Annotated in this window: 54 protein-coding genes, 4 tRNA genes and 1 pseudogene; 19 read left to right on the top strand and 40 right to left on the bottom strand. The window is 40.4% G+C overall.

Annotation, left to right across the window (positions count from 1 at the left end; translation table 11 throughout):
* Positions 1–229: 229 nt before the first annotated feature.
* From H5186_RS05375 to H5186_RS05330, 10 genes are all read right to left on the bottom strand, one after another.
* On the bottom strand, positions 230–415 hold the full coding sequence (locus H5186_RS05375; protein WP_182794219.1) for a hypothetical protein: 186 nt from the start codon (positions 413–415) through the stop codon (positions 230–232).
* A gap of 35 nt (positions 416–450) precedes the next feature.
* Positions 451–726: a DUF6881 domain-containing protein gene (locus H5186_RS05370; protein ID WP_182740399.1), complete on the bottom strand. Its 276-nt coding sequence runs from the start codon at positions 724–726 to the stop codon at positions 451–453.
* 65 nt (positions 727–791) lie between these two features.
* Entirely contained in the window at positions 792–1,427 is a 636-nt protein-coding gene (locus H5186_RS05365) for a DUF4272 domain-containing protein (RefSeq protein ID WP_182717662.1), read from the bottom strand.
* 111 nt (positions 1,428–1,538) lie between these two features.
* On the bottom strand, positions 1,539–1,850 hold the full coding sequence (locus tag H5186_RS05360) for a hypothetical protein (protein ID WP_182740400.1): 312 nt from the start codon (positions 1,848–1,850) through the stop codon (positions 1,539–1,541).
* Positions 1,851–1,868: 18 nt separating this feature from the next.
* Positions 1,869–2,189, bottom strand: a complete 321-nt coding sequence (locus tag H5186_RS05355; RefSeq protein ID WP_149982584.1) for a hypothetical protein — start codon at positions 2,187–2,189, stop codon at positions 1,869–1,871.
* A 97-nt stretch (positions 2,190–2,286) separates the two neighbouring features.
* Positions 2,287–2,613 (bottom strand): hypothetical protein, encoded by a 327-nt coding sequence (locus H5186_RS05350; protein WP_149982583.1) that lies wholly within the window; start codon positions 2,611–2,613, stop codon positions 2,287–2,289.
* A gap of 565 nt (positions 2,614–3,178) precedes the next feature.
* Positions 3,179–3,742, bottom strand: coding sequence for a hypothetical protein (locus H5186_RS05345; protein ID WP_182717660.1), 564 nt, complete (start codon positions 3,740–3,742; stop codon positions 3,179–3,181).
* A gap of 122 nt (positions 3,743–3,864) precedes the next feature.
* Positions 3,865–4,914 carry an ankyrin repeat domain-containing protein gene (locus tag H5186_RS05340; RefSeq protein WP_182784083.1) on the bottom strand — a complete coding sequence of 350 codons (1,050 nt, stop codon included), beginning with the start codon at positions 4,912–4,914 and terminating at the stop codon, positions 3,865–3,867.
* 443 nt (positions 4,915–5,357) lie between these two features.
* Positions 5,358–6,140 carry an RES family NAD+ phosphorylase gene (locus H5186_RS05335; RefSeq protein ID WP_220493226.1) on the bottom strand — a complete coding sequence of 261 codons (783 nt, stop codon included), beginning with the start codon at positions 6,138–6,140 and terminating at the stop codon, positions 5,358–5,360.
* 490 nt (positions 6,141–6,630) lie between these two features.
* Positions 6,631–8,073: an ATP-binding cassette domain-containing protein gene (locus H5186_RS05330; RefSeq protein WP_149982579.1), complete on the bottom strand. Its 1,443-nt coding sequence runs from the start codon at positions 8,071–8,073 to the stop codon at positions 6,631–6,633.
* Positions 8,074–8,218: 145 nt separating this feature from the next.
* On the opposite strand from H5186_RS05330, the gene H5186_RS05325 reads away from it, so the two are divergent.
* Positions 8,219–8,836, top strand: a complete 618-nt coding sequence (locus H5186_RS05325; protein ID WP_149982578.1) for a hypothetical protein — start codon at positions 8,219–8,221, stop codon at positions 8,834–8,836.
* A 5-nt stretch (positions 8,837–8,841) separates the two neighbouring features.
* Here H5186_RS05325 and H5186_RS05320 read toward each other — a convergent pair whose 3' ends face one another.
* The 16 genes from H5186_RS05320 to murB all read right to left on the bottom strand — a co-directional run bounded on the left by H5186_RS05320 (position 8,842) and on the right by murB (position 24,801).
* Positions 8,842–10,569: a response regulator gene (locus H5186_RS05320; protein ID WP_182784081.1), complete on the bottom strand. Its 1,728-nt coding sequence runs from the start codon at positions 10,567–10,569 to the stop codon at positions 8,842–8,844.
* Between the two features lie 123 nt (positions 10,570–10,692).
* The gene (locus H5186_RS05315; protein WP_182794218.1) at positions 10,693–13,026 is read right to left on the bottom strand and encodes a fatty acid cis/trans isomerase; all 2,334 of its coding nucleotides are present in this window, start codon (positions 13,024–13,026) and stop codon (positions 10,693–10,695) included.
* A gap of 4 nt (positions 13,027–13,030) precedes the next feature.
* A complete protein-coding gene (locus H5186_RS05310; RefSeq protein WP_145238340.1) occupies positions 13,031–13,393 on the bottom strand; it encodes a hypothetical protein in 363 nt (120 codons plus the stop codon).
* A 127-nt stretch (positions 13,394–13,520) separates the two neighbouring features.
* Positions 13,521–14,186 (bottom strand): SDR family oxidoreductase, encoded by a 666-nt coding sequence (locus tag H5186_RS05305; protein WP_182717654.1) that lies wholly within the window; start codon positions 14,184–14,186, stop codon positions 13,521–13,523.
* A gap of 103 nt (positions 14,187–14,289) precedes the next feature.
* Positions 14,290–15,096: a VOC family protein gene (locus tag H5186_RS05300; protein ID WP_182740406.1), complete on the bottom strand. Its 807-nt coding sequence runs from the start codon at positions 15,094–15,096 to the stop codon at positions 14,290–14,292.
* Between the two features lie 273 nt (positions 15,097–15,369).
* The gene (locus H5186_RS05295) at positions 15,370–16,080 is read right to left on the bottom strand and encodes a hypothetical protein (RefSeq protein WP_145238334.1); all 711 of its coding nucleotides are present in this window, start codon (positions 16,078–16,080) and stop codon (positions 15,370–15,372) included.
* 120 nt (positions 16,081–16,200) lie between these two features.
* Complete coding sequence (locus tag H5186_RS05290) at positions 16,201–17,991, bottom strand: alkaline phosphatase (RefSeq protein WP_182784077.1); 1,791 nt, start codon at positions 17,989–17,991, stop codon at positions 16,201–16,203.
* Positions 17,992–18,002: 11 nt separating this feature from the next.
* The gene (locus tag H5186_RS05285) at positions 18,003–19,592 is read right to left on the bottom strand and encodes an alkaline phosphatase (protein WP_145238328.1); all 1,590 of its coding nucleotides are present in this window, start codon (positions 19,590–19,592) and stop codon (positions 18,003–18,005) included.
* A gap of 670 nt (positions 19,593–20,262) precedes the next feature.
* Entirely contained in the window at positions 20,263–21,447 is a 1,185-nt protein-coding gene (gene tuf / locus H5186_RS05280) for an elongation factor Tu (RefSeq protein ID WP_182758002.1), read from the bottom strand.
* A 134-nt stretch (positions 21,448–21,581) separates the two neighbouring features.
* A tRNA-Thr gene (locus H5186_RS05275) sits at positions 21,582–21,657 on the bottom strand.
* 12 nt (positions 21,658–21,669) lie between these two features.
* Positions 21,670–21,744: transfer RNA gene (locus tag H5186_RS05270), tRNA-Gly, on the bottom strand.
* Positions 21,745–21,789: 45 nt separating this feature from the next.
* Positions 21,790–21,874 (bottom strand) — tRNA-Tyr (locus tag H5186_RS05265).
* 39 nt (positions 21,875–21,913) lie between these two features.
* Positions 21,914–21,989 (bottom strand) — tRNA-Thr (locus H5186_RS05260).
* 120 nt (positions 21,990–22,109) lie between these two features.
* Positions 22,110–22,805 carry a type III pantothenate kinase gene (locus H5186_RS05255; protein ID WP_182719320.1) on the bottom strand — a complete coding sequence of 232 codons (696 nt, stop codon included), beginning with the start codon at positions 22,803–22,805 and terminating at the stop codon, positions 22,110–22,112.
* Complete coding sequence (birA, locus tag H5186_RS05250) at positions 22,802–23,794, bottom strand: bifunctional biotin--[acetyl-CoA-carboxylase] ligase/biotin operon repressor BirA (RefSeq protein ID WP_182740887.1); 993 nt, start codon at positions 23,792–23,794, stop codon at positions 22,802–22,804. The genes H5186_RS05255 and birA overlap by 4 nt, the downstream gene beginning before the upstream one ends.
* Positions 23,791–24,801, bottom strand: a complete 1,011-nt coding sequence (gene murB / locus H5186_RS05245; RefSeq protein WP_182740886.1) for a UDP-N-acetylmuramate dehydrogenase — start codon at positions 24,799–24,801, stop codon at positions 23,791–23,793. Before murB ends, birA begins: the two co-directional genes overlap by 4 nt.
* A gap of 143 nt (positions 24,802–24,944) precedes the next feature.
* Between murB and H5186_RS05240 the strand changes: the two genes are divergently transcribed.
* Complete coding sequence (locus H5186_RS05240) at positions 24,945–26,789, top strand: M1 family metallopeptidase (RefSeq protein ID WP_182768337.1); 1,845 nt, start codon at positions 24,945–24,947, stop codon at positions 26,787–26,789.
* A gap of 68 nt (positions 26,790–26,857) precedes the next feature.
* On the opposite strand, the gene H5186_RS05235 is transcribed toward H5186_RS05240, so the two are convergent.
* A complete protein-coding gene (locus tag H5186_RS05235) occupies positions 26,858–27,496 on the bottom strand; it encodes a DUF2057 family protein (protein ID WP_182794217.1) in 639 nt (212 codons plus the stop codon).
* 89 nt (positions 27,497–27,585) lie between these two features.
* On the opposite strand from H5186_RS05235, the gene H5186_RS05230 reads away from it, so the two are divergent.
* The 4 genes from H5186_RS05230 to H5186_RS05215 all read left to right on the top strand — a co-directional run bounded on the left by H5186_RS05230 (position 27,586) and on the right by H5186_RS05215 (position 31,516).
* Positions 27,586–27,957 (top strand): histidine triad nucleotide-binding protein, encoded by a 372-nt coding sequence (locus H5186_RS05230; protein WP_149983339.1) that lies wholly within the window; start codon positions 27,586–27,588, stop codon positions 27,955–27,957.
* A gap of 226 nt (positions 27,958–28,183) precedes the next feature.
* Positions 28,184–28,840, top strand: a complete 657-nt coding sequence (locus H5186_RS05225; protein WP_149983340.1) for a response regulator transcription factor — start codon at positions 28,184–28,186, stop codon at positions 28,838–28,840.
* 134 nt (positions 28,841–28,974) lie between these two features.
* Positions 28,975–31,131 carry an ATP-binding protein gene (locus H5186_RS05220; RefSeq protein ID WP_182762176.1) on the top strand — a complete coding sequence of 719 codons (2,157 nt, stop codon included), beginning with the start codon at positions 28,975–28,977 and terminating at the stop codon, positions 31,129–31,131.
* A 31-nt stretch (positions 31,132–31,162) separates the two neighbouring features.
* Positions 31,163–31,516: a 2OG-Fe(II) oxygenase gene (locus H5186_RS05215; RefSeq protein ID WP_182732558.1), complete on the top strand. Its 354-nt coding sequence runs from the start codon at positions 31,163–31,165 to the stop codon at positions 31,514–31,516.
* A 6-nt stretch (positions 31,517–31,522) separates the two neighbouring features.
* On the opposite strand, the gene H5186_RS05210 is transcribed toward H5186_RS05215, so the two are convergent.
* The gene (locus H5186_RS05210) at positions 31,523–32,941 is read right to left on the bottom strand and encodes a mannose-1-phosphate guanylyltransferase/mannose-6-phosphate isomerase (protein ID WP_182794216.1); all 1,419 of its coding nucleotides are present in this window, start codon (positions 32,939–32,941) and stop codon (positions 31,523–31,525) included.
* A gap of 173 nt (positions 32,942–33,114) precedes the next feature.
* On the opposite strand from H5186_RS05210, the gene H5186_RS05205 reads away from it, so the two are divergent.
* Positions 33,115–36,387: a methyl-accepting chemotaxis protein gene (locus tag H5186_RS05205; RefSeq protein WP_182794215.1), complete on the top strand. Its 3,273-nt coding sequence runs from the start codon at positions 33,115–33,117 to the stop codon at positions 36,385–36,387.
* A gap of 108 nt (positions 36,388–36,495) precedes the next feature.
* Positions 36,496–36,981: a DUF4124 domain-containing protein gene (locus H5186_RS05200; protein WP_310736256.1), complete on the top strand. Its 486-nt coding sequence runs from the start codon at positions 36,496–36,498 to the stop codon at positions 36,979–36,981.
* Positions 36,982–36,983: 2 nt separating this feature from the next.
* On the opposite strand, the gene H5186_RS05195 is transcribed toward H5186_RS05200, so the two are convergent.
* Both H5186_RS05195 and H5186_RS05190 read right to left on the bottom strand, forming a co-directional pair.
* Positions 36,984–38,099, bottom strand: coding sequence for an aminotransferase class V-fold PLP-dependent enzyme (locus H5186_RS05195; protein WP_182719313.1), 1,116 nt, complete (start codon positions 38,097–38,099; stop codon positions 36,984–36,986).
* A gap of 1 nt (position 38,100) precedes the next feature.
* On the bottom strand, positions 38,101–39,273 hold the full coding sequence (locus H5186_RS05190) for a monodechloroaminopyrrolnitrin synthase PrnB family protein (RefSeq protein ID WP_149983347.1): 1,173 nt from the start codon (positions 39,271–39,273) through the stop codon (positions 38,101–38,103).
* Between the two features lie 143 nt (positions 39,274–39,416).
* On the opposite strand from H5186_RS05190, the gene H5186_RS05185 reads away from it, so the two are divergent.
* The 4 genes from H5186_RS05185 (at position 39,417) to H5186_RS05170 (ending at position 45,171) form a co-directional block, all read left to right on the top strand.
* Complete coding sequence (locus H5186_RS05185) at positions 39,417–39,875, top strand: Lrp/AsnC family transcriptional regulator (RefSeq protein WP_182785165.1); 459 nt, start codon at positions 39,417–39,419, stop codon at positions 39,873–39,875.
* A 73-nt stretch (positions 39,876–39,948) separates the two neighbouring features.
* On the top strand, positions 39,949–42,675 hold the full coding sequence (locus H5186_RS05180; RefSeq protein ID WP_182794214.1) for a CHASE domain-containing protein: 2,727 nt from the start codon (positions 39,949–39,951) through the stop codon (positions 42,673–42,675).
* Positions 42,665–44,029 carry a carboxylesterase gene (locus H5186_RS05175; RefSeq protein ID WP_182740652.1) on the top strand — a complete coding sequence of 455 codons (1,365 nt, stop codon included), beginning with the start codon at positions 42,665–42,667 and terminating at the stop codon, positions 44,027–44,029. Before H5186_RS05180 ends, H5186_RS05175 begins: the two co-directional genes overlap by 11 nt.
* Complete coding sequence (locus tag H5186_RS05170) at positions 44,029–45,171, top strand: GNAT family N-acetyltransferase (RefSeq protein ID WP_182740653.1); 1,143 nt, start codon at positions 44,029–44,031, stop codon at positions 45,169–45,171. Before H5186_RS05175 ends, H5186_RS05170 begins: the two co-directional genes overlap by 1 nt.
* Here H5186_RS05170 and H5186_RS05165 read toward each other — a convergent pair.
* The gene (locus H5186_RS05165) at positions 45,168–45,758 is read right to left on the bottom strand and encodes a DUF938 domain-containing protein (protein WP_145242714.1); all 591 of its coding nucleotides are present in this window, start codon (positions 45,756–45,758) and stop codon (positions 45,168–45,170) included. The genes H5186_RS05170 and H5186_RS05165 overlap by 4 nt on opposite strands.
* A gap of 198 nt (positions 45,759–45,956) precedes the next feature.
* On the opposite strand from H5186_RS05165, the gene H5186_RS05160 reads away from it, so the two are divergent.
* From H5186_RS05160 to H5186_RS05140, 5 genes are all read left to right on the top strand, one after another.
* Positions 45,957–46,136, top strand: coding sequence for a hypothetical protein (locus H5186_RS05160; protein WP_182719308.1), 180 nt, complete (start codon positions 45,957–45,959; stop codon positions 46,134–46,136).
* 98 nt (positions 46,137–46,234) lie between these two features.
* Positions 46,235–46,600: a hypothetical protein gene (locus H5186_RS05155; protein ID WP_257325145.1), complete on the top strand. Its 366-nt coding sequence runs from the start codon at positions 46,235–46,237 to the stop codon at positions 46,598–46,600.
* Positions 46,601–46,608: 8 nt separating this feature from the next.
* Positions 46,609–47,985, top strand: a complete 1,377-nt coding sequence (locus H5186_RS05150; protein WP_149983353.1) for a lyase family protein — start codon at positions 46,609–46,611, stop codon at positions 47,983–47,985.
* A 117-nt stretch (positions 47,986–48,102) separates the two neighbouring features.
* Entirely contained in the window at positions 48,103–48,579 is a 477-nt protein-coding gene (locus tag H5186_RS05145; RefSeq protein ID WP_145242708.1) for a hypothetical protein, read from the top strand.
* An 11-nt stretch (positions 48,580–48,590) separates the two neighbouring features.
* Complete coding sequence (locus H5186_RS05140; protein ID WP_145242706.1) at positions 48,591–48,989, top strand: hypothetical protein; 399 nt, start codon at positions 48,591–48,593, stop codon at positions 48,987–48,989.
* 19 nt (positions 48,990–49,008) lie between these two features.
* Here the strand turns inward: H5186_RS05140 and H5186_RS05135 are convergent, their stop codons facing one another.
* From H5186_RS05135 to H5186_RS05100, 8 genes are all read right to left on the bottom strand, one after another.
* Positions 49,009–49,194, bottom strand: coding sequence for a hypothetical protein (locus H5186_RS05135; protein WP_145242705.1), 186 nt, complete (start codon positions 49,192–49,194; stop codon positions 49,009–49,011).
* Between the two features lie 63 nt (positions 49,195–49,257).
* A complete protein-coding gene (locus tag H5186_RS05130) occupies positions 49,258–49,575 on the bottom strand; it encodes a hypothetical protein (RefSeq protein WP_145242704.1) in 318 nt (105 codons plus the stop codon).
* Positions 49,572–50,210 (bottom strand): hypothetical protein, encoded by a 639-nt coding sequence (locus H5186_RS05125; RefSeq protein WP_182719304.1) that lies wholly within the window; start codon positions 50,208–50,210, stop codon positions 49,572–49,574. The genes H5186_RS05130 and H5186_RS05125 overlap by 4 nt, the downstream gene beginning before the upstream one ends.
* Positions 50,211–50,275: 65 nt before the next feature.
* Complete coding sequence (locus H5186_RS05120) at positions 50,276–50,968, bottom strand: PspA/IM30 family protein (RefSeq protein ID WP_145242702.1); 693 nt, start codon at positions 50,966–50,968, stop codon at positions 50,276–50,278.
* 30 nt (positions 50,969–50,998) lie between these two features.
* The gene (locus tag H5186_RS05115; protein ID WP_145242701.1) at positions 50,999–51,412 is read right to left on the bottom strand and encodes a YjfI family protein; all 414 of its coding nucleotides are present in this window, start codon (positions 51,410–51,412) and stop codon (positions 50,999–51,001) included.
* A 79-nt stretch (positions 51,413–51,491) separates the two neighbouring features.
* A complete protein-coding gene (locus H5186_RS05110) occupies positions 51,492–53,213 on the bottom strand; it encodes a polyamine aminopropyltransferase (protein WP_182794213.1) in 1,722 nt (573 codons plus the stop codon).
* 3 nt (positions 53,214–53,216) lie between these two features.
* On the bottom strand, positions 53,217–54,116 hold the full coding sequence (locus H5186_RS05105) for a DUF350 domain-containing protein (RefSeq protein ID WP_182719302.1): 900 nt from the start codon (positions 54,114–54,116) through the stop codon (positions 53,217–53,219).
* Positions 54,117–54,154: 38 nt separating this feature from the next.
* The gene (locus H5186_RS05100) at positions 54,155–55,087 is read right to left on the bottom strand and encodes a CHAD domain-containing protein (protein WP_182794212.1); all 933 of its coding nucleotides are present in this window, start codon (positions 55,085–55,087) and stop codon (positions 54,155–54,157) included.
* 442 nt (positions 55,088–55,529) lie between these two features.
* On the opposite strand from H5186_RS05100, the gene H5186_RS05095 reads away from it, so the two are divergent.
* Together H5186_RS05095 and H5186_RS05090 are read left to right on the top strand one after the other, a co-directional pair.
* On the top strand, positions 55,530–55,898 hold the full coding sequence (locus tag H5186_RS05095; protein ID WP_182740657.1) for a hypothetical protein: 369 nt from the start codon (positions 55,530–55,532) through the stop codon (positions 55,896–55,898).
* Between the two features lie 61 nt (positions 55,899–55,959).
* The gene (locus tag H5186_RS05090) at positions 55,960–57,312 is read left to right on the top strand and encodes a hypothetical protein (protein ID WP_182794211.1); all 1,353 of its coding nucleotides are present in this window, start codon (positions 55,960–55,962) and stop codon (positions 57,310–57,312) included.
* A 179-nt stretch (positions 57,313–57,491) separates the two neighbouring features.
* Here H5186_RS05090 and H5186_RS05085 read toward each other — a convergent pair.
* Positions 57,492–57,671: pseudogene (locus tag H5186_RS05085) on the bottom strand (IS630 family transposase); the annotation flags it as partial.

Raw genomic sequence — 57,671 nt, 5'->3', positions numbered from 1 at the left:
TGCTTGGCTAGTAATAGCCAAGCGGTTATAGGTATCAATGCAAAAGCGGCTATAATTTTTGACAAGCTTTTGCAAAAAACTCTTACTTAAAACGCTGTTATGGCATTTATTTAGCAATAAACTCACCACTTTCTGCAAGTATTTTTTCAAATAATTCTATTGCACTATGGCTCTCTTCATCCGATCCCCATTGAGATGCCTCACCCCAAATAACTCCCCACTCATCAGACTAAATACTTATATCTGACAACCGTGACGATTTATCTGAATGTGTTACACATAAATAATTTCCATCAAATTCGATAGTGAAGCTATGCTTAGAAAAAGCAGATTCACATGCAGCTCTAAAATCAGCAGACTCTGGCGGTGAAAAAAACTCGATATGCTTCTTTGAGCTTCCCTGTTTATGAGACACTTTATATTCTTGCATATTATTGATGCCTCAAGCAGCTATGGTACATATTTCTGCCATAGCTGCTCAAATTCTTGTTTTGAGATACTTATTCCCTGAAATTCAACATCAGAGTTTATCTCCTCTAGTTGCGGCACTTCAACAATACCGAGCATCGTATTTTCGGTGTGGGTTTCACCCGAAGCAAATCCAAGCTTTCCATTACGACAAAACTCAAGCTTGCGGAGTTCAAAATTATCATCACCAATTTCGGATACGAGACGAAACGGCTCATCTTCAAGGTCATGTATCCACTCGACATCAATGTATCTCATATTTATCTCCAATAGCGCCATCACCCGCCAATTAGCTGACCTCGGGTGATCACCCTGCTATATTTTTATGTGTCTTGAGGGACATCATCCCAATCTAATTGTTTATCAAGACACCAGCTTAGCGCTCGACGGCGCTCCATGATTATGCTCATATTAAAATTATCATGGGGGTCATTATTAAGTTGGTAATGCCTACAACTCCACATAGCTCGATAATATACATCTCTCATTTTATATATTTCTTCAAACGAGCGGATTTTAATATCTTTCGTAAACTTTTCTGGGCCTTCTTCTTGCTGTAGATCCGGGCAGTAGTCGATCATATCGTCCGGTATTGGGTATGGAAAACTGAGGTCATCGAATTTATTCATAACCCAAATCAACGCCCAGAGTGACTCAAGATACCAATGTAAATTGATTTTATCTTGCTCACTTATGTTTTCTTGGGATTGTGTAAGAATAGTTTTCTCAACGTCTGACAAGTGTTCAGCTAGTTGGTTTTCATCGATATAGTTTTTTATGAAGTCAATTGGGGCGTTGAATGCAATATTGATCATTGCATTCATAATCAGTGCTCTATTTATGATCTCACTATCTGATCTCATCTGTGAGATATCATAGACAGGAAGCCAATCACAAATTTCCCCATCAAAACTTGAAACAATAGTTTCGCTTTCTTTTTTAATTGCTTGAGTATCCATAACCTCTCCCTAATTTTCCCTAAATATAACAAGCCTGTAAAATTGCTCGTTTTAAATTTATTGTCATTGATGTATCAACCATAGCTGAGCTCATATGTATTAGTGGCTAACTCAATATTCACCAGAAATAATTAATTCACTTTGCGATTTTACGACTATGAAAGCAACCGAGTTTTGCTTACTTGTGAAACCAACAGAACAAATAGCCATACTACCTAAGCCACATGTCACTTCAGGATATTGTTCGCTGATGGAAGTTTCACCTTCTTGGTTTGGCACTAGCTGCCAACCACTGTTTAAAAACTCACGTTTAACTACTTCATAGCTTTTTCCTTTATACTGAGAAAAATCTAATTCATCAGCATGCAAAACCGCATTACTGCTGAATATTAAAGCAAACAGGCATGCAAACTTAAATTTCAAATATACAGCCTAAACTTGTTAAGGGCTGACTTCGTAGCCATGTTCGGTTATCAGTAGTGATAGTAAGCCCTCTAATTGCACATCAGTTTTTGGGATAAACGTTACATCGCCTGCATCCGAATCGTGATCAAGCGTTAGTTCTTGGCCCAAAAAATTGTAAACTCGACTAAATACCCCAAAAGGTAGAAATACAGATTCATCTTTTAACTCACAGAATGAGTCTAATATGAGTTGTGCATTTTTATATGCAGCATACCCATTAGGATCGATGTCGTAGTCTGGTAATACCGATGCCCGCAAAAATCCTGACATTTTATATTTTCGTAATTTATTGCTCATAGGCTCTTAACGCGAAGCTTTTAATAAACAGTTCGAAATTTTTCATTGTAATTATCTTCATGCCCACGTCACGCAGTCAGTGTCAAATAATCACTTATTAGCTACCTAATCGAGATAAATAGTTTCTTGCACATTCACCGACGAAACGCCGGCCAGGATTAGTGCCAGCAATCCAGTCCTCAATGGGAAAAAGATCAAATAGGCCGACTTTCACAAGCGTTGGCACAGCAAGTTCTAGCTCTTTCTCTACTAGCTCTCGCTCGCCAGCATTATAAAGATTAATGTTATATAACATTGTTGCCACGGTTCCTGTCTGAACCCGACTCCCATCTTTTAAATGAACTGAAGGTAAAACCTCCCCGTCCTTAACTACTTTCTGATTTACAGTAGCCAGCTGTTCTGTATTTTCGACATTAGTTTTCATTCAGGATAACCCTATTTCAAGTAGTTAACGAACTTGTAGAATAACGCAATTTTATTTTTATTTATTTCTCAACCATAGCCGAGTTGCTATTTTGATTCAATCGTTTGCTGATTTTCTACTTTGATCGCTATTACCATAATTGATTTCAAAATGTGAATGACCGAAAATTCGTATTTTTCGAATTACTGACATTTACCTGTCGTTTGCCATTTAAATGTTCACAATCCCCTCATGTGATACTGGCTATGCTACAGCACCATGCCCCTGTGTAGATTATCAGTTGCAACTAAACTCTTTGCTAACAAGCCTATGCGATACTCAAGTGATTGACTTTACTCATTAAATAAAAAACATTCTGATATTAAAATGGGGTCTTAATCTCTTCTCATATACCGCTTTTAAATAACTGCCATTTGGACATTAACTTACTCTTTTTTGAGTTTATTTGCCTAACGTACTGGCTACTGCTGTACATAAGAATAGTTAAAAACCATAACGTTAAAGATGTATGGGGTAACGTCAGAATAAAGCGTTTCCCCCATATTCAACCGACGACATGTTCGGTTTAGTTAAGATCCGATATGATCCGCTTGAGAGCATCGAGTTCAACTTTATCATTTCGTTGTTCCCAAGCATTCATAATATCTGCAACAGCCAACCCATGTTCATCAGCCAATGCAGAGCGTAACGCCCAAGCCACTAGATGATTGGGGTTTTTCCAACCGTCATATAAATCATAAATATGATGATCTGATAAAAACACTTGTGATCCGCTACTGTTGGTCATCACAAACCAATCACCAACTGGGTCAGAGCCTAATGAAAATAACTCATCGTCACGTTCAAAGTCATCCAACTCTTCTCTGAAGTTAAAACCAATCATATCCTGTCTAAAAGGCCATAAAAACGGAAACTTGCCGCTCGAAACAAGCTGGAAATAGGCTTCAATCCAAGAATGCCATTGCGGTGAAATAATCGTTTTACATCGAGATACTACTTCCTCTTTTAATACAACCGGTGAAATATAGTCTAACTCTTTCAACGCTTTGCATTCTTCAAGAAACTGGACTGGAAAATAGTTATCGGGGATCGGATTAGTAATAATTTCGAGTAATTGTTCTTCGTTCACTTAATTTTCCTATTTAAATAATACAGATGGAGTCTCATCAATAACTGATGACACTAGTAATTAAAATACCTTGCATAGAGCACATAAAAAGCACATAGCAGATGGCCTCAGTAATAAATACTTTAACGTTTATAGCTGGGGGTTTCTAATTTAATTGGATGAGTGTTTTTTGAAATCCACTTAACAGCATATTGTTGCAGCTGAGTGGTCTCATCCATTAACAGCTCCATATCGGAAACTAGATTACTTAATGCAGCAATTTCTTTTTCTTCCAATGAATTGTGTGAAGCAATATGCTTAAGATAAGCATTGCACATTTGCCGGTATGCGCGATCCCAATTAACACCACCATTACCATACAGCTCATCAGTCACTCGCCCTGCGATACGAATAACTTCACCTTGTACGGTTAATGCTGCGCCTTTAGGCGGGACTAAATAATCCCAAAGGTTATCGTATGTTTGCTCCCAAGTATCACCAACTAACTCAATAGCTGACTGTCCGTCGTGAAGCAAACGCGTTGCCACAGGCGTTACACCATATAAGCGATACAAGTTATTTAAGGCGTGACTGTACTCATCTACACTATCTTTATTAAAGTCTTCTCGCATAAACTCGAACTTATCGCCAATAGCGGTCACCAATTCTTGCATTTTAGGCGTAATTTCTACGCCATAACGAACGAATAGCTCTGTCATATCAACCATACTGGGAATATCCAAATTGCCGCAGCGCTGCAAGCTGTATTCTAATGGTGTTAAGTCATATTCATTTTTAACGTTAATATCCGCACCGGCCGCAAGCAATACTGCCGCATTGTGGACGTTATGAAAGGTTACTGCGCTATGCAGTGGCGTATTGCCCGCTTTACTTTGAAAATTTACGTCCGCTCCCATTTGAATAAGAACGTCCAAGTTCGAGTGTATAGCGCCTGCTCTAAGGTGTAGCGGCGTATTGCCATAGGTATTTAAATAATGCAAATCCGCGCCATTATCAACAAGCCACTTTGACAACTCATCGGGACAATGACTAAACCCTAGTGCCGATACCTTACCGTAGCCGCTGTAAGCATCCAGCTCGCATTTGTCAAAAATAGTGATAAGAGTCGAGAGATTTTCTTTTTTGATCAGCTCATCAAAATTCTTGGGAAGTGTTTTTCTTTTTCGTGCCATGGTTACGTACTCTATCCTTTGTATATAACATATTCACTGTGCGCTAAGTGAACTGGGGGTCTATATTTTATATAATATCCCGAAGACTGATATGGCTTATTTTAGAGGCGCTATTATACAAAAATAATTTCCCTATAGATCGGTGTTTTTAACAGACAAACGGTAATTCCCCCATTTTTAATGGAGGCGAGCTGTAGAATCACTCGTTTTTAATTTATTGTTATTGATGGTTCAACCATAACCGAGTAGCTATTTTGCTCCCCCCTCATTTACTGCTCATTCATTACTCTTTGTGCAAAAAAATTAGTGAATTATTCACAATAAGGTTAAGAGGCCTGCACTTTAGAGGAAGTAAACGAATTTGTTTATTGATTTAGAATTGACCATCACTATATAAAAACAGTCAAAAAGAACACTATTGCCAGAGTTAAGGCTCATATGTGTTATGTGTTGCCACGCTCCGCTGTCAAAGATGAGCTTTCATCCAACCTCTCGAAGTCATATTTAACCTTAGATACGACAAACAAGTCACACTGAACAACTGCCGCATCATTTAAATTAAAAAGGACATAATTATGCCCTTTAGTTAAAGAGCTTTTATAAATAATCCCGTCATACCCTTTCGATTTAATAAACTCTGATATTATTTGCGTCGGCGCATATTCTGATTTGGAATCAGATTCCGTTACAGGCCAAGAAAAAGCAATATCCATCGCAGCCCACACAGCGTCAATTTTCTGCTCAATAGAAGGTTCGTCGATGTAAAAATATGGGTACTGCTCGGCCTCAGCAGTCTCCGAAAAATCTATCAACTTCATATCCTTTGTCAAATGCAATTTAGCGATTGTTACGGGTAATCCAGGCCAAGGCCTCACTTCGTGTACCGCAGTTTCTGCATCTGCTGCTACATATAAACAAGGGTTCCCTTTTAAGTTCGCTCTCCCCTCTGAGGGGCTATTGCTCAAGGGTTTCATTCGCTTGAATGAATAAGGAATACGCTTATCAACATGGAACTCTTGTTCTGCACTATCAGTAGCCTTTTCCTTATCGCATCCAGTTTGTGCACGCCATACCACAGAACCAGATTTCAAGGTTTTAATCCTGTCATTACAAGTGTCATTAATTGAATTTAGAAATTCACTCGACTCATGATCTAAAGTGTAGTGCAACTTAGAGCACGCTTTTTTAGAAAAGTCAGAATAGCTTAACCAAGATTTGAAGCTCATTCATACTCCTTAGTTTGTAGTAACACATAACACTTACAACAAGCAGTTTTGTGACGTTCTTCCACAAAATTATTCTACTACTAGCATCTAAATCAGGTGAATATTATATTCTTGGCCAGCAATTATCACCAAAATACCTGAATACATGAGATGGTCTATCAATTTTGATAAATGTAACCTGAGCTGCTACTTCCATTGAGCTATCCTTGTCATATAAAAATTTAATCAAAGAGCACGTTCCTCTTTTATACAAAAGGCGCGTTCTCTTATTTACATTACTCATTAATAACAAATTATGTAACTGTTTGCTATCCATATACCCAAACCACCTCTAGATGCAGAATTCAGCGTTTCATAGGGGGTTTAGAGTTACTTTGCAAGAATGGCTGTTGGGTTTCGTTGCACTCAACCCAACCTACGGCGATAAATTTAACGCCGAGCTGCTCTGGTTTTTCCTAGCGCCTGGCCCCTAAAACCTAGAACCTTTTCCTTACCTAAAATCTGCCATATCTAAATAGTGCTCTATCCCGGTAATTTTATCTTTCGCATGGTGGTTTACATAAATTACTGTGCTACTGCCTGCAGCGCATATTTTTTCGATTAATAGTAAAACACGCTGCCGATTGGCTTCATCAAGCCCCAAACATGGCTCGTCTAAAATCAGTAATGTGGGGTGTTTTACCATAGCGCGGGCAATCAATAGCATGCGTTGGTCACCAAAAGACAGTTGCGTAAATGGGGTGTTTTTTAACTCACTCAAACCTAATAATGCTAACCATTGTATGGCGATATCAAGCTGAATTTGAGTTGGCTTTTGATACAAGCCAATGCTGTCGTAAAAGCCTGATACTATGGTATTAAGCGCCGAAATACTAACCCGATATTCCATATGCAAAGCATTCGAAATATAGCCAATATGCTGCTTAATTTGCCAAATACTTTCACCACTGCCGCGTTGATAGCCAAACACTTTAATATCATTGTTATAACACTGCGGATTATCGCCAGTGATTAAGTTAAGCAGGCAGGTTTTGCCGGAGCCGTTTTGACCACTGAGCTGCCAATGCTGTCGTGCTTTGATTGTCCAATTTAAGTGGTTAAAAATAACCTTACCGCTATAACTGACGCTGGCATTTTGCAATCGTACTAACTCAGGCTCATTAAACTCTGGGGCACTGTGTGCCACATCTTTGCTAGGAATCGTTAAATCAGTTTGTTGTAGGTGTAATAATTTAAATAAATCATCGCGCTGCTTAAGGTCAGGAGTTGCTAGTTGCTGTTGTAATTCGCCATTTTTCACATAACCATAATGCGTAATAAATACGGGGATTTCATCTAACCGATTAACCACAAAGACCATGGTCATGCTGGCACTTAGTTCGATTAATACGCTACGTAATAGCTCAACGCTTTGTACATCCAAACCGTCAAACGGTTCATCAAGCACAATCAGTTCGGGCCGATTACTCAGTGCTTTAATTAACATTAGTTTACGTGTTTCCCCGGTTGAGAGTGCGCGCAAACGTTGCTTAAGCAATGTCTCAAAAGCAAACCCTGTAATTAACTGCTGGCATAGCTGTTGATCAAAACATGGGCTTGATTGCTGATAAATCAGCTCTGACACCAATTTAGGGCTAGTTTTACCATCGGTGATGTCGTCTTGATCAGCTAATAACTCAGCGGTAATCAATTGCTTTTGCAGATCTGAAGAGACTATTTCTGTACGCTTAAAATCACAACTTCGTGTACCACTGACAATATTAGCTTGATCGAGTAATACTGCTGTTATGGCTGATTTTCCTGCTCCGTTACCGCCAAGCAGCACCCAATGCTGAGCGCTCTCAACCTGCCAAGTTAGCTTACTTACGAGAAAACTTTCGCGTTCATTAGTACCAAGGTTAGCCGTCACATTATTGAGTTTAATTGACTGCACAGCGATCCTTTTTAGCTCTTAAATTAATTAGTTTGAAAATACATGACTTTTATTAGCATGGCTATAGAATAAAATTCACGCGGTTTAAACCTTTTTAAATCTGCTAACGTCTAATCTATAAAGCCATTAACAACGAGTAAAAATAATGAATACACTTAGTATCTCTAGTTTAGCCGTAATCTTATTAACTAGTAGTTTAGCTGCTCATGCTGAGCAAAAAATTGAACAGACCTTTGATGTCACTGCCAAGCAGGCATTGGCGATCAACGTGCCCGTTGGCAGCCTAGAACTTAGCACCCATCAAGGTAACCAAGTAACCGTGTCGATTGAGCTAAAAGCGAAAAATGATAATTGGTTTAGTGATGATGTTGCACTTGAAGATATCACTTTAAAAAATCAACAAAGTAGCGATAAGCTGAGCCTCTCGATTGATAATGACGATGTGCAACAAAGCTGGCTAGTAAGTATACCAACAACCATGGCGATAGATTTAGAGCTAGGTGTGGGCGATATTGAAGTAAATAATTTTGCTAATACTGCCAGCATCGATGTCGGTGTGGGCGCGGTGCGGATCAGCAGCGCGTTAGCTGACTATCAAACGATCACTCTAGATAGTGGTGTTGGCGACACCAAAATAGCAGGCATGAAAAATGATGCTAAACATAGCCGTAAGCTGGTCACCTCAACTAGTAAATATAACGGTGACGGCCAATACCGCATTAACGTTGAAGTCGGTGTAGGTGATATTAAAATCAGCCACTAAAATTATCAGCCCTCGTTAAATACATTCATGAGGGCTTTTTTAATATCCGCAACCGAAAATGGTTTATAAACATGTACATTAGAGCCAAGTTCATAAGTTCGCTCTAAATCACTTGGCGCAGTGTTGGCGGTGATCACAATGATCGGAACCGTTGAATTTAGTTCTTGGCGGATGATATCTATCGCTTGAAAGCCATCCATCACCGGCATGTTCAAATCCATAAAAATCACATTAAACTCACTTTCAGTAATTTTTTGTGTTGCTATTAAACCGTTTTCAGCCACTTCAACGGTGTAATTAAGCTCGGTTAAAATTCGTGATAAAATTGTTGCGTTTAATAAATTGTCTTCCACAATTAAGCAATGCAGTTGTGCGGGTAAGTTGCCTTGATTCGTTAGTAGTGCAGCTTTAGATAATGGCAAACGGATCTTAATCTGTGCACCATGCGGTATGACATCTTTAAACTCAACGCCGCCTTGCATAGCACTGACAATATGTTGCACACGTGCCAAACCGGTTTGTAAGCCCTGAAAGTCATTGCTCTGTTCTATACTATGATGATTTAAATATGGATAGCATTGAGCAAAACCAACGCCGCTATCAGCGACCACTATTTTAATATGACCATCTTGGTAACTAACGGATATTGAAACCTGCCCAGTGCTAGTAAATTTAATGGCATTACTAAGTAGCTCGGTAATGATTTGCTGCAATCGTAAATGATCAAACTCTGTATAGCGATCTAACTCAGGACTGAGTTTTACTTCAAACTTTAACTGTTTGTTATCACAGGCAAACTGAAAAGGTGTAATAGCCGACTCAAGCGTGGTTATTAAATTACGCTTGATAAATTTTAACTGCCATTGCCCAGTATTAAACTGCTGTAGTTCATGTAACTCATCCAGCATACTTACAATCCTGCTGGCACAATATTTTGCTTGTTTTTGCAATGCTTGCTGAGATTCTGATAGCTGAAGTTGCTCAATCGAGTCTATCAGCCCTTGTAGCGGTGTTCTAAATTCATGACTTGCCCGTGCGATAAAGCGCTCTTTATAAGTGCTTATCTGCTCTGCTCGCAACTTTTGTTGTTGGTATTTATTAATCGCAGCGATAATTTGCAGCTCCATAGGCTGAAATATAAATTTCAGCTCAATGAATAGCAACACTAAAGTTAATAGCCAAAAAGCCAGCTCTAGGTTGGACAGCACTCGGGTTTTGAACTTTGCTTGTTGTTCAAATAGCGAGACTGCACCATCAAGCTCCTTGAGCAAGCGTTCAACCTCTGCAACTGTAAATCGCTTTTCTACTTTGCTTACACTAGGATCATTTAACAGTTGCTGCACTTTAGCCAAATACGCTAGCGACGTTTGCGCAAGATTAATCGGTGACGAAAAATAATAAGCAACCAACTCGTCGTCTAAATATAAATAATCGCCATTAGAATGCTGTTGCACTAAAAATTCATGCCCTGCTCTAAACTCTGCGCTCGCTTTAGCTAATACATTACGATGTAATTTAATATTGCTACCAATCTCAGTAACCATGGCATTACTATGCCAAGCGATTTTTTGTGACAACATCCGCTGCTTACCTGCAACATTGATAATATGAGCATCGTCTTTTTGCACAAAAAACATAAACTGAATAAGCAAAGCACTCGCGCTCGAGAGAATCGCTATCGCTAATAACGCCCAACGATAGCGCGACCGAATATTAGCAATAATTTGAATCATAATAGGCCCTATTATTTTTTAATAAGTGTAGACCAAAGGGGATAAAGTGACACTTTACGCAATGATATTATTAAAAAAATAAACCCCGCTTAAATGCGGGGTTTATCAGTTTTGGTTTAATAATTACCGATTTTCTAAACGATTATAATCAAACAAACCGTATTCAACACCACCGTATTGTTTGGCAACTTTGTGCAAAATATCACTGTATTGCCAAAATTGCGGATGTGTTCGGCGAATTGCAAACTGACTCTTTAATGCTCTGTAATCGGCTTCTATTTGCATCAATGGTAGTTGCTCGGCAAATGATGCAAGTTGTTGTGGATTATTCAAATACCAAATTGTTTCAGGGTAATCACCAATGAAACCAGGCACAATGGTGACGGTATCTTCTGCATAAGCGCGCTGCCCTTCCTCGTTCAATAAACTAGAAATATTATAATGGGCATTGTGATGGATCATGGTATACGCTTGATGCTCTGCAGCACCGTCTTTCACTAATATAAAAGAGATTTGCGGCAGTAAATTAATTGCTTTTGCAGGCATATTATTTAACTGCTGTAACGGCTCTGGTACTTGTGTGTAATCAAAGCGCGGACTTAACACCGGTTTTAGCGTTTGTTTAATTAAGCCATATAACTCGTGTTGTTGATCCTGTGTTTTGTAGTCAATCCCTGTTGGCTGACTAAACTCATCACCACTTTCAAAGAAATTAGTTAAACTCGGTGGTGCTTTACGATACCAGTTTGCTTTTAACTCTTTACGCTGAGGCTTAGGTAACAGTGCTAAAAAGTTTTGCTCGCCTTCTAGACGCAAAAAATCCATGTATAAACGAGTGATCAACTGATGGCCAACATTACCGTAGACATCAAACCCGGCAACTAATAAATAATGTATCCGCTCAAACAGTGCGTAATCTAATACCCACATGGTTTTTGGCTCTTGGCCAATAAAACCTTTAACCACAGTCGCACTATCAAAATGGCGGAAAATAGTCAGAGCAGCATTATCATTCACCTCGTCACCACGCCATAATAGGTCGGTGGTTAGGTTTTCACCATTTTTGAACATGCTATTTGCCAACGTTGCCTTGGCTTTAAGGTAAGTATTCTGACGTTTGGCATATTTGACCCAGCTAGAAATAGGTAAAGCGTTGCTTTCTTCAGCCGCTGGCAATGCCAAGGCATCTTCATGTTGTAGCAGCATTTCACCCACTTCTGGCGTTGCCGCTTTAGCTGGATCAGCAAATGCCACCCAAAAATGATCATTAATAACATTTAACGCTATTTGACCACGACAAACAGGCCCTTTAATAAAGCCCATAATGATTAATTCAGCTTCATCTAACATAAATTGATATTTAGATTTAACCGGCATGGCGGCAAACACTTTAAATGGGTTGGATGCTATTTCTGGCAAGTAACTTGGCATGCTGTCAACGTGATAATCTGGCGCAATAAACTGGCTGTACAAGCGCGCTAATTTACTGTCATTCAGTGCCAGTGGTAAATGCGTTTTTGCCAAAATAGTCGAACGATCATGCATTAAGCGATAATACACCCGCTCCACTTTAGGGTCATCGTAAGGGCGGCGGGTATTTATTAACTCAATGTCCTGCCCTGGTGGGGTACTCGAACGCACCAATTTAAAAAAGCTTTTTTCATCATCTTGAACAAAATAAATATGTGCTAAATACCAATGTTCAAACACATAACGTGCTGTTAATTGATACTTTAAATCGTCTTGATTTAAAAAGCTCTCCCAGCGTTGTGCTTGAGCTAAAGCAGCTTTGCTTGGCGGTTTAATATGCGCCATTTTACCGCCCTCTTTAAGCCACTTTTCAAGGTGCTTAAATTCAGTACGCGAAATACCAGGTAATCCATATGGCATCCCGGAATGAGGTTGGCTGTTGGCAAGGCTGTCAAATTCTCCTATAGTGGCGCAGCTTTGCGAGCGATCTAAAGAAAAATCAAACTCATCACCTAAGATCTCATCATTTGGTAGCGGTGAGCTCATTTTTAACACTAAACTGTTGTACAACACGCTACCGGCAAGATTTGCTTGCTCTGTTTGCGCTCGTTCATTCAATACTGGGGTAAAGTCTTTATCACGCCACTGGCTAGAATTCGTTGCATCAAAAAGTAAGCGGCTGGGAGTCGATGCTAATAAACGAGTACCATTGTAAACACGTTCCTTACTTAGGCCGCGGTCAATTCCTTCTGGAGATGAAAGTTTCAGTTGGCATGGTGCATCATAGCAGCCATGACAAACCACACAACGACTCTCGAGCACAGGTTGTACATGCTGTAAAAACTCAGCACCGCTACCTGAGTTATGTTCAACCATACGCTGCTGTGTTTGCTCTGGCCCGAATAGCTCATTGTAATGAGCGGCACCTAAATAAGCGCAGCCACTGAGCACAACAATTAGTGCACTCAGCAAAAAAGACTTTCTCATCGAATTATTCGTCCTCATCGCCCAAGTCAAACGTCGGCATCATATCCATTTGTGGGGACACAAATGTTTGCTCTGATTGGGTATCGAGTACTGCGCTCAATAATGGTCCACGCGTTAAAGTTAGCTGTGCTTGATGTGCATTGCTTGCTAAGTCTGCAAACGCCGGGTTATGGGCTTCTACAATATAATCTGAAATAGTAATAGCAATGCTGCTATCCGGTGCTGGATTTTGACAAAGCTGGGTCAGTAAGTCGTCATCTAAAAGTACGCTTATTGAGAGATCAGGGGTCGATAAATCTCGCTCATTTAAGGTCTCATCAAAAAGAAATAACGGAAGTGTTAAACTACTATCTTGCTCTAATTCCATGTGCTGCTCTCAAATACTAAAATCGTTAATATGACAGTATTATAGCAAAAATTAATTAAATTTAGCTAAACTGACTGCTGATTTACAGCCTGTTTAGCTATTAAAGATAACCTACATTAAATATTATTTACCAAGGTAGGGTTTCACCATTTGAATGCCAAAAACCACCACTATTGCTTAGGTTTAGTTCATCAATACGTTGTGCTAAAAGCTCTGCAGATAATTCAGGCGAAATGTCTCCGGCATAATTAACCATTTGTGTTTGCACAAAGCCCGGATGAAATAAACCAACCGCAATTTTTTTGCTTTTTAGCTCATGAGCTAAACTGACTGATGCCGCGTTAAGTGCAGCCTTTGACATACGATAACCAATATAACCACCTGAGTCATTATCAGCAATCGACCCTAAGCGACTGCTGATCATGGCAACTTTAGCGTCAATACCTAAGCAGTGTATTAACGCATGGGTAACTCGAATTGGTGCTACAGCATTGATGGCTATCTGTTGATTAATGGTATCAAAATCCATCTCTGCCATACTTTCATTATGGAAAATACCGGCATTGTTAATAAGCAGATCTATCTTATGCCCATGTAACTGGTTTTCAAGTGTTTCGATATCTGCTGCATTGGCAACATCGATATTGCTGATCACTGTCACATCTAATTCTTTAAGTTCATCGCTTGGAGTACGCACCACGGCCGTAACCTGGTAACCCTTTGCTAAATATTGCTGACATAAATTAAGGCCGATGCCACGATTAGCGCCTGTAATTACCACATGCTTTGTCATACTTTTACTCCCATTCTATATACACTCTATAACTGAGAGCTTGGGGCAAACAAAAATAAAAAAAGCACCTAAGTGCTTTTTTAGTTAATTAAATTAAGCATAACTAGTTACATTTCACATCATTCATAGCGGAGGTCATAATTGAAAACACTGCGCCTTGTGGATCGGTGATCACACTAAAGCGGCCCACCTCGGGAATATCGGTTGGTGCCACACACACTTCACCGCCAAGTTGCTGAGCCGTTGCGACATAGTTATCACAATCATCGACAGCAAAATAAATCATCCAGTGAGCAGGAATTTCTGCAGGCCATTCATCGGTCATCTCAATCATCCCTGCAACGGGTTGGTCAGCAACAGTGAATAATGTGTAGCTCATTCCTTGCATAGGTTTTTCAACGCTCTGCCAACCCAATAACTGGCAATAAAACTCACGGCTTGCAGCACTGTTGCGGGTTGCCAGTTCATGCCAATAGGGAGTATTAAGTTCACCTAAACGTTTGCAACCTTTATGTTGATTACCTTGCCATAAGGCAAATAATGCACCACCAGGCTCATTTAGCAACACCATGCGACCCGCGTCCATTACATCATGAGGACCGGCGATAATATCAGCACCTAATTGTTTGGCTTTTTCAGCTACTTCATCAATATTATCTACTGCAATATAGGCTAACCAATGACTTGATGTCGCTGCGTTTTTTTGTTCGTTCAGCATTTGATACATGGCAGCAATATCATCACCTTGCTTTTGTAACATAGTGTAATAAAGACCATCACCAATGGGTTGATCATCAGCCCCCCAAGCAAATAACTCAGTGTAAAAAGCTTTGCCGCTTTTCCAGTTAGATGTACATAACTCTGACCAACAGAAAACCCCGTGGGGGTGATTACTTTGTGTGTCACTCACGATTCAATCTCCTTAAATAGTACATCTACTAAAGTTAAAAGAGGAAAGCCATTTTAGCCAATTTTATTTGTATCGTAAGGTGATCTTTATAGCAAAACAAACAACGAATGATTTGAACCCGACCTAAATACAGCTGCGATAGTGTAATATCACTTATTACGGTTAAACGAATCGATACTTTTGCGGGCACTGGCCACATGCTAATTTATAAAGCTGAAATTTGGCCTTTTAACACCCAAATCGAGACTTTAAAAGAGCATTCACCGGCCCTTTTTAGTGGCTGTGCCCACCACCAAGCGCTTTACCATTAGCATCATAAAAGCCAGACGCACCATGCTCGATAAATCCTAAGTTAATCATTTTGGCTAAAAATGGGTCGCCTTCGTTATCACCAATATCCGCATAGTCAGTCGTTTGATAAGCATCCCACAGGGCAAATTGCTGCTGTATCTGAGCTTTTTTAAAGTCCACAGTGCCCAACGTTAATGTTTGAGTAAGTTGCGGTTTAGCAATACTCATTGCGCTTACCAGCTTTTGATTTACCAACCATGCAAGCTCAATCGTAGTATCACCTTGCACTAATTGATAATGCTGTATTTTCTCGCAGCCATCACCTTGCTCATCGGTTAAAGTCATCTTGGCAATAAAATCATCACTCACTAATTGGTATTTAGTACTCCAATCTTGCTGACCTTGCACCTCTGAAGGTTGATATTCAATACCACGCTGCGGTGTTTGAAAGTAACGAATTGGCCGAATTTGCTGATTACTCAACTGTTGCCACACTTCAACTAATTCAAGGCCTTGCTCTGCAACCTGATGGGGTGTTCGCCATAATGTAAACTGTTGAGATTCAGCCACAGCTTTGCCCGCAACTTGCTTACCAACCTGATAGCTTGCTTGCACATATTGACTGTCCAACGCACACTGCGTGGCACTGGCCAATGGACTTATTAACGCTAAAGATAGGATAATTTTTTTCACTGGATTCTCTTTTCGATTTAATACCGTGGGTCACTGTAATGTGTTTATTTTGCAGATTAATGACAAAGAGCAACTCAGTTTTGAGTTGCTCTTTAGTAAAGCGTATTACATGACAATTACTTAATTTGTAACTTTAGCATCCGCTTGTTTTACTAAGTCAGCTGCATAATCCATCACGTGAAAAATAAAGCTCTGCTCGTTAGTACCTGTTACTAAATGCGCACCAGGGCCAATTGCATAAACACCAACATCTTCACCAGCATGAGTTTCAGATGACAGCGGCACAAGTGCTTCTTGGTGGAAACCTGGACTTTGCGTATCCACATCGGTTAAATCAACACGGCCGGTTACTGGGGCAAAGTCGTAACCTACTTCAGCATCCGTTTCCTGACCTAAATCTCTAAAGCCGCCACCATTAGCATAACCTACGGTGGTGTATGGCATATTATCGGCAGCAAGTGTTGGCTCGGTTTCACCCACGGCAACCACTTTACCTAAAATTGGATTACCGCGTTTTGGGTAGCCTGCGATAGTAAATACATGGCTGTGATCGGCAGTGACAATAATCAGCGTATCTTCAATGCTGGTTTTATCAAGCGCCACTTGCACCGCTTTTGATAACTCAATGGTATCGTTTAAAGCGTTATAGGCATTGCCCGCATGGTGTGCATGGTCAATTCGTCCAGCTTCAACCGTTAAGAAAAAGCCTTTCTCGTTATTATCCAATACATCCAGTGCTTTTGCTGTCATCTCTGATAACGATGGTTCACCTGCAATATCATTGCCACGGTCAGCTTCGTATTGCATGTGAGATTCATTAAACAAGCCAAAAATTTGTTTAGTGTTAGTCACATCAATCGCATTAAAACCTGCTTGATCCATTACGTATTGACCATTTGGATACTGAGCTTGCCATTCAGCAGTTAAATCACGGCCATCAGTACGATCGCCTTCTACCGAGCTTACTGCATCAGCTGAATTATATGCTGCGTCTTTTGGTAAGAAATGACGACGACCGCCACCCATTACCACTTCAAGACCATCAACATCGATCCCAGCAAAACGCGCTTCTAAGTTCTTTTCAAAGTTAACCAGTTGCGATGCAATATCTTCACAATTAGCCGCTTCCGACTCAGGCATATCTGAAACATCTTCCCAATTGCGGTTTGCCGCTTTTGCATACGTTGCAGCTGGTGTGGCATGGGTAATACGTGCCGTTGAAATAAGTCCCGTTGATTTACCTGCAATTTCCGCAAGCTCTAATGACGTTACTAATTCATGGCCTTTACCTGACAAACAATTACCATTAACCACTGCTTCATCAATACCAATAACACCGACATCAGTTTTTACGCCTGATGCCATTGCTGTCATCGTACCGGCAGAATCAGGTGTTTGTGCATCAACATTATAAGTTTTAGCAAACCCTGAAAACGGTAGTGTTTCAAAGCTTAACTGATGTTCTTCACCCATTTTGCCCTGTAACTGACCCGCTAAAATACGCGCAGCTGTTACTGTTGAAATCCCCATACCGTCGCCAACAAACAAAATGACGTTTTTCGCTTTGCCAGACTCTTTAACAATATTAGCAATATTATCTTGGCTACTAGCTAATTTAGTGTGTGCTTCTTTATACCAAGTATTGGTAGTAAGCGGCGCTAACTGTTGTGGATTCAATGAAGTTTCAGCATCGTTACACACTACAGTGGTTGTAGTTACTTCATCTGCATCCAGCTCACCATTTTGATTGCTGTCGTCACCTGTTAGGGTCTCAATGCCACCATTGATACATTGCTCAGAGCCAACTGCAAGCGTATTTTTAACCGTCATTGACTCAATTTTATCGTCATCATCAGAGCAACCCGCTAACGCAACAACCACAGCAAGAGATATTAAGTTAAGTTTTTTCATTGTAATCACCATTATTCTTCTATTAGTTCGAGCGCTTGACTGATAATGTGGAAAATAACATTTTGCTCCACAACGCCTTGTGCCAACTGTGCCCCAGGGCCCTTAGCATGCAATGAAATATCCTCACCTGCATGAGTTTCCGAGCTAAGTGGGACTGCTGCTTCTTGATGAAAGCCCGGTGTTAAGGTATCAACACCACTTAATTCAACACGCCCAGCAACGGCTGCGGCTAAATATGAAGCGTCTGCATCTGTTTCATCACCTAAATCTCTAAAGCCCAAGCCATTTGCGTAACCGACTGTGGTATAAGGCATACCGTCAGCTGCAAGGGTTGGAGTATCGCGACCTACTGCTACAACTTGACCCAAAATTGGGTTACCGCGTTTTGGATAGCCAGCAATGGTAAATACATGGCTGTGATCCGCAGTGACTAAAATAAGTGTTTCATTTGGATCGGTATTTTCTACTGCTGCTTTTACCGCATTGGCAAATTCAATTGTGTCATTTAATGCGTTGTAAGCATTACCGGCATGGTGGGCGTGATCGATACGACCCGATTCAACCGTTAGGAAAAACCCTTTTTCATTATTCTTTAAGATATCAATCGCTTTAGTCGTCATTTGCGTTAATGAAGGCTCACCTGCAATATCATTACTGCGATCCGCTTCATATTGCATATGCGATTCATTAAATAATCCAAATACGCGTTTGGTATCGCCATTTATTGCGTCAAAGCCGGCCTGATCAGTAATGTATTTACCATCGCTATACATTTGCTGCCATTGCGCTGTTAAATCACGTTCATCAGTACGATCACCTTCGACTGCACTCATAGCATCATTAGAGTTAAATGCAGCATCTTTTGGTAAGAAATGACGACGGCCGCCACCCATCACCACTTCTAGACCATCAACATCAACACCCGCAAAGCGCGCTTCAAGATTTTTTTCGAAATTAACTAATTGCGACGCAATATCTTCACAACCTGCAGTGACTGCATCTGCAGGCATGTCGGAAATGTCTTCCCAATTACGATCAGCTGATTTTGCATACGTTGCAGCTGGCGTTGCGTGGGTGATCCGTGCAGTAGAAATAATACCTGTGGCTAGGCCTTTAATTTCTGCAAGCTCTGTAGCTGTAATTAATTCATTACCTGCTACAGTTGCACATTTGCCACGTTCAATGTCTTCGTTAACACCAATAACACCAACATCCGTTTTAACACCTGAGATAATAGCCGTCATGGTGCCTGCTGAATCCGGTGTTTGCGCATCGACGTTATACGTTTTTATTTGTGCCGAATACGGAAATTCTTCAAAGCTCAAAAAGCCCTCTTCTCCTAAAGCGCCTTGTTTTTGGCCTGCAAGGATACGTGCTGCGGTGAGGGTTGATATACCCATGCCATCACCAACAAATAGAATTACGTTCTTTGCTTTAGTGGCTGGTGTTGCATTAGCCATCGTTTCTTTAGAGGTTAATTTAGCCTGTGCAGCGCTATACCAATCACTTTTCATTTGGTTATCAGGTAACACACCTGCATTAGCACCCGCTGACAACGCCAGTGTTAAACCAATTGCAGTCGCAATTTTATTAATTTTCATTTTTAAGTTCCATTGATACGATTTGGTCAAGAATGTCTGTAGTAATGAGAGCATAATATTAGGTAGGTTTTGTTACTTAAAAAGTGACTTTATGTTACATAAAAATTAAAAGTTACATTGTTTTTATTTGTTATATCATAACGTTATGATGGGTAAGCGGTAAGCGGTAAGCGGTAAGCGGTAAGCGGTAAGCGGTAAAAATCTAGATCTCCTCAACTTAAATAGCAAGAAAATTTAATATATTTACTTTCTGTTATAAACGCGGTGGCAAGCCACTCGCCTACAAGTACATATTAACGCCGAGCAACTTAAAACTTACCGCTTAAGGCTTACAGCTCAAATCGCAGACATTAAAAAAGGCCACCAAAGTGACCTTTTTCTAATAATTAACTTAAAAGTTAATTATTACTCATTGAACGTTGCTACAAAGCACCTACGCCTAAGGTAATAGCGCCACCTTCACATGACGTAAATCGCAGACATTAAAAAAGGCCACCTAAGTGACCTTTTCCTAACAATTAACTTAAAAGTTAATTATTACTCATTGAACGTTGCTACAAAGCACCTACGCCTATGGGTAACAGCGCCACCTTCACATGACGTAAATCCCAGACATTAAAAAAGGCCACCGAAGTGACCTTTTTCTAATAATTAACTTAAAAGTTAATTATTACTCTACGATAGTTGCTACTACACCAGCACCTACAGTACGGCCACCTTCGCGGATTGCGAAACGTAGACCTTCATCCATTGCGATTGGAGAGATTAACTTTACAGTCATCTTAACGTTATCGCCAGGCATTACCATTTCTACGCCATCTGGTAACTGTACGTCACCAGTTACGTCAGTTGTACGGAAGTAGAACTGTGGACGGTAACCTTTGAAGAATGGAGTATGACGACCACCTTCATCTTTAGAAAGTACGTATACTTCTGAAGTGAATGTTGTATGTGGGTTGATTGAACCAGGCTTAGCTAGTACTTGACCACGTTCAACGTCTTCACGTTTAGTACCACGTAGAAGTGCACCAATGTTCTCACCAGCACGACCTTCGTCAAGTAGTTTACGGAACATTTCAACACCAGTACAAGTAGATTTAGTTGTATCGTTGATACCAACAATTTCTACTTCGTCATTGATGCGGATGATACCAGCTTCAACACGACCAGTTACAACAGTACCACGACCTTGGATTGAGAAAACGTCTTCGATAGGCATGATGAATGGCTTATCGATGTCACGCTCTGGCTCTGGGATGTAAGAATCAAGTGCGTCTGCAAGCTCAATGATCTTGTCTTCCCACTCTTTCTCGCCCTCTAACGCTTTAAGCGCAGAACCAGCGATTAGTGGTAAGTCATCACCTGGGAAATCGTACTCAGAAAGAAGTTCACGAACTTCCATTTCTACTAGTTCAAGTAGCTCTTCATCATCAACCATGTCACATTTGTTCATGAATACGATGATGTAAGGAACGCCAACTTGACGAGAAAGAAGGATGTGCTCACGCGTTTGTGGCATAGGGCCATCAGTCGCAGCAACAACAAGGATAGCGCCGTCCATTTGAGCAGCACCAGTGATCATGTTTTTAACATAATCGGCGTGTCCAGGACAATCTACGTGTGCGTAGTGACGAGTAGGCGTATCGTATTCAACGTGTGAAGTTGAGATTGTGATACCGCGCTCGCGCTCTTCTGGAGCGTTATCGATTGATGCGAAATCTTTAGCAACACCGCCGTATACTTTTGCAAGTACGTTAGTGATTGCTGCAGTTAGGGTAGTTTTACCGTGGTCAACGTGGCCGATTGTACCTACGTTTACGTGCGGTTTTACGCGTTCAAACTTTGCTTTTGCCATGACGGAACCTATCAGTTTTGTGTATCTAGATTACATATGAAAATAATCCACCAGAGGTAGATTAAGTTAAATTTTTCAAATTTCAAATAGTATTTTCTGACAGATAAAGGAAGTAATCAAGAAGATTCTAAGACTGGTGCTGATAGGCAGAGTTGAACTGCCGACCTCACCCTTACCAAGGGTGCGCTCTACCAACTGAGCTATATCAGCAACACCAGAAACTGGAGCGGGCAGCGGGAATCGAACCCGCATCATCAGCTTGGAAGGCTGAGGTAATAGCCATTATACGATGCCCGCGTTAGCAACCTGTTCTTAAACTACCTCTAACCGTCAAGAATAAAGTGGTGGAGGGAGCTGGATTCGAACCAGCGAAGGCTGAGCCGTCAGATTTACAGTCTGATCCCTTTGGCCGCTCGGGAACCCCTCCACGATAATTCTTTACTAAACACTTTCGGTAAAAGGAAAGTGGTGCCGACTAACCGAGTCGAACGGTTGACCTACTGATTACAAGTCAGTTGCTCTACCAGCTGAGCTAAGTCGGCACTGCTTTAGTACGGGGCGAGATATTAGAGGAAGGTTGGTGGTGATGCAACAAGAAAATTAAAAAAAATGTGATTTTATGTGCCAAACGCTCACAAATCAGGCAAAACAGCCTGTTCTTGTTAATTTTTGCTCAATTCATACCAGTAATTGAGCCCCTTCATCACTAATTGCGGATCATAAATCGCGTCTAAAAATTGCGCTTTCAATAATGCACCATAGCCACCAGCAAAAATTAGTTGAGGTTTTTTATTGGTTAAATGTAATTTTGCTTGTTCAACAGCCCCCAAGGTTGCCACTAGCGCGCCATTTTTTAAACCATTAGGTGTGTTTACACCCAGCTCATTCGCAAAAGGCGTGTTGGCATCATCAAAAACACGCTGCGTATTCTGTGTTAATGAGCGTGTCATGAGATCAAGGCCAGGTAATATCCACCCCCCCAAATGTTGTCCTTGTGCTGTAAGTACGTCAATTGTTGTGGCTGTGCCTGTATCTATCACAATGCAATCTTGTTGCGGCCATAATTGAAAAGCAGCAATTAAACCAAGCCAGCGATCAATACCTAAATTACTAAATTGTTGATACGCACAGCTAAGGTTACTCAATTGTTTAGTCACTTTCGCTTCAAAACATGGCACCTGAAATGCCGATGCTTGTGCTAATAGCCCATTGAGTTGCTCATTTTTACCAACACTTGCATAAACCAGCTCGTTAATTTTCCGCCAAGGTAGCGCACTAACATCACACGGCTTGATTTCGCCTTGCTGGCATAGCGCTGCTTTAAGTGCTGTATTACCTACATCGATTAATAATCTCATTGAACTGCCTTGCGTAGTGAAATTTCACCACCGTAATAGCTTTTAACCTCACCATCTTGGCGAATACGAATACCACCTTGTGGATCTATGCCTTCACATATACCACGCCAGCTTCTATGCCCGGTATTTAACTCCACACACTGTCCTGCAAAGGCGTTGAGTTCGTTCCACTGCTGATACATGTCATGCAAGCCAGTTTGACTGTACTGCGCTAATCGTTGCTCAAGGTGGTATGTTAAATGTGCCACCAGCTGATTTTTATCAATCTGTTGGCTATGTTGGCTCAAATCAGTCCACGCTTGGTCGATTTGCTGGCTGTAGCTTGTAGGCATTTGCAAATTAATACCAATACCTATCACGAGCTGGCATGGCCCTTGTGGCTGACCATCTAATTCGACCAAAACACCTGCGAGCTTTTCTTTATTAAGATAAATGTCGTTTGGCCACTTGAGTTCAATATCTAACTGATACAGTGCTTTTAACGTATCGTAAACAGCTAAGCCTACTGCGATAGACATACCCATTGCGGCTTGCAGCCCGTCATCTAAGCGCCAGAAATAACTATAATACAAGTTCGCACCAAATGGAGACTGCCAAACGCGTCCGCGTCGCCCACGCCCTGCTTGCTGCATTTCCGCGACGACGACGGTGCCTGAATCCAGTGCTTGTTTAGCCGCAATACGGCGCATTAACTCACTGTTGGTCGAATCAATGATCGGATGCACTTCGATATTTGCCGTACTGGCGTTCAAGCCTTGATAATATTGCTGGATCTTATTTTGCTCTAACAAGCCCACGGAGTTATTAAGGCTATAACCCTTACCGCTAACTTTAAAAATATCCAGCCCCATCGCTTGTAAACTTTGCATATGTTTACTCACTGCGGCGCGACTAATGCCAAGTTGCTCACCAAGTAATTGCCCAGAGATAAAGCCACCCTGATTGAGCGCATTTAAGATTGCTAATTTATTACCATCCGGCGCCTTCATGCTAACTCCCCTAAACCGATATGGCATTCAGTATCATTATTCATCAAGCGAACTTCGTGCTGTAAGCTTATTTGATAACGTTGCCATATTTGCTGCTGGATATGTTGAATCATTTTAATTAGGTCACTGCCTTCACTGCCACCATAATTAACTAAAACTAATGCTTGTTGCTGATGCACTTCAATTCCTGCGATACGGTATCCTTTTAACCCTGCTTGTTCTATTAACCAACCGGCAGCTACTTTATGGTGGTGTTCATCATAGTAATAATGAGGCAACTGCGGATGCGCGACGAGCAATTCGCTAAGTAACTGGTTTTCTATAATTGGGTTTTTAAAAAAGCTTCCGGCATTGGCAAGTATGTAAGGATCCGGTAATTTGCTGTTACGAGTTTTAATCACTTGCTCAAAAACCGTCTGCGCCGTTACCGACTCAAGCTGTTGTAAAGGACCGTAGCTTAACTCTGGCTGCCAAAGTTTTGGTAATGCCAATGCAACACAAGTGATCACTGCTTTATTTTTTAATTGATGCTTAAAAATAGACTCTCGATAGCCAAACTCGCATTGTTGACAACTAAGGCGGATGAGCTGCTTAGTGGCGATATCAAAATATTCTACGTATTCAATAAATTTTGCCAGCTCTACACCATAGGCACCAATATTTTGTACCGGTGCTGCGCCAACTGTGCCGGGGATCAAAGCAAGGTTTTCAAGCCCAGGCATCCCTTGTTTGAGCGTATATGCAACAAGCTGATGCCAGTTTTCTCCTGCAGCAACTTCAAGTAAGTAATCATTGTCGCGTTCAATGATGGCGATACCGGTAGTCGCCATTTTAATTACAGTGCCTTGATAATCGCTTAAAAATACCGTGTTACTACCTTCACCTAAAATGCAAAAAGGGCTATCAAACGTCAGTAGCTGTAATTGTGTAAGGTCAGTGATTTCGCACAGTTGTGAACACTGGCTCGGTAAAGAAAATGTATGAAAAGCTTGCAAAGAGAGAGCCACAAAATGCCCCAAAGGTTAATTGTCACTAATCGCAATAGTGTAACCTATCGTCGCAAAACGCGCATCAGATTGTAAAAATTGCTCAACCCTGATGGTCAATCATGATATAAAACCTGCACTTTTTATTTCCGTCCAGGGTCAATATGAAACTTAAACCACTTTTTTTAAGCCTCGCAATGGCAGGTATGTGCTCACACGCAATGGCCAGTGCCATTGATCAAAATTCCTATGCTAATCTTGATGATGTTATTACCACACACTTAAATCTTGATTTAGACGTTGATTTTGCCGACAAGCAGTTAGAAGGTTTTGTTGAGCATACGTTACAATGGCAAAATGCCGACAGCAAAACATTGGTACTTGATACCCGTGACTTAGATATTGATAAAGTAATGTATCAAGATCAAACTGGTGGCTGGCATAAAGCAAAATTTACCCTTGCTGCACGTGATGATGTTAAAGGCTCAAAGTTAACTATTACCTTTAAAAACCAAGCAGCAAAAGTACGCATTTACTACAATAGCCGCCCAGAAGCATCAGGCTTACAATGGTTAACACCTGAGCAAACAGCCAGTAAAACTCATCCGTTTATGTACAGCCAATCGCAAGCAATTCATGCTCGTAGTTGGATCCCAGTACAAGATACACCAGCGATGCGTGTAACTTACTCGGCACGTATTCATACACCTAAAGATGTTCGTGCGGTGATGAGTGCTGACAACAAAGATGCACTTTATAAAGATGGCGATTACATTTTTGATATGCCTCAAGCAATCTCTCCTTACTTAATTGCGATTGGCGCTGGTAATCTAGAATTTAAAGCTATGTCACGCCAAACCGGCATTTTTGCTGAACCAACCATTTTAGATGCATCAGTTGCTGAATTTGAAGACACGCAAGCGATGATCGATAAAACAAGTACCATGTACGGTGAATATGCTTGGGGCCGTTATGACCTCTTAATGTTACCGCCGAGCTTTCCTTTCGGTGGCATGGAGAATCCACGCCTGTCGTTTATCACTCCAACGGTTGTTGCTGGCGATAAAAGCTTAGTTAACTTAATCGCTCATGAGCTTGCTCACTCTTGGTCTGGCAACTTAGTAACCAATGCTACATGGGAAGACTTATGGCTGAATGAAGGTTTTACCTCGTACGTTGAAAACCGTATTATGGAAGAAGTTTATGGTCGTGACCGTGCGGTTATGGAGCAAGCGCTTGACGCTGCAGGCCTGCGTGCTCAACTTAAAACTATTGCAGCGCCAGATACTCGCCTTAACTTAAAACTTAATGGCCGCGATCCGGACGATGCATTCAGCTCAGTGCCATATACTAAAGGCCAGCTATTCTTAATTTACCTTGAAAACAAGTATGGTCGCGACAAGTTCGACCCATTTGTAAAAGCCTATTTTAAAGAGTTTTCATTCAAATCTTTGACCACCGCAGAGTTTGTTACTTACTTAAAAGCGAACTTAATTGAACAGTATCCAGGTGTTGTTAGCATGGATAAAGTAAACGAGTGGATTTTTCAGCCTGGCTTACCGAGCGATGCACCAAACCCAACCTCAGATGCATTCGATAAAGTAGATAGTGCAACTGCAGCATGGTTAAAAGGTGAAACAACAGCCGCACAACTTCCTACGGCAAATTGGACTGTGCATGAGTGGTTACACTTTTTAAATAACTTACCACGTGATTTAAGCCTAGATAAAATGGCGATGCTAGACAGTGAGTTCAATCTTACACAATCAACTAACGCAGAGCGTGCTTTTGCTTGGTTTATGCTTGCGGTTGGCAATGGCTATCAACCTATCTATCCAGCACTTGATAAACACTTATCAGGTATTGGCCGTCGCAAGTTAATCGTGCCGTTATACAAAGCTCTAATTACTAATGGTAAACGTGAATGGGCACATGACGTATACCTAAAAGCGCGCCCGGGTTACCACCCACTTGCGCAAGGTACTATTGACGACTTGTTTGCTAAGTAATAGCTAAATAACTCAAAATTAAAAAAGGGCGATTTATTCGCCCTTTTTGCTATCTATTTTAATCAGCGCTATTTATTTTTAGTGACTTTATCAATGAAAGCTTGCTGCTCTTGAGCACTGGCTTGTTGCCACCAAAAATCTAACATGGCGGCAGCACTAGGCGCATTACCTGCATTAGGTGCAGGGCGAGAAACTGGAGCTTGTAAATTAGCAGCATTAGGTGCAGCTCTGGTTGTTGATGCTGCTGTTGGCGCTACTTGCACTGTCGCAACTTGAGAGCTAGCACTACTTGTCAAATCAGACTCAGCTATAATAGCCAGTGGCGTGCCTAATGACGCTCCTTTTACTTGTAAGCTCACTTGCGGCGCTTCTGCAAAAACTTCTGCTGCTACCGCGTTATCAGCACGGTTAAACACCACATCATAATCTGTATTAGCAGCAATGGTCATCGTCACCCAAAATGGTTCTGAGTCGATAACTTGATGCTCATCGTAACCTTGCTCGTACAGATCGGTGTATTTAAGTTTGACCTGATATACGCCAGGAACTAGTTCGATTTCATCAACACGATTGAAAAATGAATGTTCAATTTTCTTATCGCCCACTTGTAATGGGACTATTTCTTCAGGAAAATTAACGGTTTCCGCCACACTTGCCGCACTCAAAAATAATGACACAATACCGCTTAATAATATCTGTTTACGCATAATAGCTCCTTGTTATTTGATTTCAGTTTGACACTGCAGGCAAAGTTTGTCATTAGTGACTTTAGTACAACCGACAAAGAGCCCTTTAAATGAGCCAAGAAACTATTTTTACTAAAATTATTAACCGCGAGATCCCAGCTGATATCATCTACGAAGATGAGCTTAGTTTAGCGTTTAGAGATATCAACCCTCAAGCCCCTTTTCACGTGCTTATTATCCCGAAAAAAGCGATTGCGACCATCAATGATATTACTGAGCAAGATGCGCCAATTGTTGGCCACCTGTATGTGGTAGCTGCGAAAATAGCCAAACAACAAGGCTTTGCAGAGGATGGTTTTCGCGTGGTAATGAATTGCAATGAACATGGCGGGCAAACTGTTTATCATATCCATTTACATATGCTAGCTGGTAAAATAATGGGATGGCCTCCTTATCAAGATAAGACAAAAGGTTTAATTTAAACTGGTTTACTGTAAATATTTGTAAAAAAACATTAACTTTGGAAAAAATATTATTTTATATTAATTTCAATTGTTTACAGTTATTTTTAAATTTTCCCTTTGTGAAAAATACGAAAAACGTTATAAAACTATGCATATCTTACCCCCAAGTAATAAATTTCTAATACAAAAGGAGCGGGTTGCATGTTAGGATTGATTGGTCAACTTTATTCAAGAGTATATAAGTATGAGTAGTACAGCCTTTTTGTTACTAGATCTAGAGCCAATTAATACAATTGGTATTAATGTATTAGAGCCTTTATTAAAAACCCAAGGGCTCAATGTTACTAACGGAACAAACATATCTGAAGTTCCTGAGGGAACGCGCTTATTGTTTATCGAAACATCAAGCCAAGACGCTTGGGGTAAATTGAAAGAGCAACTGGTCAACCTACGAGTTAAATGCGATATCGTATTATTCAACTTAGACGAAAATCCAGAACTTGCTAATCGCGCATTGCTGAGCGGTATTCGTGGTGTTTTTTATACTACCGACAACGCTGATGTGCTAATGAAAGGCATTCGTTTATTACTGGAAGACCAGCTGTGGTATCGTCGTGATATCATGTGCAACGCGTTAAACCGTATGCTGCAATTTAATAAAGACGCATTACATAAACTTACTGACGGTGATATTGAACCAGTAAAATTAACTAAGCGTGAAAAAGCAATTATCTCTTTGATGAGTAATGGTTCTAAAAATAAAGAAATAGCTGAAGCGTTAAGCATTAGTCCACACACGGTAAAAACTCATTTATACAGCGCATTTAGAAAGACAAAATGTCGTAATCGTATTGAATTATTATCGTGGGCACAACAAAATATTCCTGACGAAATTCGCTAGCCTAGCAACTCTTATTTTAATATTAAAAACAGGTACTTTGTGCCTGTTTTTTGTTTATTCAAGAGCGCGATATTTGCTAACAAACGCAATTGCCATTATTCTAAACTCGTCACCTCGATCTGCTTGGAATATGAATGCTCGACTCCCTCACGCTCTACTCTGCCAGCGCCGCCATGATGGTCGTCATGGCATTACTCAATTTTTTAACTTGGCGCGCTAATAAACATACCCCAGGCACAGTGCTGTATATACTTTATCCTTTAGTGCTATTTATTGCCTTGATGAGCTTTGCCTTACATGGTCATTTCGATAGCACCGCCACTATTGTACTTGCAAATAGTTTATGGTTTAGCGCATCCATCATTCATGCGTTAACAATCAGCCAATTTTTAGGTTATCGCGGCAAAGAGTTTCGGTTTTTTGTATTAGCAACCTTATTTTGCGGAGCGTTGCTAATGTACTTTACCGTAGTTGACTCTAACCTACGTAATCGTATGCTGGCCTCTGATTTACAGCATATAAGCGAAGCATTTTTCTTACTTTATTTATTTATTCGCTTTGCGCGCAAACCTTACCCTAACGGTAGCATCGTCTATATTTTGATCCTTACGATTATCAGCTGTATTTTTACTGGGCGAGTTTTTTTAATGGAAGGTGTGAACAACCTAACACTACTGAAAGAAAACTGGTTTACCATTACGTTATTGATCAATGGTGTGATTGCGCCAATATTTTATACCACTGGAATGGCGTTACTGTGTAATGAGCGTAGAGAGCAAAATCTCAACCAACTAACGAGCAAAGCGCAAAAAGATTTAGAAATTCGCGGGCTATTCTTATCAACTATTAGCCATGAAATTCGCACCCCCCTCAATGGTATTTTAGGTAGCGCACAACTAATTTTGAATCAATCAACCGATCCCCGTGATAAACCTTACTGCGAAGCCATTATAAACTCTGCAGAATCACTTAACTTATTGGTTGATAAAGTACTTGATTACGCCAGCCTAGACCAACACAACGAAGCGCTCTATGAGGAAGACGTAGAATTTAAAACCTGGTTGCATAACTTATGTTTATTACTTAGCCCACTAGCTGAGCAAAAGCGCTTAAAGTTTGAGTTAATATACAATCTTCCTGAGCAAGCTTGTTACTACTGCGACCAACAAAAACTAAGGCAAATTATTATTAACCTAGTCGGTAATGCAATTAAATTTACCGATAAAGGTGAAGTTAAAATTCAGGTGGAATTACTCGAAGAACGCCAACTTGAGCACCACATTCGCATCAGCGTAATTGATTCAGGTCCAGGCATTGAAGATGACGAAATTGAGTACCTTACAGAGCCTTACGTACAAAGCAGTGCCGGCAAAGAAAAAGGTGGCACAGGTCTTGGTCTTGCTATTACCAGTCGCTTGCTTGATAAACTTAATTCAAAGCTCGATATTATCAGCAAACTAGACCAAGGTAGCTCGTTTAGTTTTGATATTACTCTGGCACTTGGCGAGTTGAGTTTAGTTGAACAACGTCATCAATCGAAGGACTACTTAACTGGATTAGACGTATTATTGGTCGAAGATTTAGATTTAAACCAAAAGATAGCTATTGAGTTTATGGCCGATGACGAACATAAAATCAAACTAGCCCGTGATGGTAAAAGCGCTATCGAACTAATGCAAACCTACCATTTTGATGTTGTGCTACTAGATATGAACTTACCGGACTTTACTGGTCAAGAGGTACTCAAAACTCTCAAAGGTATGGAACATAAAAATCAACGTACCCCTGTACTGGCCTTTACAGCCAGTTTAAGTCCTGACGAAATAAAAGAATATTTTACTTTAGGGATCAAAGACATTGTTGGTAAACCTATAAAGCAACAAAAGCTACGCCAAGCATTGAGTGACTCACAAAACAGCCAGGCACCTAGTGTTGCGGTAGAACTCAGTGACATTTTGTATGATGACACCGCCGCCGAAACATTAAAAAGTTCTTTTAGCGAAGATGAAATATCTTCTATATACAACGAGTTTGTGCTGTCTGCTCGTAACAAGCTGATCCGTGCTCAGCAATTATTAGATGAAGATAAAGAACAATGTATCAAGCTGCTCCATCGCCAAGCAAGTACCGCTTTACAGCTCGGTTTTAACCGCTACGGTATAGAGTTAAAAAAAATAGAACGACGCTTACTCGATAACAAACCGCTTAAAGAGTCACTCACAGAAGCGTTGGTACTGTGGCAAAATAGCCTTGAGCAATATTTAAAGTATGTCAGGGAGCAAATGAGTTGACGAGTTGGCGAAGTAATAAGGAAAAGATACAATGGCTATTTTTAAAAATTTATTTCGCTGGCAGCGTGGTAGGCAAGATTCGGGCTATGACAAAATGCTTCTGTGTGGCGCCCATTGGCCAGTAAAGTTTGATACTTATTTAATTAAGTTTCCCGTTGGTAGTGAAATAAAGCCCCATACAGATAAAGTAAAAAAAGGTAAGCATTTTCGTTTAAATCTCATTATTAAACGCGCCCAACTGGGCGGTGAGTTTATGTGCGAAAACACCTTATTTCAAAGCAAGCGTATAAAACTATTTAGGCCCGATATAACTCAGCATGCAGTAACCAAAATAGAAAAAGGTAGTCGTTATATATTAAGTATTGGCTGGGTTAAAAGCGATTAACCTTCACTATTTTCTACCATACTGATCGTCAAAACGTTCAATATCCGTTTCATCTAAAATGCTGCCAGTTTGTACTTCTATAAGGATCAGTGGCTCATTTTGCGTGTTTGCTAGGCTGTGAATATGACCGGCGGCTATATAGCAAGATTGATCGGCAGTAAGCGTGCGTGCTTCGCCATCAATACGTACATCAGCAATGCCAGAGACGACAACCCAATGTTCAGCGCGGTACTGATGGCGCTGTGTTGAAAGTTTGCCTGCAGGGCTGACAATAATTTTTTTCACTTTAAAGCCGGTGCCTGCAATTAACACCCGGTAACTACCCCACGGTCGATACACGGCTTGATGATGGATCAATTTATCGTCGTGCTTAACGGCTAATTGCTTTAATAGTTCCGGGAGCTGATCTAACTGGCTTTTACTCGCGACTAAAGTTGCATCATGGGTGTGAATAATCGCTAAATCACTCACCCCAAGAGCTGCGATGCTATGACCTTCTTCACCACTGAGTAAGTTGTTATGGCTATGTAAAACCACGTCATCTGTGCTTAGGCTATTGCCTTGCTCGTCTTTATCGGCACTTTGCCATAGCGCATTAAAACCGCCGACATCATTCCAATTCAGCGCTAAAGGCAACACCGCCACATTTGGGCTGCGTTCTAAAATAGCATAGTCGATTGAATCACTTGGACAGTTTTTTAAGACTTCATTATTGGCACGGATAAAACCTAAGTCGCCACTGAAATTGGCGGCTGCTGCAATGCAACTGGCGATTTTTGGTGCAAAACGCTCAAGTTCAGCAAGGTATGCGCTAGGAGTGAATAAAAACATCCCACTGTTCCAGCTATATTCGCCACTGGCAAGATATTGCTGTGCTAATAGTAGACTGGGCTTTTCTTTAAATTCATCAACTTCATAGCAGTTTGAAGCCGCTATTTTAGTACCATTTTTAATATAACCGTAACCGCAATGGGCCGAGTCTGGCTCAATCGCAAAGGTAATTAACTTGCCCTGTTGCGCCAAGCTTATCGCATCAGGAAGTTGCTCTATTAACAACTCAAAGTTATCAATATGATGATCGGCTGGTATCACTAATAAAGGTTTATCAAGCCCTTGCTGTAATGCATATTGTGCTGCCAATGCGATGGCGGGAGCAGTATTTTTGCCATCAGGCTCTAACAGTAACGCCATGGTTACAGCGTCGATTTGCTGGCATTGGCTGCTGACAATAAAGCGATGCTGCTCATTACAAACCAAGATCGGATCGGTAAAACATGAGTCAGAGACTCTCTTTAAGGTGCTTTGCAATAATGACTCATCTCCCAGTAGAGGTAAAAACTGTTTTGGCATAGCTTGGCGCGATAATGGCCATAACCGCGAACCGATACCACCGGCCAATACAACTGGAATAATGGACTTTTTCATAGCAAATACACTTAAATTTGAAATGCCCATAGTTTAACAGAGTATAGCAAGTGCATTACAGCAACTAAAAAATCTATTTTTCGTCATATACTCGCTTTTAATTCAAGCTGTTCTACACTAAATCTTAATTACCTGTATTAGGTTTACAGCTTTGCTTTGATAAGGATGTTGTTATGGCTAACCAAACCCGTTCATTCGGAGATTTTGTACGTAATATCGGCTTGACTAAAAAGCTTGTTATTGCCTTTTTGCTCGTTGCATTAATTCCCTTGACGATTGCCATCAGTCTTGCGCTGTATAACTCGGCGACTGCTTTAAATAAACAAACTTACGCTCAATTAGAAGCGGTTAGTGAAATTAAAAAAAGCGCCATTGAAAGGCATTTTGCCGATATACATGCGCAATTATTATTTTTAGCACAAAGCCCTTTACTCCACACCGCAGCCGATGAACTTAGCCGTGCATTTAAAGAGCCCTATACCACCGCCCTCGACAGCACCGCAGAGCAACAGTTGGCAGATTACTATCACAATGACTTTAATACTAAATACCGGCTTAAAAACGAAGATAAATTACCAACTTCTGAGCTGCTTTCTACACTTTCGCCCACAGCTAAATATTGGCAATCACAATACCTAGCAGATAATCCATATCCACTTGGCGAGAAAGCAAAGTTAGCACAGGCAAGTGCTGACAATAACTACAATCTACTACACAGCAAATACCATAGTTTTTTACTAAACTTTGCGCAAAAATTTGATTTTTATGATGTCTTTATCATCGACAATCGCAGTGCTGAAGTGATTTACTCTGTTTACAAAGAAGTTGACTTTGCCACCTCTTTACTTGATGGACCTTATGCTAATAGCAACCTAGCATTGGCATTTAAACAAGCAAAAATGATCAATGAAGATGAAATTACCTTTGTAGATTATCAGCAATATTTGCCATCTTATAATGCACCAGCTAGTTTTATCGCCACCCCGATTTATAACCAAGGCGTACATACTAGCACCTTGGTTTTTCAACTATCCATTGATGCCCTGAATGTCATTATGACTGAGCGGGCAGGCTTAGGTTCAAGTGGCGAAACATATTTAGTCGGACCTGATTTTTTAATGCGTTCTGACTCCTTTCTCGACCCCGAAAACCATTCGGTCGTAAATTCTTTTCGCTACCCAAGCATAGGTAAAGTAAAAACGCTGGCAACTGAGCTTGCTCAGCAAGGAAAAAAAGGTCAGCAAGTAATCACCGATTATAGTGGCTCCTTAGTACTGTCGTCTTATCAACCCATTAACGTATTAGGTATACAGTGGTCATTACTGGCTGAAATAGATAAAAACGAAGCTTTTGCCACGGTCAGTCATTTAACGACGATTCTCGTTAGCACCTTAATCATATCGATTATTGCCATCACTCTGGTCGCTATTTGGTTTGCTCGTTCACTGACCCGCCCGGTGCAATTACTGGTCGACACAATGCGTCACGTTGAACAAAAAGGTGATTTTTCGGTACGAACGCCAGTGCTTTCGAATGATGAAATAGGTTCATCGGCAAGCGCTTTTAATTGCCTGCTTGATGCGCTGCAAAGCTCTATTTCCCAAACCAATACGGTTATGAATAAGATGGCCGCAGGTGAATTTAACCACCGAATTAGTGCGCCCTGCAAAGGCGAATTAGATTCCTTAAAACAGGCCACAAATAATTGCGCAGACTCGCTAGAGCAAGCAATGAGTGAACTAAATCATATTATAGATGAGATGAGCCAAGGAAATTTTAATAGCCAAATAACAACCCCAATGCAGGGACAGTTGGCCACCTTAAAACAAAATATAAATGGCTCACTGCAATCGCTAAATAGCACCATTACTGAAATTGTCGGGGTGATGAGCCATATTGAACATGGTGATTTTAAACAACAAGTTACGGTAGCCGCACAAGGCTCTTTGGCGCAATTAAAAAACAGTGTGAATAATTCAGTACACAGTTTAGCCGGAGCGGTAAGTGATATCAGCCGCGTAATGAGCGCACTTCACGATGGGGATTTTTCACAACACCTTGAGCAACCTCTACAAGGCCAGTTAGCCACACTTAAAAATGATATCAACGCGAGCGTCGACAATCTCGCGTTAATCATTAAAAATATTAACGATGTTATGGCAGCCGTAAATGCTGGCAACTTTAAACAACAAGTAAATTGCAGTGCCAATGGCCAATTATCAACTTTAAAGCATAATATTAATAACTCAATTATGGGTTTAGACACTGCTGTAAGTGAAATATCAAACGTTATGCTGGCGATCAGTAAAGGTAACTTCGAGCAGACAATCGATAGCGATATGAATGGCCAACTCAATGTACTTAAAGATGATGTAAATAGCTCTATTAGCAATTTGAGTATTGTTATTGCTGAACTCGCGCGCGTTATGGCAGCTATGCGTAGCGGTGATTTTAATCAACAACTAGAGACAAACATGCAAGGCCAATTAGCGCAGCTGCAAAATGATGTGAACAGTTCTTTGACCATCACCGCAGATGCAATCGCAGAGGTAACTAAGGTATTAAGCGGGCTTGCTCAAGGCAATTTAAATCAACAAGTACAGCAGGATTACCAAGGTGTATTTGCTACATTAAAAGCAGATGTAAATCAAACGATTGAAAAACTTACCAGTGTTATTAGCAGCATCCAAGACTCTGCCTTAAGAGTATCACAAAGCGCCGCAGAGATAGCAGAGAGTAACACCGAAATAAGTCAACGCACTGAAGAGCAAGCAGCCAATTTAGAAGAAGCCAGTGCCAGCAGCAGTAACATGCTGGATGAAATAGCAGCCATTGCTAAGCAAGCTAACGAAGCGGTTAAGCTTGCAGAAAACGCTCAAATGAGCGCAACCGAAGGGGGCGAGCTATCCATACAAACGGTTCATGCCATTGTTGAGGTCAATAATTCCAGTAAGGATATTAATGAAATTGTCTCTGTTATTGATGAAATAGCATTTCAAACCAATTTATTAGCTCTCAACGCAGCGGTAGAAGCTGCCAGAGCTGGCGAGCATGGTCGCGGGTTTGCGGTCGTTGCCAATGAGGTTAGAGAATTAGCTGGACGTAGCGCAACCTCGGCGAAACAAATTAAAACTATAATAAGCAACAGCAACCAAAAAATTAGTCACGGTACCGCCCTTGCTAATTCATCAGGTGAGAAACTAAAGCAAATTGTCAGCGCTGTGGCTGATGTTAACCATATGATAGTGTCTATCAATAGCTCTTCGATTACCCAACAACAGGCAATTAAAGAGGTAGATATTGTGGTACAACGTCTAACAACCTTGATCCAAGAAAACTCAGCGATGACTGAAGAAACCATGGCTGCGGCAAAACAAATGGCAGATCAAGCTAACACTATGCGTCACTTGCTCGGGTATTTTTCACTGCAAAAGGCACCGTTATAAGGAAAATAAATTCACTAATAAATAGCAACGATTAATTGGCGATTCAAATTAACAAACTTGATAAACTAGCTGCACTAGATATTTTAATGCAAATTTAGGGATTCATAAGTGTACTTGCGACAACTTCAGTTAACAATGGTTTGTGCCTTAGCGATGCTGATACCACCAGCAGCTGTGGCTACGGCTGCTTACCAATGCACGGTTGATGGCGTGGCTACCTTTAGTCAACTACCTTGTGGTGACGATGCTAAAGAAATAAAAATTCCACCAACTAATGTGACCCAAGCATCTAATACGCAACAAAGCAAAGATATCATGGCGTCTGTAGATAGTTATGTTGCGATGCAAAAAATTGATCGTGAAATTGCAGTTTATCAACGAGAAATAAAGCAACTTCAAGATACTCTTGCAGAACAAAAAACCAAAATAAACTATATGACGCAAGACTCTGCAAATAAAATGGGTGCAAACTCAATTGCTGATGCGATAGCAAAACGAACAGCACAAGCTGAGCAACGCATTGAGCCGAAAATAAAGCAGTATCAGCAACAAATTGATGCGTTAAAAGCGTTTAAAACGCAACTAAGCCAATAAATTTAGCTTAGGGTTTGTTTAACCACTTTTATTAGCTGTGCTATATCACTACTGTTGTTATAAATATGCGGTGAAACTCGCACCCCATATGCTCGCGCATCGACACTTATGTTCGCCTGAGACAGTGCGCTTAATACCGCCGGCTGTTGCTCGCCAAAATTTAAAATAGCTGTACCGCTGCATTTTTCTGGCGTTGTTGGTGAAACCAAATATGGCCTAAACTCTGCACTTAATTGTTCAAGTAGCGCCAAGTTGTGCGCTCGCACTGTTGCAACACCTAATTTAGCAAAGTAACCAATGCTATGCCCTGCGAGTACAAATGGCGCAATCGATGGAGTGCCGCCCCAAAAACGCAATGCGCTATCATGATAAGCAAAGTGATGAATATCAAACTCAAATGGATTTTGATGTGAAAACCACCCTACATCTTGTGGTTCGCACACATTTAATTGCGCTTGGCTTACCCATAAATACGCCGCACCTGGACCTGAGCATAACCACTTAACGCTGGAACCAATCATAAAATCAGCATCAACTTGGCTTAAATCTAGAGGTAATACACCAGCTGACTGCGCCACATCAACAAGACTCAAACAGCCTACGTGCTTACACAGTTGCGTAATTTCAGCTACGGGCGCTTGCTGGCCAGTATTTGAATAAGCGTGACTGATAAATACTAAATCAATATCTGCTTGAATATATTGTTGCCATTGCACGCTATCAGTTAAATCTACGTGTTCAGGAATAAACTTTATTTCAGCGCTACTAGCCAGCGCTTTTTGCATTGCAAACCCCATGCTAGGAAAGTCACTTTGCGCCATCAACACCTTACAATTAGCTTGCTGTAAGCGAGGATGCGACATAACTAACTTTGTTAAAGCGCTCGATAAATTTACTTGTGGGCAAAATTGCCTGCTCGGTGAATTAAACAATGTACTGAGCGCCTGAGTAAAGCGCTCAATGGCTGGCAGCCACTGTTGCCATGGCTCTTTATTACTCGCTTGCCAAGGAGCAAAAAAATGCTGGTTAAAATCATCTTGGCTGCTTTTCAGTGCACGGCCAACAGAGTGATTTAGCAAGTAACAGCCTGCCGCAAGATTAAAGTCATCTTTGTACATATTAATTACTCACCCATTGCTTTAATTGTGCTAAATCATCATAACGAGTTCTTATATCATCACGCTTTGCTGCAGCTCGACGATCTCTTAATTGTTCAAGAGAATCCAATAACACATGCAATGGCGGACCGCTGGCAGTCACTTTATTCATATGTTGCTGTTGCATGTGTTGAGCTGGCTGAGCTATAAACTTACTAACCAGTTGATTATGATGACCTATTGCAGTATCGCCATGCAGCTTACATACTTGTATAAACAACTTGGCATTGGTTTTAAACCACGAGCTATGGCGGGTATCTCCTGCCGCTAAAAAGTCATCCATTATGCTTGGCATACGCATAGACTCTCGCAGAATTTGCTGATCTTCAGGCATCATATATAAAAATTTATCCACCAGCATTTGTGAATAACTCGGTTCGTTGGCAAAGCATAAACCTAACAGCATATCTATAACGTTAATTCCGGCAAAATCTCCCGCATTGGCTCCACGGTAAACCTCTTTGCCAACCCGATACGGCTTATAGTAAGGACGTACACAGAAAAAGAATCGCTCGGTGTCTAACTGATTATATAAAGCCGTATTCGATTCAATCACATCGACTAACGCCTGCTTGGCAACTTTAAGTAAATCACCGCATAGCGGATGCGAAATACCTAATGGCTGAATTTTTAATAATGCATCAGCTGCTCGCTTATAGGCTAAAATCCCTTTGGTATTGTAATCAATGAATAATTTTTCATCTGGCAGATCCGTAAAGCGCTTATAAAGGCCATTAATAGCCTTATTATGGGTGGTTAAATGAGCCGTCGCAAAGCGCGGAGTAACCCCTATTGATGCACCAATATGCATAGCTAGTGCCGAGGCCTCGACTAAAGGCGAGGTCGTTTCGCGCGATGGTTCAGTGATCTCATGGCGTCGACAAGCCGCCATAAATAATCCTACATTGCCAAGTAAATCAAACGCACGATCAAACCCTTCGTCAGTATTGCCTTCTGCTAGTAACTTACGAATATGCGCATTACCCTCAGCCTCTAACTGATGCTTAAATTGCTCCCCGACAAATTCTACGTTAGCTTTATCTTCTTGTTGCCAATAGATAGCCTCTAGTTGACTATTAATTTCTACAAAGCGGGTTCTGAGCCACTCATCAAATGCCTGGGTATTATTACTCACAGATATTACTCCACACCAAAGTTTATTGCATTAATGTTAACAGATAACATAGAGCACAAATCAGCAAAACCACTAATTAAAATCCATACAATTAGTGATATTCACTCTATAATCACTATTAAATAAAATTTATTGTCATAGTTATGAGTTTAGATAAAAAAGATCAACAATTACTAACGTTGTTACAAAGCAATGCGCGTACCTCTGTATCAGAACTTGCAACAACTGTAAGCTTATCGGATACCCCTTGCTTAAGGCGTATAAAAAAACTTGAAGCAAGTAAGGTGATCACTGGCTATCACGCAGCCTTAAACCCACGCGCACTCGGGTTAAAAGTGCTGGTCTATGCGTTTGTGCGGTTGAGCCACAATTCCGCCAGTGCGGCAAATATGTTTGAAGAACACGTGGAAAAACTGAATCATGTACTGGAGTGCTCTGTCATATCAGGAAGCTATGATTACTTATTGAAGATTATTGCTACCGATTTAGAAAGCTACGAAAGTTTTGTTAAATATAAGCTTGGGAGTATTGATTGTATTGCTAACATTGAGTCTACAGTGGTTTTAAAGCAAACATTTAGCAAAAGGCAGCTACCACTTTAAAAAATAATACTATTTAGTGTCGATTCGCTATACTGAAATATCATTATAAAAATAATATTTAACAAGGATGCATGTGAAGATTTTTCGTTCAACATCCAGTTCTTTTGTTTTTTACATATCGTTTGCTGTTGCTTATTTTGCAACTGGTAAGTTATTAACTAATTTTGCCTTTCAATCACAAGTCATCCCTATTTGGCTCCCTGCTGGTATTGCCTTAGTTGGCTGTTTTATCTGGTGGTGGCGTTTTATGCCGGCATTATTTATTGCCTCTGTCGCCTTTAATTTAAGTACCGGTGATAACCCGATCACTGATCAGGTTTTAATTGGCAATACGCTAGAACAAGTACTGCTAATCGGCTTAGGCGCCGTGCTACAAGGCATGATTGGCGCTGCTCTTTTAAAGTACTGGCTAGGCCATCCGCTGTATTTAAAACAACGCCAATCGATTATTTATTTTATTTTTATCGTCGGTATTGTCGTCAGCCTCATATCGGCCAATATTGGAGTCTATGCTTTAAGTCAATTTAATCCCGCCTACAGCATTGAAAATCACTGGAAAAATGTTACTTATTGGTGGTTAGGTGACTCACTCGGTGTGCTGATCGCAACCCCCTTTTTATTGGCCTTACTACAGCCTAAATTTAAACGACACTACGTCACCCCATTGCCAACCATCGCAGTCTGCTCGGTATTATTCGTCTCTGTCGCCTTAACCACTAAACTATACAACCAAGAGACTTATTCAAATGCGATACAAATTGCCAAGCGTGAAACATCTATCATTGAAAACAGTTTACTGCGCAATTTAAATCTTAGCCAAATAACCGTACAAAGCCTTGCGAGCCAAATTCAATCAACACCAACTTTAAGTCAGCAAGAGTTTGATAGCTACAGTGCCCAATTACTGGCTGAGCATTCATTTATTAAAGCATTTTCATGGAATCGCAAAATTCCCCCAGCTCAGGTCAGTGATTTTAACAAGCAGCTCGATGAAATTTATAATTCATATAACTTTGATCCGAGTATTAAAGGAGCGCCATTATCAAACGACGATCCATTAGTGATTATTACCTATATCGCCCCTTTTTCAGAAAATCAATCCGCTATTGGTTTTAACCTCAATTCTCGTAAAGATCGCCGTGAGACTTTACTCGACCCACGCATCAAAAATCGCCCTGTAGGCACTAAAATAATTCAATTAGTGCAAGCACAACAACCTGAGCCCGCTTATTTATTATTTGCTCCGGTGTATCAACAAAATAATGAAGTTGCCTCAATTAAAGGCTACGCAACAGGTGTATTTTTAGTGGAAAACATACTTGCTCAATCGCTTACGCAAGCACAAAATAAGATGTTTAATATCGCTATTTATGAAGCCAATGCTACCAACCCGTTTTATTCAAACGCCGAAAATGTGCCGACCAAAAGCAATAAGCTTACAACCATCACGATTAATTTTGCAGGGCAAACATGGCTAGTTGATTTAACGATTAAAGATGAGTTCCTACCGCATCAAACTAATCACATGACACTCTTTTTAATTATTCTACAGGTCATTGTAAGCTCACTCATTTTACTGATATTACTGTTATTTAATAACCAGCACCTTGCACTCTCACGCTTGGTAGCAGAGCGTACTCGCTCGCTCGTTAAAGCTAAACAGCAATCTGATTTAGCAAATCAGGCTAAAAGCCGATTTTTAGCAAATATGAGCCATGAAATTCGCACCCCACTTAACGCTGTGATTGGCTTTTCAACCCTAGCTAAAAATGAAGATAGCCCTGAAATTCTTTCTGATTATTTAAATAAAATTAATTTAGCGTCTAAATCATTGTTAAGTTTAATCAATGATGTACTCGATATCTCTAAAATTGAATCACAAAAGCTCACCTTAGAAGTCGCTCCTTTTGATTTGAATGCGCTTCTTGCTCGGATCAGTAGTATGTTCGAGCAAAGCGCAGAACAAAAAGGCATTCACTGGAAAGTTGATAACCAATTACCAACCGATATTTGGTTTGAAGGTGATGTTATGCGAATTGAGCAAATTTTATTAAACCTATGTAGTAACGCCATTAAGTTTACCTATGAAGGTGAAGTAAGTGTTAGCGCATACAGCAAGGAGATCACCGATAGACGTCGTCAAATCACCTTGACTATTAAGGATTCGGGTATCGGTATTGCGCCATCAGAGCAAAGTAAGTTATTTGATGCGTTCACCCAAGCCGATAGCTCAACATCACGTAAATTTGGTGGCACAGGGCTTGGTTTAGCAATCGCAAAAGAACTTAGCTTATTAATGTCTGGAGATATCAGCGTACAAAGCGAGCCAGGTAAGGGCTCTACTTTTACTCTGTCTGTCGAGTTAAATACATGTGCAGCGCAACAAGTAACGGCAAAGCACGTACACCAGCATGTTGACTTAAGTAAACTAAAAATACTGGTTGCAGAAGATAACAGCGTCAATCAATTAGTCATAAAAGCAATGCTTAGCTCTTTAGGGATTACCCCAACACTGGTTGAAAATGGCGAATTAGCAGTAGAACAAGTTAAAATAAATGACTTCGATTTAGTATTAATGGATTGCCAAATGCCGATTATGGACGGTTACCAAGCCACCGCCTTGATACGTCAAATTAAAAGTACTGAGCAATTACCAATTATTGCCTTAACTGCTGATGTAATGCCTGAAGATAAAGCCAATGCCTTAGCAATTGGTTTTAATCAGCATCTTGCAAAACCCCTCGAACTCGATAAGCTAACCGAGTGCCTAATCAATTATGTAGATGTTTATGAGCCTTAATGGAATATTACTAACTCTCACTTTAATAACAACCTCTAGCCTTGCTATCAGCCAAACCAACTGCGTTACTCAGTTAACTGATTTAAACTATATTATGAACAGCAAAAAGCAGGGCCTATTACGGTTTGAAAAAAGCAATGCTAATACGGATTTTTCCTATCATAGTGAGCAAGCATTTAGTGATTATTTAAGCTTTGCATACCAACATATTTTAGCGGCAAACCCGCGCGCATCAATGCCTTGCCCTATTTTAACTGATACCTATCAGCTTTTAGTTAAACAACAGCAACGCACTAGCCCCCCTAATATAGTTGATCTTATAGCGCCATTTGAATTACGCCAAAATAACAACCACAAAGCAGTTCTATTAATTCATGGCCTTACCGACTCTCCATTTACCTATCATGACTTGGCACAAATTTACTTTCAACAAGGCTATACCGTACGTACTTTGCTGTTACCAGGCCATGGCACCGCAGCTAATGCACTAAGCAGTATTAATGCCAAACAATGGCAGCAAGCTGTAGACTATGCAATTAAACGTACTATAAAAGATTTTGATCAGGTGATTTTAGGTGGCTACTCTACAGGCGCAGCCCTATTACTTAATTATTTAACTGTCGAGCCCGTTGACCCAAAAATAACTGCACTGATGCTATTTTCGCCCGCCACTGAACCACACAATAAAAATGGTTGGCTGGCGAAGTGGATTGACCGTATTCCCTTTGTGAATTGGATAGATAAAGACGCCGATATTGATTTTGCTAAATATGAGTCGTTTCCATTTAATGCTGCAACCGCAGCCGATGATGTTATGCGCTCAATCGCGTTACCAGAACTAATCGAGCGTCAATTACCAAACTTGGCTATTTTTTCAGTGATGAGTGATATAGATACCACCATTGATACCCGTGCATCGCTGCAATTGTTAAGCGCCTTGCATGATGTAAAAATACGCCCTGCAAATAGCTTAGATACCTTGGTTTTTTACGGTGATAAAACAACCATTACCAGTGGTTTTCCAAAAGGCTATAGGGTATTAAATCCACAGTGCAAAAATACAATCTGTAAAAACATTCATGGTATTTCTCATATTGCCGTAGTTAACTCACCTGATAACCCTTACTACGGTATTGCTGGCGCTTATCGCAATTGCGGCAGTTACCTCGATGATGATACTTTGTATAAGCAATGTAAAACGACCGAAAAACCTAATATTGGCGAGCGTACTGCAGAAAATATTGCAGCATTTCCAACCTTTCAACGTCTGACTTACAACCCTTACTTTACTGAGCAAGCACTCTATATAAAACAGTTTATAAAGCAGGTTGAAGGCTCGCAGGGCAATCAATAATGAGTATATTTAGTCACCGCTGGTTAACCAGTATCAGTGCAATAGATACCGCTGTTTGGCAGCAGTTTTTTGCCGATAATCCATTTACTGATCATGCATTTTTATTTGCATTAGAACAAAGCCAATGCGTATCAGCCGCGTCTGGTTGGCAACCGCAACATTTAGCCATTTACCAAAATGATACTTTGGTGGCATTAGCACCCGGCTATCTAAAAAGTCACTCTTATGGCGAATATGTATTTGACTGGGCATGGGCTGAAGCTTACCAGCAACATGGTTTAGAATATTACCCTAAGTGGTTATCTGGCTCACCGTTTAGCCCTATTGAAGGTCAACGCCTTGCGATTGCACACTCACACCCAGAACAAGTGTATCAGTACATAACAAAGACTTTAACAGCTCAATGTGAGCAACAAGGTTGGTCTGGCTGGCACATTAACTTTTGCTCGCAACTGCAAGTCTCTCAACTCACACCACATCAAGGTATGCATCGTATTGGCGTGCAGTTTCAATGGCAAAATCAAAACTACGCTACTTTTGACGATTTTTTAGCGCAGTTAACCGCACGAAAACGTAAAGTATTGAAAAAAGAACGTAATAAAATAACCCAGCAAAATATTAGTATTAAATGGCTGCAAGGTGAACAGATAACTAAAGCTGTGATGAGCCAGTTTTGCGAATTTTACCAACGCACTTATTTAAAACGCTCTGGCCACATGGGTTATTTAAATCATGACTTTTTTATTTTGTTACATGCCTTAATGGCCGATAAACTGGTGATCATGCATGCCATCCATGATCACGAAGTGGTCGCTGCAACACTGAGCTTTAAAAATAATGACACACTATACGGGCGCTATTGGGGAGCTATAGCAGAAATTGATTGCCTGCACTTTGAGCTTTGCTATTACCAAGGTATTGAATATTGTATTAAACATCAGCTTCAGTGTTTTCACTCAGGTGCGCAGGGCGAGCATAAAATAGCACGAGGTTTTGCACCGGTATTTACTCACTCCGTACATGCCGTAATGGATGCTACTTTTAGCCCTGCGATAGCAGATTACTTACAACGTGAGCGTCAGCATATGCGCATCTATCATCAGCAATGCACTGAATTATTACCTTTTAAGATTGATAACTAATGACGTTTAAAAATCAATAACTGATTATTAGCAGGCATCGCAATATCATCAACAAGCATTAACCCTGCTTGCTCAGCTAATTGCTGTACCCATTCGAAATCACGAATGCCACTTTGGCTGTCTTGCTGATTTAAAAATTCATCAAAACGCTGATTACTTTCACTGGTAAAGTTGCCGTTGTATTTAAATGGGCCATAAATACACACGAGACCTTTTGACGCTAAATGCTTATTAACACCTGTAAAAAACTGCTCAACTAACGGTTTGCTGACGATGTGTAACGTATTAGCGGTATAAATAGCATCAACGGTATTTATTGGCCAAGGGCGATTTAGATCTAACTCTACCGGTGCGTGCAAATTATCTAGCTTTGCTTCATCAAGCCACTGTTTAATACCATTATGATTAACCAAGCGATCACTGGTATGCCATTGTAAGTGAGGCAAATTAGCAGCGAAGTGCACGCTGTGTTGCCCCGTACCTGATCCCACCTCTAACACACTCTCGACTTGTGCTAAATATGCTGTGATGACGCTTAATATTGGATTTTTATTATTTTCACACGCTTGCGAGAAAGGTTTCGTCATATATATTTCCAAGCATCTCAATACAGATGCACCAAGATTGGTAAAGTATGCCCATTAGTAAAGCAAATCTTGCAACAGATGTCGCTATTAAATAATTAATTTTATATAAAAACTATATAATTCAAAGTAATAAAAAAAATATTGAGCATGGTATGAGTTATGCATTTATCTAATTGAATCAACCAAACGGAGAAGATTATGTATATATCACCTTATACCGCCCTAGACGCTGCAATTGCGGCAAGTGAAAAACCAGTAACAGATAAAATAGGCTGTGATGAACGTGCCACTGTAATTGATTTACTATCGCAAACAAATCAACAAAATCAGGCGTTAAAACATGAAACAGACCAAATATTTATTCTTGGCTACAATTAAAAAACTCACCTTCCGCCAATATTTACAATTTGTGACTTGCACCGAAACCGATTAACTGTAATGATAATAATTACCATTACAGTTAATCGGTTTTTCTTATGCATGAACATCACGCTATGCTTTATTATCAACAGCAAATGAAATGTATTTGCCCGCGACCAGGGCTACATGCGCCAGCTTTAGTGGCAAATTACATTGAAGCTGGCCTGAGTGCTGCACGTCATTACGAAAAAAACCACAGTCTATTGCTGCAAGAACTCTATCTAAGACGCACTTTCCATGAAATCCTCAACAAAATGTGCGACTCTTTAGTCCATTGTGCAATTCGCAAACAATGTTTAGAGCAACTTTATAAACCGTTACTGGCATTAAAGCGCTTTTATAGAAGTCATAATAGTATCAAGAAATACCTGATACTAGAGCGTGAAGCCCGTATTCTCAGTCACGAATTTAACCCTTTCTAGGAGTTTTCATGAGCGAATTTAGAACCGAATCAGATAGTATGGGCGAATTACAAGTCCCTACAGATGCACTTTATCAAGCGCAAACTCAACGTGCTGTAAATAACTTTCGCATTAGCGATTTAGTAATGCCAAAACAGTTTATTACCGCTCTTGCTTATATCAAACAGGCCGCAGCGCAAAGCAACTACGAGCTAGGTCATCTCAGTAAAAATAAAGCACAGTTAATCGAGCGCGCATGCCAAGAGATCATTGATGGCGAACATTTAGAACACTTCCCTATTGATATATTTCAAACAGGGTCAGGTACTAGCACTAATATGAATGCTAATGAGGTGATTGCAACTTTAGCAAGTCGTTATGGTGATGAGGTTATCCATCCCAACGACGACGTAAACATGGGGCAAAGCTCTAACGACGTGATCCCTACCACTATTGCTGTAAGCAGTGTAATTAACGTGGTGTATGAACTATTTCCGGCGCTGGATCAGCTATCCCAAACGTTGGAGCGCAAAAAGTCAGAAATAGGTGAAATCGTAAAAACGGGTCGAACTCATTTGATGGATGCTATGCCAGTGACATTTGCGCAAACTCTAGGGTCTTGGCAACACCAAGTTGATAGTGCAATGGCAGGGATCCGCTATAGCCTTGAAGGGGTATCTGCTTTAGCGCAAGGAGGCACAGCCGTTGGTACTGGTATAAATGCCGATCCCCTGTTTGCTGAGCAATTTTGTAAAAATCTCAGTGCCAACGTCGGTGTACGCTTTGTGCCAAGCAAGAACTTTTTTTATAACATAGGTTCGCAAGACACCATTGTCGCTTTATCAGGGCAGCTAAAAGTGCTCGCTGTTGCACAAATGAAGATAGCAAACGACCTACGTTGGATGAATTCAGGTCCACTAGCTGGCCTTGGTGAAATCGAACTTGAAGCTTTACAACCCGGTTCATCAATTATGCCCGGTAAAGTAAATCCTGTGATCCCTGAAGCGGCAGCCATGGTTAGTGCACAAGTGATTGGTAATGACGCAACTATTACTGTTGCAGGTCAATCAGGTAACTTCGAACTCAATGTAATGTTACCTGTAATAGCTTACAATATTTTGCAAAGTATTGAGTTACTGGCAAATAGTAGTCAAGCATTAGCTGATAAAGCGATTCGATCCTTTAAAGTGAAACACACCAATATCGACAAAGCACTCGCCAAAAACCCCATATTAGTGACCGCGCTTAATCCAGTCATTGGTTATGCTAAAGCAGCTAAAATTGCCAAACAAGCATATCAAGATGGCCGTCCAATTCTTGATGTTGCTGAGCAAGAAACTGACCTATCACGTAGTGAGCTGGAAACTTTACTCAATCCCGCAAAATTAACCCAAGGCGGGCTATAAAAATATTAAACCCGTCCTTAGCGTCGGGTTTAACCTTTGAATGCCATAGTTTTTATTGCTGTGTTATCTGCAAAGTGTATGATGGTGGTTACTTGTTCACCACTATGAAGGTTTATCATGCGCTTATTTATTATCGCGCTTCTACTGCCGTTATGTTTATCGGCTTGTTCTGATGCTGCGACCCCGAATAACAACCAACTTAGCCCGGCTCCTGCAGCGCTAGTTAAAAATAATCAAGCGACTAAGTTAAATCCGCAAACAGAAGTTCCGGCAACAAGAGATAACATTAAAAAGGTCCACCAGCAATTACAGACACAAATTGCAGATCTAAACTGCGATAACAGCTCTCAATGTAAAGTATTACCGGTTGGTAGCCGTGCGTGCGGCGGCCCTAGTAGCTATATTGTTTACTCTAATAAAACGGCCAATGAGCAAGCCGTTGAAAAGTTAACTCAGCAGATCACCAGCCTTGAAAGCCAATTTAATGCACAGAACAAGATGATCAGTATTTGTCAGCACCTGACGGCCCCTGCGGCTCAGTGTATTGAAAATAAATGTGTTAAACTAGAAAGCTCTGCGACAAGTGTTTATTAAGGGAAACCAATATGAGTCGTTCATCATATTCTAAATTTTTAGTAACAACAGCCAGTTTGCTGATCCTCAGTGGTTGTGTCAGCACTTCTGACTCAACACCAGCAAACGGCAATACAAATGTATCTAAATTAAATAGCGCATTGGCTGAGTTGGTGCAAGATAATAGCTGTACCGCGAGTTTTCAATGTAAGGTGCTTGAAGTAGGCCAACGCGCCTGTGGTGGTCCAAGCCGCTATGTAGTGTACTCAACCTTGCACACACAACAAGAAAATGCAGAACAGTTAGCGGATCAAATTACTCAGCAAGAAACTGCCGATAATAAAACCAATGGTTTAAATGATTGTTTACCGGTTTTACCTGTGCAAGCATTATGTATTGATCAGCAATGCCAGTCGTTTGAGCTAAAATAGTCGCTCTGCTGCAACCGCGCTATACCAATAATGGGATCAGCGCGGAAATTACCACGACCGCCACAATACAAATCCCTGCTTTAAAAATAAAATGCATCGGCATCTGCTTTTTAACCCAATAGGCATAAATAAACCGTAAGAAATAACTCGCTGCCGTGCCAAACAAAGCAAAAATTAGTAGATAGGCGATTAAAATAATATTCACAACAACTCATTATTTGATAATTTAAGCCCTAAGTGTAAGGGCTTAATAATCAGAAGGCAAAACCTAGCGTTTACTAGTTCGAGCAATCAGTAACTCAGCAACTTGCTGTTTTACTGCCCGCTTATCATCTGGGGCAACGCCAAAGCGTTCAGCAAGTAATGCTATTTCTTCATCATTAAGGTTAAATGATAAACGTTGACGCGTTTTTTTTGATTTAACCTCAAGTGATAAAATTTTGCGGATCATATCGGATGGCGTTAGCTCTTGATCAATGGCTTGCTTTTTTATCGATTTTTGCACTTCACTGCTAAGATCAAACGCCATTTGCGTGGCTCTTACAGCCTGCTCCTGACGTAACCATTTATCTTTTGCATTACTCACTGCGCATCTCCAGGGAACAGATCAACAATGTCTGTGATTGGTCGGGTTAAAGTGAGTGATACTTCAGTTTCTCCACCATCCCAAATCTCAATGTTTAAACCATGGCTTCCATCGCTCGACTCAAGGCAAATCATTTCGCATGGTTCGCCACCTTCTTGCTCATAGCGTGGTAATGGCTGGCTACGATAATCTTTATTATGAAAATAACACACAAATGGTGATTCACTTTGTTGATAGCTTTTAGCTAAAAACTGCATGTAACGCTCTGGTGTATTTTTCACTTCTATGTAGGTTAAATCATCTTCGTCAAAGATGCGCGCAAACTCATCCAGTGTGAAGATTTCATCCACTTCATCACGTTGGATTTTGATTGAAAAATTCGCCCACTCTTCACCATCGCTGCGCTCTATTTGCAAAAAAACCACCTTGCCAGCATCACTTTCAAGTACTAGCTCATAATCTGCACTGTGCTGATATTGATAAGTTTGCACATCGGTAACGCGCAATGTTTGGCCTTTTAGCCAACTTGGGTAAGCAAACGAATCAATCACTGTGAACATATCACCTTTTTTAAGTTCACTAGGGTGATTTAATTGGCGTTCAGGGGCTTTTTTAGACTTAAAGAAGTTAAACATAGACTGCCTCATAAGCAAAAAAGGTAACTTATAATAAGTTACCTTTTAATAATCGTAATTGCGCGTTAGCCGTTTTGCTTCGCTTTAATACGCGCTAAGATATCTGCACTTTTTGGATTGCTATCACCAATTCCAGCTTCAGCCATTTTAGCTTTAAGATCATCGCCATTAGTGTCAGCTTCAAGTACTTTAGCAGCACCAAGCTGGTCACTACGATCTTGTTGACGTTGCTTGATACGCTCAAGTGATTGGCGTGCATTCGTCATCGACGAGCTATTAGTATTAAGTGTGCTATTTACTGCCATTGTTGCTTGTTGCACGCTTTCAGTGGTTTTAACCATAGTAAGCTGACGTTGGTTTTCTTTGATCGATTTTTCAGCATCTTTTACTTGCTGCTTCAACGTTACAATGTGATTGCTAAAACCAGCTAACACTTGATCATGCTCTGCTTTTTCAGCTTCAAAGTCGCCAATTTTCTCAGCAATTTCTAGCGCTAACGGTTCATTACCTTTTTCAAGTGCTTGACCTGCATACGCTTCGTGCTCAGCAATTGAGGCATCTAATGCGCTAATCTTACGCTTCGTTTGCATTTCTTTAGCCATCACTTCAGTTAGGCTTTTTTTAGCACGCTGCAGCGCGTTTTGCGCATCAGCAATTTCTTGTTCAAAGATACGAATCCCATTCGCGTCAACAATTGCTTCGCCCGCTTCACGCGCGCCGCCACGTACTGCTGTAAATAACTTTTTTAAAATACTCATAATCTTAACTCCACTTAAAATAGCTAGCTGTTAATCGTTTAAATAAATGGTTACCGCTTCTAATGCATCGATGGCATTATCAGCTAAAGTAACTAGCTCATGGGTAATATCATCAAACGATGAATTAACCGACAAAGCACCAAAGATCGCATATTTATCATCAATCTTCGCAAATGCACTCAGCGGGATTGGTACATTCAAACGTAATAAGGTTTCATTCAACTCATCACGTAGTTCAGGCTTCACTTCCTCATCAGCGAACAAATAGCTAATACATAACAGCTGCTCTTGTGTCTGAGTAACAAAAATAGGAAGCTCATCATTGCCATCTACTATGACTTGCAACACATCTTGCTCGCCTGGATTGGCAATCAAGAAAGACTCAAAGTTAGCGCCTTCAGTTTCAAAAGATGCTAGTTTTATTGAAAGTTCATTTAATTCCATGTCTCTGCCTTTTGTCATTTGACATATTATGTCTGAGTTAAGATTCGCATGGTCGACATATTATGTCAACCATGATTTATTAATTTTTATACAATTCGCTTTCTATCTGCCATGCACTACGATAATAATCATATAAATTACCTGAGCCTAATTGATTGACTTCAATATCATTTATTTGTTCAAAATAATGATTGGGGAATACGAATGCTGCCAATAAATATTTTTTACTGATCCATCTAGAAGCAACTGGTAAGCTTGTTATATCGCTAATTCTCGCACTTGCAGATTGACCTGTGGTGGTTGCAATCGTCCATCCCCATTGTCCAAATGATGGAATATTTTGCTGGTATTGCTCAACATGCTTAAAACCTGCCGCTTTGACTGTTTTACCAATACTTAAAAATGCTTTTTTAGCATGATAAGGCGAAGTTGACTGCACAGCCATTGCACCATCTGCGGCTAGTAATTGACGGATATGATTATAAAAATAGTCACTGTACATTTTATTTAAATCGGGATGATTCGGATCAGGTAAGTCAATAATGATGGTATCAAAACGCTTACCTTCATCAAGTAACCGCTCTACTTCAAGAAAAGCATCACCCACTTTAATATGCGATCGAGGATCAGCCATTGAGTGCTTATTAAGTTTAGTTAAGCGCTCATGAATAGCTGCCGGAGGATTAAATTCATCGTCATCATGACCAAATAAACTAAGTAACTGGGCATCTAAATCAATTAAGGTGACTTCTTTAACAGGCCACTTCAATACGTCTCTTAGTGCTAACCCATCACCACCGCCTATAATCAATACATTATCGTGACGGTTCGAGGCTAATAATGGCGGATACACTAACATTGAATGATAAATTTGTTCATCAATGCTAGAAAACTGTAAGCGGCCGTTTAAGTAAAGATCGGTAATTGGATCGGGTTGATTGCGGCTCAATCGCTCGGTTAACACTAGATGCTGATACTTCGTCGCTTCAGAATAAATAACTTTATCCTTATAAAGCACATTACTTAAATCTTTCATCCAGCTACTACCAAGCATTAAAATAAAACCAAATAACACCAGTAAAGCGATATGACATACCAGTAATAGTTTGGCGTAACGGACATAGCTATGATAACGCCATAAGAATGCCAAACCTGCGATAATATTAAATAGCGCAGTCCATGCCGCAGCCTGCATGATTGGCATAGCCAACATAATGCTAACCCAAATAGCCGCTCCAATACCTGCACCTATATAGTCGGCACCGTAGATCGTGCCTGCATTATTTTCTAAGAAACGACCATAAACATGCTGACGTATGCGAGCGATAAGTGGAATTTCCATACCGATTAATAGACCTAACAATAAGCCAAATACATAAGGTAGGAATCGTGACCACTCTTGGAGTTTTTGAAAAACATAGCCGTTAAGAATTACATCAGCTGGTAGATTAAAAATGTCAGAAAAAATATGCGGTAAAGAATAACTAACAGCAATAACGCTGGCTATAGCTAAGATACAACCCATACCAACAAGTGCAATAAGACTTTCAAGCCAAGCAAAAGCGGTAAAGGCATCCTTAAACCAACGCGCTAAAAAAGCCCCTATACCCATTGCTACGATCATAGTGCCTATCATCGCATAAATAGCGCTCTCTACAGAGCCTAAAACTCGTCCGGCATAATGAGATAGCAGATATTCATAAATAAGGCCACACCCAGCGAGTATGGCCATAACAGTAATTAATAAAAAATCATGCCCAAGTAAGGAGTACTTACTTGGGCTTTGCTTAGAATGTGACAAGTTTTACGCGCCTAATAGAGTTGCCATGGTAATACCCACAGCAAACGAGATTGCCGCTGAAATAGTTGCTACACCCACATTTTTTTGACGGTTCACTTCGTCTGATATATCGCAACCTGAAAGGATAATTTTAATCGTAATTAAATGCAGTACGATAAATGCAATTAAACTAATCAAAGCGCTAATCGCCCAGAAAATCAAGCTGGTGTTAATGCTATCTGCAGCATAAGGCGCGATACCTGAAGCCGCAGTAAGCGCAAGCGCGCTACCGATTAAAAAGCCAGCATAGCGAATACCAACAGCCAAGTTACCGTCAACAATTGCTTGTTGTAGGCAATCTCCACTTCGGTTAGTACGCTTAAATAGTTGTACGCGATACTGGCTCACGAGCAATAACGCAATGCTACCAATAATAAACGCTGCTATAACGATTGGTAAACCATGCCAGCCTTCTGTAGCCACCCAAAATAGCGCTGAGCGAATCACGATTGCCACACTCACAACATGGCCAAAATCAATCACCGCGGCAGTTACATTACCCTTCACTATTTCATCATGTAAGCTGACTTTGCGCAGTGCCACTTTATCTTGAAAAAAGTGCCCAAGCTTTATTAGCACAATAGCTAACAAACCATAAGCTGCCATTTGCAATGCTTCTTGCTGTAAGCTCACTGCAAATGCACCACTGCTTACACCCGTCAGCACAATTGCTAAAGCAACTAAGCCAGCAGCAAAGCTAATACCAAACGCAAAATTATCACGCTCAGTGATCTCATCATTGGCATGTAAGTTAGATACCCAACCTTTGATATATTTAAGGCTCACAAACAGTGCAATAATAATCGCAAAATCAATCGCGATTGCTTGTAGTGACCACATAGTTATTCCATTAAATTCGTACATATTCTTTAAACTCCAACACTAAATCTTTAAATAGCCGTTTACTTACCGCGACTGACACCGCGAGAGGTTCTATTATTGCTGTTTCTGACCGATCCCGAGTCTTTACTATAGCTACTGGTTTTGGAGTAACTACTGCGACTTTTTGGTGGTGTATAACTGCTACGACTTAACCCAGAAGCCCCGGTTTTTTTAGATGCATAAGGGCTTGTGAATTGCTTACCTTGGCGTTGATACGATTGCTTAGTACGTGTTTCAACGGCGGTTTGTGCTTTAATTTGCTTAGGGCTAGAATAACGCGCACGACCATAATCATTATAATAACTATACTTACGGCGCTTGCTCCAACTACCATATTCAACACGATCAAATACATCACCTAAAATGCGGTACATGCCATACCACTGCCAAAAGCTGATACCGCTACTGTTAGTTTGCCAATTACCATAATTAGGATTGCCGACTAACTGGTTGCCTTCACCAACCTCTTCAGCCTGCTGACTGATTGCACCGACACGCGCAAGCGAGCCACCCGACATATCAGCAAGCATGTTAATAGGATCGGTCAAAGCATCCGAAAATAAAGCGGGCTTTGCAGCATCTCGCAACAAATCAATATTTTGCAGTGTTTCATCGTAAGGAGGAATAAGGTAAGTACTTTTGATATCAGCTAAGCGTTGTTGCAAACCTGAGTAAAGCGGGCCTTTTCGAGTTGCATCTTGCACGAGCACGCCAGCAATTTTAGCTAGCTCTGGCTTTTCATTGCTAAGTATACGGCCATATTCGCTTAATAAAGCGGCATTACGAATTGAGCCGTTATCTAAGGCACTACCAAGTCCTGCTAACTCAACTTCAGCTTTAGCTATAGATTGTTTAATTGTTTCTTGTAACTGCTCTTCTTTCGATTGACAGCCCATAAGTAAGCTTACCAAACAAAATAAACTGATAAGTTTCCAAGCTTTTATATTCGACATTCATGTCACCTGATTTACTAAATTAACCCAGCTAGTTTTACACAGCTCAGAAAGTAAACCAAGGAGGAAATTGCAACAAGATAATATTTTCTAAAGGTCAAAGGCTATGCTTTACTGCACTCAACTTTTAATTAGCTAGATGACAGCTACAGTCTCGACACGGGATCCCCATTCATAGTCGACAAACTCCCACACAAACATGAAGCGCTCAGCTCTTCTGCTTTATAAGCATAAGATCAGCGAGTAAACCTAGTAATAGTTTTTGTAATTTAGTTGGGTGCCCTCTCATTTGAATTTAAAAAAGTGATCATTTAATAATGGATACTTAAACGTACAAATATCCATTACATAGTATGGCCTAGCTAACCAGATTGAATAATTTGTTCTTATTACATTGACAATGTTGCCTCATTAAAATAATGTAAAAAAGGTACAAAGCAGGATGCTAGTATTAAGCTCTGCCGGTGGTCTGTCATCATCTCTATTTTCTATATTACATGGCGATTTAAGAGATATTCCACTTGAGAGTAAAACAGGTAAAATTACTGGGATTAATTACACATCTGCAAATTACCCAGATTCTTTTGGCGAGATTGTTGAATTGTGCTTTTATCGAGCATATAACAACAATCCCATTAAGTGCGAACCAATTGTGCCAAACTCTACTGGAGAGGTAACAGTATTTAATGGTGAGAGCTTCAAACCAGGTATTCAAGTATCAATTGTTCATAGAGTTGAAGCAACTGGTACTTTCCATTATTCAACACCAAATAGAATAGAAAGTATAACTTTTAACTACACAACTAACTAATTAACACCTTAGACTCCAAATTTAATCAAAGGAGTCTATTTTCGTTTAGAGGGTCAATAGTATGGATATACCTGATATCAAGAGAAGTTTGTTAAATGCGAGAAAAGCTTTTCCTCAGCCACAATCTGACCCCAAAAAAAGTAAGGATATAGAAATACATGCATCGGTTTCTTCATTATCGTCGAAATTAAGTAAGGCCAAAAGCTCTATTGATATTTCTAAATTAAGTCAGCAAAATTTATCTCTACATAAGGAAATACTCTCTTCAAATGCAAAAATAAATAGTGATGAGGTTGCCACAGCAAAATGGGAATTTGAACATTTATCCAAATCAAAACTTGAGACGATAGCATTAGACACAAGTAATACATTTAGCAGCTCAGAGAGGGTAGCTGCATATGAAAGATGGCACACACTTGATCAGCAAAACCTATCAAACCTAAAACGAGACAGCCTTAAATACGAAAGTAACGTTACCGCACTAGCATCATTTGAAGAATTACTATTATCTCATCTGAACTCTTTTTCTTCTTTTAGTAAAGCGATGGTTTCCGATGAATATAGCTCGCAAGTAACATCACAGTTCGAGTCTATTTTAGATGAACGGGATTTAGAAAAAAGCAAAAATATAAGCCGGTCTGAGCATTATTATGAAGCTATGGTGACGGATATTTTTGGTGGTACTGAATCAGAAATTTTAAGCGGCGCTGATGGGATGTCCTTATCTAACTTAATGCGAAGTTCTTATGAATTTTTGACACAAGGAGATAGAGAGTTATTAGCTGATATCTATGAATATGCTGATAATAATAATATAGATTTTAAGTATATCCGTCAGTTTGCCAGTGATCTTGGTGGTTACAGAATGCATGACGATGGGAAGATACTTAATAATTTTAATAATGGACACTTCAACGGTGAAGGATACCAGCTTGCGGTCAGCTTTACGGATAAAGATCAAGCTACGATAAATAATATTCTTGATAGTCAGAAAAAATTATCTTCATCTGATATAGATGAGGGTTTCATTTCGTTTATGACTGAACCAGGTTTAAGTGCATTGTCTCATAGGGGTAGTTACCAATTTCTACAACATATGATAGAAATAAAAGCGGGAATAGTGCCAAGATTTTCGGCTGAAAAATTTAAGGCTTTTGAAGATTCTTCTAAGGTTGATGATCGGTATGTTATTATTACTTCAGATAAGCAGCTCCTCAGACCAGAACCTGATGTTATTTGTAAAAATGGCACCTGTGAAGTAACCGAAAAAGGTCTTAAAAACAATGTTACTTTGGAGGAAAATAAAGGCAATCCAATATTAGATCTTAAATCTAACTCAATAAGCTCCCTGTTAGAACTCAGAGTGAACAATACAACCGAAAATAACACTCTATTTCAATGGCTTGCTGATTGAAGTCGAATTTATTTTAACAACCTTCTAGGCTAATACCAAACACATTTCGGATGCGACGCGCTATGGAGAGCACGCTGTGGTCATAGTTGATCACGCAAGCTGGCACATGGGCAATGTTGATGAAGGCATTAAAAATGTCTCTGTGATACCTTGCCTCCTTATACCAATCTGCATAAAGATTAAGTCAATTTTATCCAGTCTCTAGAGCATATGCTTTTAACCGTATCAGGAACAGAAATGAATTTATTCCACGCTTGCGAAACCTGTTCGACTATTTCTTCATAACCACTAAACACACGATTAGATAAACAGTGTTGCCGTATCCAACTCCATACTTGCTCTATTGGATTTAACTCCGG

Source organism: Pseudoalteromonas sp. SG41-2 (assembly GCF_014164535.1).
In the GTDB taxonomy this organism is placed as follows: domain Bacteria; phylum Pseudomonadota; class Gammaproteobacteria; order Enterobacterales; family Alteromonadaceae; genus Pseudoalteromonas; species Pseudoalteromonas rhizosphaerae.
Note: the sequence above shows the minus strand (reverse complement) of the source record. Positions and strands in the feature narration are given on the sequence as shown.

What these genes read in the sequence shown, in the direction of transcription:
- H5186_RS05350 (WP_149982583.1), bottom strand. Translation starts at nt 2,613, where the DNA reads ATGAAAACTAATGTCGAAAATACAGAACAGCTGGCTACTGTAAATCAG.
- H5186_RS05240 (WP_182768337.1), top strand. Translation starts at nt 24,945, where the DNA reads ATGAAACTTAAACCACTTTTTTTAAGCCTCGCAATGGCAGGTATGTGC.
- H5186_RS05160 (WP_182719308.1), top strand. Translation starts at nt 45,957, where the DNA reads ATGTATATATCACCTTATACCGCCCTAGACGCTGCAATTGCGGCAAGT.
- H5186_RS05365 (WP_182717662.1), bottom strand. Translation starts at nt 1,427, where the DNA reads ATGGATACTCAAGCAATTAAAAAAGAAAGCGAAACTATTGTTTCAAGT.
- H5186_RS05125 (WP_182719304.1), bottom strand. Translation starts at nt 50,210, where the DNA reads ATGTTTAACTTCTTTAAGTCTAAAAAAGCCCCTGAACGCCAATTAAAT.
- H5186_RS05100 (WP_182794212.1), bottom strand. Translation starts at nt 55,087, where the DNA reads ATGTCGAATATAAAAGCTTGGAAACTTATCAGTTTATTTTGTTTGGTA.
- H5186_RS05230 (WP_149983339.1), top strand. Translation starts at nt 27,586, where the DNA reads ATGAGCCAAGAAACTATTTTTACTAAAATTATTAACCGCGAGATCCCA.
- H5186_RS05215 (WP_182732558.1), top strand. Translation starts at nt 31,163, where the DNA reads ATGGCTATTTTTAAAAATTTATTTCGCTGGCAGCGTGGTAGGCAAGAT.
- H5186_RS05235 (WP_182794217.1), bottom strand. Translation starts at nt 27,496, where the DNA reads ATGCGTAAACAGATATTATTAAGCGGTATTGTGTCATTATTTTTGAGT.
- H5186_RS05165 (WP_145242714.1), bottom strand. Translation starts at nt 45,758, where the DNA reads ATGACGAAACCTTTCTCGCAAGCGTGTGAAAATAATAAAAATCCAATA.
- H5186_RS05340 (WP_182784083.1), bottom strand. Translation starts at nt 4,914, where the DNA reads ATGGCACGAAAAAGAAAAACACTTCCCAAGAATTTTGATGAGCTGATC.
- H5186_RS05115 (WP_145242701.1), bottom strand. Translation starts at nt 51,412, where the DNA reads ATGGAATTAAATGAACTTTCAATAAAACTAGCATCTTTTGAAACTGAA.
- H5186_RS05370 (WP_182740399.1), bottom strand. Translation starts at nt 726, where the DNA reads ATGAGATACATTGATGTCGAGTGGATACATGACCTTGAAGATGAGCCG.
- H5186_RS05225 (WP_149983340.1), top strand. Translation starts at nt 28,184, where the DNA reads ATGAGTAGTACAGCCTTTTTGTTACTAGATCTAGAGCCAATTAATACA.
- H5186_RS05325 (WP_149982578.1), top strand. Translation starts at nt 8,219, where the DNA reads ATGAATACACTTAGTATCTCTAGTTTAGCCGTAATCTTATTAACTAGT.
- H5186_RS05140 (WP_145242706.1), top strand. Translation starts at nt 48,591, where the DNA reads ATGAGTCGTTCATCATATTCTAAATTTTTAGTAACAACAGCCAGTTTG.
- birA (WP_182740887.1), bottom strand. Translation starts at nt 23,794, where the DNA reads ATGAAGGCGCCGGATGGTAATAAATTAGCAATCTTAAATGCGCTCAAT.
- H5186_RS05150 (WP_149983353.1), top strand. Translation starts at nt 46,609, where the DNA reads ATGAGCGAATTTAGAACCGAATCAGATAGTATGGGCGAATTACAAGTC.
- H5186_RS05120 (WP_145242702.1), bottom strand. Translation starts at nt 50,968, where the DNA reads ATGAGTATTTTAAAAAAGTTATTTACAGCAGTACGTGGCGGCGCGCGT.
- H5186_RS05185 (WP_182785165.1), top strand. Translation starts at nt 39,417, where the DNA reads ATGAGTTTAGATAAAAAAGATCAACAATTACTAACGTTGTTACAAAGC.
- H5186_RS05155 (WP_257325145.1), top strand. Translation starts at nt 46,235, where the DNA reads ATGCATGAACATCACGCTATGCTTTATTATCAACAGCAAATGAAATGT.
- H5186_RS05175 (WP_182740652.1), top strand. Translation starts at nt 42,665, where the DNA reads ATGAGCCTTAATGGAATATTACTAACTCTCACTTTAATAACAACCTCT.
- tuf (WP_182758002.1), bottom strand. Translation starts at nt 21,447, where the DNA reads ATGGCAAAAGCAAAGTTTGAACGCGTAAAACCGCACGTAAACGTAGGT.
- H5186_RS05315 (WP_182794218.1), bottom strand. Translation starts at nt 13,026, where the DNA reads ATGAGAAAGTCTTTTTTGCTGAGTGCACTAATTGTTGTGCTCAGTGGC.
- H5186_RS05310 (WP_145238340.1), bottom strand. Translation starts at nt 13,393, where the DNA reads ATGGAATTAGAGCAAGATAGTAGTTTAACACTTCCGTTATTTCTTTTT.
- H5186_RS05320 (WP_182784081.1), bottom strand. Translation starts at nt 10,569, where the DNA reads ATGATTCAAATTATTGCTAATATTCGGTCGCGCTATCGTTGGGCGTTA.
- H5186_RS05355 (WP_149982584.1), bottom strand. Translation starts at nt 2,189, where the DNA reads ATGAGCAATAAATTACGAAAATATAAAATGTCAGGATTTTTGCGGGCA.
- H5186_RS05145 (WP_145242708.1), top strand. Translation starts at nt 48,103, where the DNA reads ATGCGCTTATTTATTATCGCGCTTCTACTGCCGTTATGTTTATCGGCT.
- H5186_RS05210 (WP_182794216.1), bottom strand. Translation starts at nt 32,941, where the DNA reads ATGAAAAAGTCCATTATTCCAGTTGTATTGGCCGGTGGTATCGGTTCG.
- H5186_RS05195 (WP_182719313.1), bottom strand. Translation starts at nt 38,099, where the DNA reads ATGTACAAAGATGACTTTAATCTTGCGGCAGGCTGTTACTTGCTAAAT.
- H5186_RS05255 (WP_182719320.1), bottom strand. Translation starts at nt 22,805, where the DNA reads ATGAGATTATTAATCGATGTAGGTAATACAGCACTTAAAGCAGCGCTA.
- H5186_RS05305 (WP_182717654.1), bottom strand. Translation starts at nt 14,186, where the DNA reads ATGACAAAGCATGTGGTAATTACAGGCGCTAATCGTGGCATCGGCCTT.
- H5186_RS05290 (WP_182784077.1), bottom strand. Translation starts at nt 17,991, where the DNA reads ATGAAAAAACTTAACTTAATATCTCTTGCTGTGGTTGTTGCGTTAGCG.
- H5186_RS05285 (WP_145238328.1), bottom strand. Translation starts at nt 19,592, where the DNA reads ATGAAAATTAATAAAATTGCGACTGCAATTGGTTTAACACTGGCGTTG.
- H5186_RS05170 (WP_182740653.1), top strand. Translation starts at nt 44,029, where the DNA reads ATGAGTATATTTAGTCACCGCTGGTTAACCAGTATCAGTGCAATAGAT.
- H5186_RS05105 (WP_182719302.1), bottom strand. Translation starts at nt 54,116, where the DNA reads ATGTACGAATTTAATGGAATAACTATGTGGTCACTACAAGCAATCGCG.
- H5186_RS05090 (WP_182794211.1), top strand. Translation starts at nt 55,960, where the DNA reads ATGGATATACCTGATATCAAGAGAAGTTTGTTAAATGCGAGAAAAGCT.
- H5186_RS05335 (WP_220493226.1), bottom strand. Translation starts at nt 6,140, where the DNA reads ATGAGCTTCAAATCTTGGTTAAGCTATTCTGACTTTTCTAAAAAAGCG.
- H5186_RS05220 (WP_182762176.1), top strand. Translation starts at nt 28,975, where the DNA reads ATGCTCGACTCCCTCACGCTCTACTCTGCCAGCGCCGCCATGATGGTC.
- H5186_RS05095 (WP_182740657.1), top strand. Translation starts at nt 55,530, where the DNA reads ATGCTAGTATTAAGCTCTGCCGGTGGTCTGTCATCATCTCTATTTTCT.
- H5186_RS05205 (WP_182794215.1), top strand. Translation starts at nt 33,115, where the DNA reads ATGGCTAACCAAACCCGTTCATTCGGAGATTTTGTACGTAATATCGGC.